At 49.1% G+C, this 57,671-nt stretch carries 53 protein-coding genes and 1 other annotated feature (1 of these 54 only partly in view); of the genes, 11 read left to right on the top strand and 42 right to left on the bottom strand.

Annotation, left to right across the window (positions count from 1 at the left end; genetic code table 11):
• From lepA to gpr, 7 genes are all read right to left on the bottom strand, one after another.
• Positions 1–284: the beginning of a translation elongation factor 4 gene (gene lepA / locus ABRS97_RS20595; protein ID WP_367817083.1), read on the bottom strand. The gene continues 1,531 nt to the left of window position 1, outside the view; only the first 284 of its 1,815 coding nucleotides appear in the window; it begins with the start codon at positions 282–284; its stop codon lies off the left edge, out of view.
• A 76-nt stretch (positions 285–360) separates the two neighbouring features.
• Positions 361–756 carry a DUF3679 domain-containing protein gene (locus ABRS97_RS20590; RefSeq protein ID WP_367817081.1) on the bottom strand — a complete coding sequence of 132 codons (396 nt, stop codon included), beginning with the start codon at positions 754–756 and terminating at the stop codon, positions 361–363.
• A 14-nt stretch (positions 757–770) separates the two neighbouring features.
• Positions 771–2,009 (bottom strand): stage II sporulation protein P, encoded by a 1,239-nt coding sequence (gene spoIIP / locus ABRS97_RS20585; protein WP_367817079.1) that lies wholly within the window; start codon positions 2,007–2,009, stop codon positions 771–773.
• Positions 2,010–2,295: 286 nt separating this feature from the next.
• A complete protein-coding gene (locus tag ABRS97_RS20580) occupies positions 2,296–2,466 on the bottom strand; it encodes a hypothetical protein (RefSeq protein WP_367859131.1) in 171 nt (56 codons plus the stop codon).
• The gene (locus ABRS97_RS20575; RefSeq protein WP_367817078.1) at positions 2,438–3,415 is read right to left on the bottom strand and encodes a TIR domain-containing protein; all 978 of its coding nucleotides are present in this window, start codon (positions 3,413–3,415) and stop codon (positions 2,438–2,440) included. The genes ABRS97_RS20580 and ABRS97_RS20575 overlap by 29 nt, the downstream gene beginning before the upstream one ends.
• Positions 3,412–3,885: a TIR domain-containing protein gene (locus tag ABRS97_RS20570; RefSeq protein WP_367817076.1), complete on the bottom strand. Its 474-nt coding sequence runs from the start codon at positions 3,883–3,885 to the stop codon at positions 3,412–3,414. The genes ABRS97_RS20575 and ABRS97_RS20570 overlap by 4 nt, the downstream gene beginning before the upstream one ends.
• A 145-nt stretch (positions 3,886–4,030) precedes the next feature.
• Entirely contained in the window at positions 4,031–5,029 is a 999-nt protein-coding gene (gene gpr / locus ABRS97_RS20565) for a GPR endopeptidase (RefSeq protein ID WP_367817074.1), read from the bottom strand.
• A 197-nt stretch (positions 5,030–5,226) separates the two neighbouring features.
• On the opposite strand from gpr, the gene rpsT reads away from it, so the two are divergent.
• A complete protein-coding gene (gene rpsT, locus ABRS97_RS20560) occupies positions 5,227–5,496 on the top strand; it encodes a 30S ribosomal protein S20 (protein WP_079411747.1) in 270 nt (89 codons plus the stop codon).
• Positions 5,497–5,574: 78 nt separating this feature from the next.
• Here the strand turns inward: rpsT and holA are convergent, their stop codons facing one another.
• The 3 genes from holA to ABRS97_RS20545 form a co-directional block, all read right to left on the bottom strand.
• Positions 5,575–6,594 carry a DNA polymerase III subunit delta gene (gene holA / locus ABRS97_RS20555; RefSeq protein ID WP_367817072.1) on the bottom strand — a complete coding sequence of 340 codons (1,020 nt, stop codon included), beginning with the start codon at positions 6,592–6,594 and terminating at the stop codon, positions 5,575–5,577.
• A gap of 303 nt (positions 6,595–6,897) precedes the next feature.
• Positions 6,898–8,115: a zf-HC2 domain-containing protein gene (locus ABRS97_RS20550; RefSeq protein ID WP_367817070.1), complete on the bottom strand. Its 1,218-nt coding sequence runs from the start codon at positions 8,113–8,115 to the stop codon at positions 6,898–6,900.
• Entirely contained in the window at positions 8,112–8,660 is a 549-nt protein-coding gene (locus ABRS97_RS20545; protein ID WP_367817068.1) for an RNA polymerase sigma factor, read from the bottom strand. Before ABRS97_RS20545 ends, ABRS97_RS20550 begins: the two co-directional genes overlap by 4 nt.
• Before the next feature lie 566 nt (positions 8,661–9,226).
• On the opposite strand from ABRS97_RS20545, the gene ABRS97_RS20540 reads away from it, so the two are divergent.
• The 4 genes from ABRS97_RS20540 to ABRS97_RS20525 are packed head-to-tail and all read left to right on the top strand — an operon-like array spanning position 9,227 to position 13,269.
• Positions 9,227–10,789 carry a spore germination protein gene (locus ABRS97_RS20540; protein WP_367817066.1) on the top strand — a complete coding sequence of 521 codons (1,563 nt, stop codon included), beginning with the start codon at positions 9,227–9,229 and terminating at the stop codon, positions 10,787–10,789.
• A gap of 4 nt (positions 10,790–10,793) precedes the next feature.
• Positions 10,794–11,903: a GerAB/ArcD/ProY family transporter gene (locus ABRS97_RS20535; RefSeq protein WP_367817064.1), complete on the top strand. Its 1,110-nt coding sequence runs from the start codon at positions 10,794–10,796 to the stop codon at positions 11,901–11,903.
• The gene (locus ABRS97_RS20530; protein ID WP_367817062.1) at positions 11,893–13,080 is read left to right on the top strand and encodes a Ger(x)C family spore germination protein; all 1,188 of its coding nucleotides are present in this window, start codon (positions 11,893–11,895) and stop codon (positions 13,078–13,080) included. Before ABRS97_RS20535 ends, ABRS97_RS20530 begins: the two co-directional genes overlap by 11 nt.
• 6 nt (positions 13,081–13,086) lie before the next feature.
• Entirely contained in the window at positions 13,087–13,269 is a 183-nt protein-coding gene (locus tag ABRS97_RS20525) for a hypothetical protein (protein WP_367817060.1), read from the top strand.
• A gap of 31 nt (positions 13,270–13,300) precedes the next feature.
• Here ABRS97_RS20525 and ABRS97_RS20520 read toward each other — a convergent pair whose 3' ends face one another.
• The 4 genes from ABRS97_RS20520 to ABRS97_RS20505 all read right to left on the bottom strand — a co-directional run bounded on the left by ABRS97_RS20520 (position 13,301) and on the right by ABRS97_RS20505 (position 18,532).
• Complete coding sequence (locus ABRS97_RS20520; RefSeq protein ID WP_367817059.1) at positions 13,301–15,859, bottom strand: DNA internalization-related competence protein ComEC/Rec2; 2,559 nt, start codon at positions 15,857–15,859, stop codon at positions 13,301–13,303.
• Between the two features lie 141 nt (positions 15,860–16,000).
• Positions 16,001–16,513, bottom strand: a complete 513-nt coding sequence (locus tag ABRS97_RS20515; protein ID WP_367817057.1) for a deoxycytidylate deaminase — start codon at positions 16,511–16,513, stop codon at positions 16,001–16,003.
• Between the two features lie 20 nt (positions 16,514–16,533).
• The gene (locus ABRS97_RS20510; RefSeq protein WP_367817056.1) at positions 16,534–17,826 is read right to left on the bottom strand and encodes a homocysteine synthase; all 1,293 of its coding nucleotides are present in this window, start codon (positions 17,824–17,826) and stop codon (positions 16,534–16,536) included.
• Between the two features lie 118 nt (positions 17,827–17,944).
• On the bottom strand, positions 17,945–18,532 hold the full coding sequence (locus ABRS97_RS20505; RefSeq protein WP_367817054.1) for a ComEA family DNA-binding protein: 588 nt from the start codon (positions 18,530–18,532) through the stop codon (positions 17,945–17,947).
• Positions 18,533–18,691: 159 nt separating this feature from the next.
• Between ABRS97_RS20505 and comER the strand changes: the two genes are divergently transcribed.
• The gene (comER, locus tag ABRS97_RS20500; protein ID WP_367817053.1) at positions 18,692–19,531 is read left to right on the top strand and encodes a late competence protein ComER; all 840 of its coding nucleotides are present in this window, start codon (positions 18,692–18,694) and stop codon (positions 19,529–19,531) included.
• A gap of 13 nt (positions 19,532–19,544) precedes the next feature.
• Here the strand turns inward: comER and leuS are convergent, their stop codons facing one another.
• The 17 genes from leuS to ABRS97_RS20415 all read right to left on the bottom strand — a co-directional run bounded on the left by leuS (position 19,545) and on the right by ABRS97_RS20415 (position 36,139).
• Positions 19,545–22,004 (bottom strand): leucine--tRNA ligase, encoded by a 2,460-nt coding sequence (gene leuS, locus ABRS97_RS20495; protein WP_367817052.1) that lies wholly within the window; start codon positions 22,002–22,004, stop codon positions 19,545–19,547.
• An 84-nt stretch (positions 22,005–22,088) separates the two neighbouring features.
• Positions 22,089–22,330 (bottom strand) — a binding site (T-box leader).
• 54 nt (positions 22,331–22,384) lie between these two features.
• Positions 22,385–23,164 carry a class I SAM-dependent DNA methyltransferase gene (locus tag ABRS97_RS20490; RefSeq protein WP_367817050.1) on the bottom strand — a complete coding sequence of 260 codons (780 nt, stop codon included), beginning with the start codon at positions 23,162–23,164 and terminating at the stop codon, positions 22,385–22,387.
• A 1-nt stretch (position 23,165) separates the two neighbouring features.
• Complete coding sequence (locus ABRS97_RS20485) at positions 23,166–24,059, bottom strand: CvfB family protein (RefSeq protein WP_367817049.1); 894 nt, start codon at positions 24,057–24,059, stop codon at positions 23,166–23,168.
• Positions 24,056–24,403: a ribosome silencing factor gene (rsfS, locus tag ABRS97_RS20480; RefSeq protein WP_367817047.1), complete on the bottom strand. Its 348-nt coding sequence runs from the start codon at positions 24,401–24,403 to the stop codon at positions 24,056–24,058. Before rsfS ends, ABRS97_RS20485 begins: the two co-directional genes overlap by 4 nt.
• A 64-nt stretch (positions 24,404–24,467) precedes the next feature.
• On the bottom strand, positions 24,468–25,034 hold the full coding sequence (gene yqeK, locus ABRS97_RS20475; RefSeq protein WP_367817045.1) for a bis(5'-nucleosyl)-tetraphosphatase (symmetrical) YqeK: 567 nt from the start codon (positions 25,032–25,034) through the stop codon (positions 24,468–24,470).
• Positions 25,024–25,611: a nicotinate-nucleotide adenylyltransferase gene (locus ABRS97_RS20470; protein ID WP_367817043.1), complete on the bottom strand. Its 588-nt coding sequence runs from the start codon at positions 25,609–25,611 to the stop codon at positions 25,024–25,026. Before ABRS97_RS20470 ends, yqeK begins: the two co-directional genes overlap by 11 nt.
• A 12-nt stretch (positions 25,612–25,623) precedes the next feature.
• Positions 25,624–25,917 (bottom strand): ribosome assembly RNA-binding protein YhbY, encoded by a 294-nt coding sequence (gene yhbY, locus ABRS97_RS20465; protein WP_367817042.1) that lies wholly within the window; start codon positions 25,915–25,917, stop codon positions 25,624–25,626.
• Between the two features lie 16 nt (positions 25,918–25,933).
• On the bottom strand, positions 25,934–26,794 hold the full coding sequence (aroE, locus tag ABRS97_RS20460; protein WP_367817041.1) for a shikimate dehydrogenase: 861 nt from the start codon (positions 26,792–26,794) through the stop codon (positions 25,934–25,936).
• A 13-nt stretch (positions 26,795–26,807) separates the two neighbouring features.
• Positions 26,808–27,923, bottom strand: a complete 1,116-nt coding sequence (gene yqeH, locus ABRS97_RS20455; protein ID WP_367817039.1) for a ribosome biogenesis GTPase YqeH — start codon at positions 27,921–27,923, stop codon at positions 26,808–26,810.
• Positions 27,924–27,938: 15 nt separating this feature from the next.
• Positions 27,939–28,433 carry a YqeG family HAD IIIA-type phosphatase gene (locus ABRS97_RS20450; RefSeq protein WP_367817037.1) on the bottom strand — a complete coding sequence of 165 codons (495 nt, stop codon included), beginning with the start codon at positions 28,431–28,433 and terminating at the stop codon, positions 27,939–27,941.
• 213 nt (positions 28,434–28,646) lie between these two features.
• The gene (locus ABRS97_RS20445; RefSeq protein WP_367817035.1) at positions 28,647–30,875 is read right to left on the bottom strand and encodes a DUF4129 domain-containing transglutaminase family protein; all 2,229 of its coding nucleotides are present in this window, start codon (positions 30,873–30,875) and stop codon (positions 28,647–28,649) included.
• Complete coding sequence (locus tag ABRS97_RS20440) at positions 30,868–32,112, bottom strand: DUF58 domain-containing protein (RefSeq protein WP_367817034.1); 1,245 nt, start codon at positions 32,110–32,112, stop codon at positions 30,868–30,870. Before ABRS97_RS20440 ends, ABRS97_RS20445 begins: the two co-directional genes overlap by 8 nt.
• A 47-nt stretch (positions 32,113–32,159) precedes the next feature.
• Positions 32,160–33,119, bottom strand: coding sequence for an AAA family ATPase (locus ABRS97_RS20435; protein WP_367817032.1), 960 nt, complete (start codon positions 33,117–33,119; stop codon positions 32,160–32,162).
• Positions 33,120–33,379: 260 nt separating this feature from the next.
• On the bottom strand, positions 33,380–33,730 hold the full coding sequence (gene spoVAE, locus ABRS97_RS20430; RefSeq protein ID WP_367817030.1) for a stage V sporulation protein AE: 351 nt from the start codon (positions 33,728–33,730) through the stop codon (positions 33,380–33,382).
• Positions 33,727–34,746, bottom strand: coding sequence for a stage V sporulation protein AD (spoVAD, locus tag ABRS97_RS20425; protein WP_367817221.1), 1,020 nt, complete (start codon positions 34,744–34,746; stop codon positions 33,727–33,729). Before spoVAD ends, spoVAE begins: the two co-directional genes overlap by 4 nt.
• Before the next feature lie 4 nt (positions 34,747–34,750).
• Positions 34,751–35,224 (bottom strand): stage V sporulation protein AC, encoded by a 474-nt coding sequence (gene spoVAC, locus ABRS97_RS20420; protein ID WP_367817028.1) that lies wholly within the window; start codon positions 35,222–35,224, stop codon positions 34,751–34,753.
• A 15-nt stretch (positions 35,225–35,239) separates the two neighbouring features.
• On the bottom strand, positions 35,240–36,139 hold the full coding sequence (locus tag ABRS97_RS20415; protein ID WP_483312482.1) for a DUF421 domain-containing protein: 900 nt from the start codon (positions 36,137–36,139) through the stop codon (positions 35,240–35,242).
• A gap of 176 nt (positions 36,140–36,315) precedes the next feature.
• Between ABRS97_RS20415 and ABRS97_RS20410 the strand changes: the two genes are divergently transcribed.
• Positions 36,316–36,522 (top strand): DUF1657 domain-containing protein, encoded by a 207-nt coding sequence (locus ABRS97_RS20410; protein ID WP_367817220.1) that lies wholly within the window; start codon positions 36,316–36,318, stop codon positions 36,520–36,522.
• 168 nt (positions 36,523–36,690) lie between these two features.
• Here the strand turns inward: ABRS97_RS20410 and ABRS97_RS20405 are convergent, their stop codons facing one another.
• A complete protein-coding gene (locus ABRS97_RS20405) occupies positions 36,691–36,831 on the bottom strand; it encodes an N-acetylmuramoyl-L-alanine amidase (protein WP_367817024.1) in 141 nt (46 codons plus the stop codon).
• 206 nt (positions 36,832–37,037) lie between these two features.
• Positions 37,038–37,475: a MarR family winged helix-turn-helix transcriptional regulator gene (locus tag ABRS97_RS20400; RefSeq protein WP_367817022.1), complete on the bottom strand. Its 438-nt coding sequence runs from the start codon at positions 37,473–37,475 to the stop codon at positions 37,038–37,040.
• Between the two features lie 148 nt (positions 37,476–37,623).
• Between ABRS97_RS20400 and ABRS97_RS20395 the strand changes: the two genes are divergently transcribed.
• On the top strand, positions 37,624–38,181 hold the full coding sequence (locus ABRS97_RS20395; protein ID WP_367817020.1) for a nitroreductase family protein: 558 nt from the start codon (positions 37,624–37,626) through the stop codon (positions 38,179–38,181).
• A gap of 526 nt (positions 38,182–38,707) precedes the next feature.
• Here the strand turns inward: ABRS97_RS20395 and ABRS97_RS20390 are convergent.
• The 8 genes from ABRS97_RS20390 to ABRS97_RS20355 all read right to left on the bottom strand — a co-directional run bounded on the left by ABRS97_RS20390 (position 38,708) and on the right by ABRS97_RS20355 (position 52,271).
• Positions 38,708–39,436 (bottom strand): DUF6081 family protein, encoded by a 729-nt coding sequence (locus tag ABRS97_RS20390; RefSeq protein WP_367817019.1) that lies wholly within the window; start codon positions 39,434–39,436, stop codon positions 38,708–38,710.
• Positions 39,437–39,468: 32 nt separating this feature from the next.
• A complete protein-coding gene (locus tag ABRS97_RS20385; RefSeq protein WP_367817017.1) occupies positions 39,469–40,386 on the bottom strand; it encodes a prenyltransferase in 918 nt (305 codons plus the stop codon).
• Between the two features lie 1,431 nt (positions 40,387–41,817).
• Complete coding sequence (locus ABRS97_RS20380) at positions 41,818–43,845, bottom strand: beta-galactosidase (RefSeq protein WP_367817218.1); 2,028 nt, start codon at positions 43,843–43,845, stop codon at positions 41,818–41,820.
• Positions 43,846–44,011: 166 nt separating this feature from the next.
• Positions 44,012–44,992, bottom strand: a complete 981-nt coding sequence (locus ABRS97_RS20375; RefSeq protein ID WP_367817016.1) for an Ig-like domain-containing protein — start codon at positions 44,990–44,992, stop codon at positions 44,012–44,014.
• A complete protein-coding gene (locus ABRS97_RS20370; RefSeq protein ID WP_367817014.1) occupies positions 44,989–48,702 on the bottom strand; it encodes a glycosyl hydrolase 53 family protein in 3,714 nt (1,237 codons plus the stop codon). The genes ABRS97_RS20375 and ABRS97_RS20370 overlap by 4 nt, the downstream gene beginning before the upstream one ends.
• Before the next feature lie 98 nt (positions 48,703–48,800).
• Positions 48,801–50,360: an ABC transporter substrate-binding protein gene (locus ABRS97_RS20365; protein WP_367817013.1), complete on the bottom strand. Its 1,560-nt coding sequence runs from the start codon at positions 50,358–50,360 to the stop codon at positions 48,801–48,803.
• 66 nt (positions 50,361–50,426) lie between these two features.
• Positions 50,427–51,326 carry a carbohydrate ABC transporter permease gene (locus ABRS97_RS20360; RefSeq protein ID WP_367817011.1) on the bottom strand — a complete coding sequence of 300 codons (900 nt, stop codon included), beginning with the start codon at positions 51,324–51,326 and terminating at the stop codon, positions 50,427–50,429.
• Positions 51,327–51,353: 27 nt separating this feature from the next.
• Complete coding sequence (locus tag ABRS97_RS20355) at positions 51,354–52,271, bottom strand: ABC transporter permease (protein ID WP_367817216.1); 918 nt, start codon at positions 52,269–52,271, stop codon at positions 51,354–51,356.
• Between the two features lie 222 nt (positions 52,272–52,493).
• Between ABRS97_RS20355 and ABRS97_RS20350 the strand changes: the two genes are divergently transcribed.
• The 3 genes from ABRS97_RS20350 to ABRS97_RS20340 all read left to right on the top strand — a co-directional run bounded on the left by ABRS97_RS20350 (position 52,494) and on the right by ABRS97_RS20340 (position 56,798).
• Complete coding sequence (locus tag ABRS97_RS20350) at positions 52,494–54,068, top strand: response regulator (protein WP_367817009.1); 1,575 nt, start codon at positions 52,494–52,496, stop codon at positions 54,066–54,068.
• Positions 54,056–55,843, top strand: coding sequence for a cache domain-containing sensor histidine kinase (locus tag ABRS97_RS20345; protein ID WP_367817007.1), 1,788 nt, complete (start codon positions 54,056–54,058; stop codon positions 55,841–55,843). Before ABRS97_RS20350 ends, ABRS97_RS20345 begins: the two co-directional genes overlap by 13 nt.
• Positions 55,844–56,120: 277 nt before the next feature.
• The gene (locus ABRS97_RS20340; protein WP_367817005.1) at positions 56,121–56,798 is read left to right on the top strand and encodes a DNA-binding response regulator; all 678 of its coding nucleotides are present in this window, start codon (positions 56,121–56,123) and stop codon (positions 56,796–56,798) included.
• Between the two features lie 403 nt (positions 56,799–57,201).
• On the opposite strand, the gene ABRS97_RS20335 is transcribed toward ABRS97_RS20340, so the two are convergent.
• The gene (locus tag ABRS97_RS20335) at positions 57,202–57,495 is read right to left on the bottom strand and encodes a hypothetical protein (RefSeq protein ID WP_367859130.1); all 294 of its coding nucleotides are present in this window, start codon (positions 57,493–57,495) and stop codon (positions 57,202–57,204) included.
• Positions 57,496–57,671 lie beyond the last annotated feature (176 nt).

Below are 57,671 nucleotides of genomic sequence, written 5' to 3'. Positions count from 1 at the left end.
ACCTCGTATGTAAAGTCGACGTGTCCAGGCGTATCAATCAGATTTAGAATATATTGCTCTCCGTCATCCGCTCGATAAGTTAATCTGACTGCTTGAAGCTTAATCGTAATCCCGCGCTCCCGCTCCAAATCCATCTGATCGAGTACCTGCTCCTGCATTTCACGGGAAGACAGTGCTCCTGTATATTCCAAAATGCGGTCGGCAAGCGTAGACTTGCCATGATCGATATGTGCGATAATCGAAAAGTTGCGAATTCTTTTTTGTCTGGCCCGAATGTCCGTCATGCTTAAGGCTAACCCCCACTAATGCAAATAATTTTCATTATAGCAGTTGTGGGAAGTCGCAGCAATGCACACTCGTTTATCCTTTGCCGAGAACGGCGTCAAATAAGGATACAAACAGCTTAATACCATGGTGCGCCACGATCTGCAGCAGGCTGCCTAACTTATTGCCGACATGGTTTAGCGAGTTATCGTGATCAGCAACCGGGTCTATCTTGGTTCCCGCTTGGTCTTTCGTGTTCCCCGTCATCTTAACGGTTTTCGCTTGGCTTTCTAGTTTGGCAGCAGCTCCTTCTGCGGCAAGTGCCGTTGCTTTCGCTTTCTGCTTTGCCGCCTCCTCTTGCGCCACCTTGGGGGATGGAGATAGCGGTCCTTGAATACGTTCTACTCCGCTTGTCGCGAGGCTGACGCCGAAGAGAATACAGAACAGAAGCAGCAGTCCGAACAGTCCGGCTTTGAGATAAAAATGTTTCACGCCCGTTCCTCCCTTCAGGATTGCTTCGGCGCCGGCACCGGCGCGTCCACTTTTTTTGCATTTAGAATCACTTCGGAAATCGCTTCAGCCAGCCAATCCGTCGTTCGGTAACATTCTTCAAGCGTATTATAAGGACCGCCGACCTCAATTAGGATGCTGTTCGGCGAAAAGTTTTGATTGTATAAGCCGTTCCCTTCACTGGCTTCCTTTGCATGTATCCCCTTGGATATACCGGGATGCTTAGCTTCCAGCACTTGATGAATGTTATTCGCGAACTCTTCATTTTTCTTCCAGTTCGGATTCTTGCCACCGATAATAAAATACACCTGGGCATAATCTTTCCCCTCGATCGTTGTCGTCGTTTTACTCCGGGCAGCGGAATCGCGATGAATATCGAAATAGTATTGAAGATCTGGATGGGAAGCTGCGGCTTCTTGCAGCGTCTTCAAGGAATATTTGTAAGAGTACGGATATTCGAAATTTTTGACTGTACTCGGATATACCGTTTCAGAATGGACAGCGCCGATGCCGTCCTTCTCCAAATTTTGAGCTAACCGCTTGCCGACGGAAATGATATTGACTTTGTCACTATAAGCTCTGTCTGGGTCTGTGGTTCCCTTGAGCTCGGGCAAGAAGGATTCATTGCTGTGGGTTTGATATACAAAGGCAATATTGCTGCCAGCCGTTCTCGGCGGTTGTGCAACAGCAGAGGTCGTCTGCGTAGGAGGTGTTACAGCGATCTGCTCGGGCATTGGCGTAGGGAGCGCCGTCTGAGCCTGTCCCTCCAAATCTTTGGCATCCGGCGTGTACTTATAGTAATCGATGGGCTCGCTCGGATTCGTAGCGCTACCCTTCACTAAAACTGTCGTTTTGTTGACATCCATGCCCGGCACCTCGCTAGCAAGCAGGCTCTTAGGATCGCCCGGATTGATATCGGTCACGAAGCGGAATGCAAAATTAAAAACATTGTGCTGTGAGAAGGTGAATTTCTTCTGATCTGTATGCAGATGTGGCACCTCCATGCCCAACATATCGATAAAAAATTGATTTGTGACGGACGCGGCAAGACCTTTCATCGAAGAAACGGGAGAGCTTGTCATCACTCGGGCCTGCAGAAAGCCTCCAACCCCGAGAAGAACGAACATAGCAAGCGTGGCTGAGCTGAGCACAAAAAAGGTTTTTCCTACGGCTCCTGCACTCTGGAACGCTTTGCGAGCATGGCTTAGATTTAGTGTGGCTGAAGTCCATTTCATAGTGTGATTCCTCCTAAGAGTTTTGCGACAGCAAAACTTTCTTCGTAAGCATCGGCTGAGTTTTGCGACAGCTTGTCTTTCTCCGTAAGCGACGGCGAATCTAGCTTACTTTAATCTATGAAATGGGACTCTTCGGTAGAACCGGTTATCGTAGATTTTTGATAGAGATGAAATCAAAGAACCCCTTGGAGGGGTTCGCCATTTGCCTTTAATTCTATTAGGAAGCACAAAAAAACGCCGCATATCCGCGAGGATATCGACGTTTGAATACGTTTATTAGAATGAGCTACACGACCGATTCGAAATCAAAGTTACCCTTTGCTACGATCATTACCCCGCTAGTCTTGTTAAGTACAGTCGGCCCGTTAAACAATTTCACGAGAGCGGCGGTATTGGAGGACTGCTCACTTTTATGCGTGCGATATTTGTTACGAACTTTCTTCATGTGCTTCAACATATTGAATCCTTCCTTTCACGATGGATTTGAGTGAAGACACTAATTTCGCGTTTCGTTCAGATAGCTCCATCATGACTTGATAATGATGCCTTGATGGAATGTCCGTCTTCGTTTTGAAATGTATCGATGAAATAATCGTAGGATGCAGTTTGACACAGTAAATGTACTCAAATTCGCCATCCTCTTTATCTTTCGCACGGCCTAAATATATGTTCGTTTCCTGGCTGCGATAACACTCTGCCATGTAACTGATGGGGTCGTTGATATCAAACTGATGCTGATTGCCCACTTGACCGGCTCGGCCGAATTGTTTCAAGGTGACGCCGTCATCCAAAAGCTCAAACAAGGTTGCTGCAGTCACTTCTTGAAGTTCAAATATACCACAATTGGAATCAAATGTCTTATGAAATTTATCCAAAACTCGGTCATAGTCCACACTGGAGACGCTGAGCGAATCCAATGAGTCGAACAAGAAGCCCCGCAGCGCCTCGTTCTTTTTAATATCGGACATTTTATAGCGCTTTTTTTGATGTCCGACACTCGATTTTAGCGCATAGAGATGAGGACCCGCCATCTGCTCTAACGGTTTACTCGCATCTTGCTCATCTATCGTCAGAGGGTGATAGCCTTCGAGATAGTCAGGCAGCGAGCAGTCTTTGGACATCATAATAAACGTTCGGCTATGCCCTAATTCGCCAATACATAAGCCGATTAGTAGGAGAAGGTTGTGGTAGATAGCTGGCTGCATATAATCGGTGCTCGTCACAATAATTAGCCCAAAGTCCGCATCTTCCATATGTTTTTTCAGCATATGCAATTTGTGATTGGAGGCTGACAGTACCCCTTGATGGATAACCGTTACTTCAGCGGCGGCTGACAACTGCGTTTGATAGAATTCCGCCCAGATGGCGCTCATTTGCGAGCATCCGATAAATAGTTTAGGTTTCATTTGGCTCTCAGTCCCAGCTCGGCAAGCATTCGTTTCAACCTGTATGCAGCCGGTCCCAGCCCCGCCATTAGACCCGCGCTGTGCTGCGGATTATAGGTAAGTGGAGTTAACCCTAGCAAATCCGTTGCCAAATGAAAATCCTCGCCTTCGGGAACTAGAAAGTACGTTCTTTCCAGTCCAATAAGGCCTATGAATATACCAAGCTCCAGAATCACATTATCTCGAACTGCGTTTACGACAGTCTCTCTGAATAGAAGCAAATCATTGGGCTGAAAAACAAAAACAGCAAAATCTGAACGCGTAGCCTGTTTAATCAAAGGTGCCAATGTCGTTTGCGAAGGAGGAAACAAAAGCTGGCTCCACACCGTCACATCGAACGAAAAGTGAAGATTAGACTGCAGCGCTTCTGCGACTTCCAGGCTTTCTGCTGAAGACCCGATGAAGAGACTCGCTTTTTCTGAATGGTTCACAAAACCACTTCCTAACTGACAATATGCAATGTCAACTCTTTCGACATCCCCATCCTTTCTCCTTCATAAATCTAACTAAAATTTAACAATTTAAGTAAAATAGAGCTGACTCTGCTACAGCAAGCAGAAACAGCTCCTTATCCATTCAGTGCGTATAGGCAGCTACATTATCGACGCTGACAGCGTCATGAAGCGCTGCATTTAAGCCGCTGGCAATGATATTGGCAATATCCTCAATAAATTGGTCGATTTCCTTCGGGGTGACAAGCAGATCATGCCCGACCGGGTTGAGCACTTCCTTAACCAACAGAAGGCGTTCCTCTTCCTGCATGCCATCAAGCAATCCGAGAATTTGACCTGTATGGCTTGTCTGTTCGCTAAAATGTTTCTGCATTAAATCAAACGCATTGTTGACAATCGTGGAGGCATAAACAACTGTCGGAACACCAATTGCAACTACGGGAACACCCAATTCTTCCTTCGTTAGCCCTTTACGCTTATTCCCGATGCCCGACCCCGGGTGAATGCCTGTATCGGCGATTTGAATCGTCGTGTTGACCCGCTCGAGCGATCTGGAGGCCAGCGCATCGATAGCAATAATAAAGTCCGGCTTTGACTTTTCCACGATCCCTTGTACAATCTCACTGCTTTCAATCCCTGTAGTTCCCAGAACGCCTGGCGCGACGGCGCTGACAGCACGATAGCCGGGTCCCACATCGTCAGGCATCAGCTCAAAGTAATGACGGGTCACCATCACATTATCGACTACAAGTGGACCGAGAGCATCGGGTGTCACATTCGAGTTGCCAAGACCGATGATTAAGGCCTTCGCATCTTTAGCAATACCGATCTCGCGTAGAAACGGCCCGAACTCTTGGGCGAACTTTGTCGCGACACGATCCTGCAATTGGCTGTCCTTTTGCCGAAGAGCAGGCACTTCAATCGTTATGTAATGACCGGGAAGCTTGCCAAGCGCTTTGGAGCCTTCTTCATTCAGCACGTTGATCTTCGTCACCCGAATCCCATTTTCTCGTTTCGAATCTGTTTCAATCCCAGGTATCGCTTGTCCCTTACTGGCAGCCTCTGCCATATCTCTAGCATCTAAAGCAAGGTCGGTATGTGTGGAATATGAGCTTAAATCCATCGTCGTTCCCCTTTCTCAGGTAGCCATGCATAGCTTATTGTGCAACGAACGATGAACCGTTATGCAAAATCGCGACTACCCAACAACCTTCGTAGAGGTCTTGCATTTTACATATTCCCATGATAAAATACATAAAGTTGTCAGCAAACATGCAAATGTAACGTTGAACGTGTTTTATGAAGTAGGAGGTGAATTTCATGCCAAACATTAAATCCGCTATTAAACGAGTAAAAGTTAGCGAAAAGCGCCGTCTTCGCAACGCTTCCCAAAAGTCCGCACTGCGTACTGCTGTGAAAGCTTTCGAAACAGCTGCTAGCAATAATGTAGAATCTGCCAAAGATGCTCTGATTAACGCTTCTAAGAAATTAGACAAAGCAGCTTCTAAAGGTTTAATCCATAAAAATGCCGCTAACCGCAAGAAGTCCCGTCTGGCTAAAAAGCTAAACGCTCTTACGGCTCAAGCGTAAACCAAGAACATACAAGCAAAAGTCCAGTTCTCCTCCAAGAGAAATGGACTTTTTTCGTTTTGTCTGGGAAAGCCCCGCTCAGACTGCAAGTCTGAGCAGAAACATTTCGAGCCCTAACACTTTATCGATTTTCCCGCTTTTCATCTGGAAATCCAGATCAGCCAGCTGCGCCATAATCGTGCCAAGCTTGTCAGCCTCATACTTCCGCGCTTGACCTTCGGCCACTTTGACTGCAAACGGATGAAGCCCGATTTGCGAAGCCATCTGCTGCTGCGAATACCCCATCTTGCTGAGCTCCTTCACCTGCAGCATGATGCGGAACTGCCTGGCGATCAGCGCCGCAATTTTGATAGGCTCCTCTCGCTGCTTCAGCAGCTCTTCCAAGATAACAAAGGCCCGTTCCAATCGGAGATTCACGATATCCTCGATCAGAATAAATACATTCTGCTCCGTGCTCCGCGACACCAATTGATCAATCGTATCCGGCGATGCCGTCCCCCCATCTCCCACATATAACGAAATTTTCTCGATTTCCGCCGATAAGGATTGCAGATTACCGCCCGTATACAGAATAAGCTGATCCGAAGCGCCGCCGGTAAATGAAAAATTCAACTTCTCAGCTTGTTTGGTTACCCATTGTTGCAGTTCTTCTCCGGTTAACGTCAGAAACGGGACAGCCGCCTCACGCTCTTTGAGCGCTTTGACGACTTTCTTGCGCTCATCCAGCTTATCCGCGTCAACCGTGAAGATGATAACAGCATGATCTGCCGGAGACTTTAAATAGTCAATCAGGCGGTCCAGATGATGCTCTACCTTCGAGCTTTCCTTCGCACCTGTGAAAAATAAAGCGTTCGTGGCAATGACCAGCTTCTTCGGCACCATAAAAGGCAGCGTCTCCGCGTCTTCAAGCACAGCGGAAAGGCTGATTTCCCCCAGATCAAAACGGCTTACCGCAAACTCTCTATGTTCGGGTTCAATCAGGGAGTCCGATAAAATTTGGATAAACTCTCTCATTTTATATTTCTCAGGTCCGTAGCATAAGTAAACCGGCGCCGGCCGACCTGCTTGTATATCTTTCAAAGCTTTCTTAACATCCATGTCTCTCGCACACTCCCAAAAGTTTTCCATAGGGAAACTTGCATCGTAAGCATAATCCTCACCCCCATCTTACCAACAACAAAGGGATTGCGTCAAAGTCCGAAGACGTTGACACAATCCCTTTGCCGAGCAACAGGAAGAATTTGTCCCGTAAGATTAGCCCCTACGGAAACAGCATCTATTTAAACACCGGCACAAAGGCTCTAGAAACCTTTGGCCGAGTGACGAACCGCCGAACAATCGCAGTGCTCATAAGACATCATACGCACAACCGACTGATTGGTGCATCCGTTTTGCAAATAATCATGGGGAAATTTCTTTTTTTGTATTCATATCAATCACAAAGGTCTTCGATATTCCTCCATTTTGAACCTCATAAGACAATTTATCATCTTTGGACCATTCGAGTATCGTCATCTCATCTGATTGCTGCCCTACATGCTTGGATTCAAAAACGATTTCTTGCGTAGAACTATCACGAATAACGATATGCTTATCTTCTATAACGGCCTCATAGGTGCCTGTCACCGATTTCACAGGAGGATTCACGGACGGAACAACGAGCGAAAACAGGCCCGCCTTGGGCTCCACACCCACATTTGGATCGGCTTTCCTTAACGCAGACGATGCGGGATCAGCGGATTTCAATGCTGCTGCACCCTTAGGCTCTTCCTGAGGTTTATCGGACAAATTCGACTCCGGTGTCGACGTCTTCGCTGGATTGGGTTCAGGCTCTTTCTCGTAAGATCCGGTTGCGGCGGTCTCATTCATCCGCGCAGGCTCCGAGGTTGCCGGCACCATCTTGCCTAATGCCGCGGAATCTTGCGCCAGCCCCTTGGAAGTCGCAGATCTTTCCATAGCTTGCGGCTTCTCCAGCTTCGCATCCGTCGTAGCCTGAGCAGGGCTGACAGGCAATGCATCCGATGCTTTAGCCTTATCCTGTTTTTCCTCTGGCGTCGCTGGCGTTGCAGTGACTATCGTATCGTTCATCGCCGATTTCTTATCGGCTGCTCCGGCGCTTGTGCCGGCTGCCGGGGCACTTTGGGCCATATTTGAAGAGTCTGTTTTAGCTTTCAGCGGAAGCAAACCATCGGCCTGGTCCAGCAGCGGATGCTTCATGTTGAATGCGAAAAATCCAATAATAAGACCCGCGGCTACGACGCCGCCAGCGAACTTCCAAGAAAACTGAGATCCGATACGTCGGGTCCAAGGCAGTCGAGGAGGTTGTCCTGCTGGCGTTGACTGCGATTGCGCGCCAAAAACAGCCGTCGGTTCGGTAATGGATGCCTCAGCAAGCCGATCGATCTCTCCCAACTGCGGCAAAATAGCGTCAACCAAGCTGTATGGAGGAACGACCTTCGGCAACTGGGTCAGCTCATCAGACAACCGCTGCAACCGTTCAAACATCAACGCGCAGTCTAAACAATGCAGCAAGTGAGCCTGAAGCTCATCTTCTTCCTCTGCATGCAAATCTCCATCCAGTTGTCTCTGCATAAGCTCCATCACCTCTTGACAATTCATCCCCGAACACCTCCTTTCTGATATTCTTGGAGCAGCGACTGTAATTGCTGTCTAGCTCGAAATAAGTAAGACTTCACCGTATTCAGCGGTAAGTTCAAAGATTCGGCAATTTCATGATACGAAAAGTCCTGCAAATAGCGAAGAACAACAACAGATCGGTGGTGGTCGGGAAGCTTATCGATCGCTTCACGAATATCTTTTGCAAGATATCCGGTCATAATTTCATTTTCTACATTGTGTTCTGCCGTAAATGTCATTTCATGCTCATCAATAGAAACCGTTGGTTTCGCCTTGCGAAATTTATCGATGCAGATGTTGGTTACAATCCGCTGCACCCACGTCTTGAACAACGCTTTTTCCTCGTAAGAATTAATTTTGCTATAAATCCGAAGTAGCGCCTCCTGTGAAGCGTCGAGGGCATCTTGTTCATTGCTCAAAATATAATAAGCGGTTCGATAGACGTGAGCTTCAATTTCTCGCAATAGGGTAATGAGAGCATCACGGTCACCGGCTTGAGCGGCTCTTACCAGTTCGGGTGCTACCACTGGGATCCCTCCCCCTTGCAATCTTACAGACGCAGTTGCCTCTCATAAGGTTGCAATATTTAGAATAAAAAAACATTGGTTGTTTGGCAACAACAAAAATTACCAACTGTCCATATATACGATTCCTGCAATATGAATGAGTCCATAACTAATACGTTCATTCGGACTTTACGTTGCGCTAGTATGTAAATTAGACGCAGAGTGACGCTTTTGGTTTACTGACTGTGCGACAAAACCATACAGCCCCTTTCTGGGCAGCAGTCAAACAACTCTTCAATATATGCTTTATTCTAAGCCATTTGAGCAAAAGACATAGTACTATGTTTAGGTAGTACCCACAAGAGCAGTCTCTCATCTATTAAGTTTTCGGCAGACGCTGTCCCTTAAGCATATACAAAACAGCGGCCGGTTTGCTTTTCTCTTCTTCTAGTCCTATCGTGAATCGCACCTCATTCTAATTCACGCATATCATCTCTTTCGCATGACAATTGTCATATCCGTTTAATTCCAATTGAAGAAGAGAATATTGATAAGAGGCATTGTCGAAAGTGAGGAAAACCTACACCATGTTTAAACAATTATTCGGCAGAAAGTCGTTGGCACGAAGAACTGTGGCATCGGCGCAAGCCCCTTCATCCACTGCCAATCAGAATCAAATCTTACATCTGCAACTGAATGAAAACCTGAATACAATTAAAGTTCTTTTGCATACGCCCAGCGATTTGATGATTAGACAATTCGCCATCGGGGAAGCCAACTACCCATGCGCACTTGTAAGTATAGATGGGCTTGTAGATACGGCACTTATTAATGAGCAGTTGCTTAAACCCATGCTCCAATCTTTTCATTATCCGGTCAATTCTCCAGCAGACCTGCTCGTCACGTTGGAACAGCATGTGCTTACGACATATAAACTGGAGCATGCACAACTATTGGATGAGGCTCTGCATGCCATTTTATCTGGGGACACCCTGCTTATGGTGGATGGGAGCGCGCAAGCGTTAGTCGTCAGCAGCAACGGCTGGAGCTCGCGATCCATTGAGGAACCGCAAACCGAATCCATCATACGCGGGCCAAGGGTGGGATTTACCGAGGATCTGCGCACCAATACAGCGATGCTGAGGAAAAGAATGAAAGAGCCGAACCTTGTCTTCGATTCATACAAACTCGGAAAACGGAGCAAAAGCGAAGTCATCGTTGCTTATATCGCCGGCATTGTACATCCCGACCTTGTCAGCGAAGTTACCACGCGAATCCAATCTGTCGATATTGACGACATTGAAGGCTCCGGGTTTTTGGAACAGTGGATTTCGGACAGTTTCTTGAGTCCTTTTCCGCTTATTTTAAATACGGAACGTCCTGATAAGGTATCCGGCGCACTTCTCCAAGGGCGCATAGCTGTTTTAGTCGACGGAGATCCCTTTGCGCTAATACTGCCAATTACTTTCTCTTCCAGTCTGCAGTCGCCTGAAGATTACAATCAGCATTGGATGGTCTCCACACTCACACGGATTCTGCGCTTAATCGCTGCGTTCGTTGCAACCTTTTTGCCTGCACTTTATATTGCCTTGCTGGAATTCCATCATGGGATGATCCCTTCCAAGCTTGCATTTTCCATTGCCGGAGCGCGGGAAGGGGTCCCGTTCCCGGCTGTTATTGAAGCTTTCGCCATGGAATTTACGCTTGAATTATTACGGGAAGCCGGGCTTCGCTTACCTAAACCGATAGGCCAAACCATCGGAATCGTAGGCGGCTTGGTTATTGGCGAAGCTGCAGTCGCGGCCGGGATCGTCAGTCCAGTCATGGTCATCGTGGTCGCTGTTACAGCGATATCTTCCTTTGCCCTGCCTTCCTATTCGTTTGCCATTACCCTGCGCATGCTCCGGTTCGGCATTATGATTGCCGCGGCCTTCTTCGGCCTGTACGGGATCATTTTGGCCTATATTATGATTAACATTCATCTTGTTAACCTGATGAGCTTCGGCATACCCTATTCAACGCCGTTCGCGCCTCTCTTTTTTGGAGATTGGAAAGATTTGGTATTGCGTTCCCCGATCATGTTTATGAAAAACCGACCTAAGTTGATGCAAACCCAAGATCCAGACAGACTAAAAAAAGGAAACCGGTGAAACCATGAAGTATTTTGAATACGGGGATGGCAAAATAAGTTCCCTAGATATGGCAATTACGATTTCGTCCATGATTTTAGGTGTTGGCGTGTTAGTTTTACCTCGCGATTTAGCCAAGTCGACGCTATCCTCAGACGGGTGGATTTCCTTGACAGCTGCTGGCCTTCTTGCAATCGCCATTGCATGGCTATTAGCCAAAATTTCACATCACTTTAGCCGTCAAGGCTTTTTTAATTATGTAGCAAATGCCGTTACTAAGCCTGTTGCTTATGTCATTACGGCAGGGCTTGCTCTCTATTTTTTTTCATTTTGCGGTTACGAAATTGGATCCATCGCGAATATCTCCAAGCAGTACTTATTTGAACGGACGCCGGTTGAAGCGATCTCTCTGACGTTTTTAATGGTCATCGTATACGCAGTATCAGGCAGACGTGTCGGGCTGATCCGCCTCAATACTTTATTTTTACCTTTTATTCTCGTCATCACGATCATCGTACTTGTTTTTAGTTTAGGGATATTGGACCACGAGAATTTGAAGCCGATGTTCATAACCGATTGGAAAAAGCTGAGCCTTAGCATCAAAGACGGCACCTTTTCCTTCCTCGGCTTCGAAGTGATTCTCTTCTATATCACACTCATGAAAAAGCCCAAGGACGCTCCCAAAGCAGTTGCGATTGGCGTAGCGATTCCACTCCTGCTTTACATAGCTATCTATTTGGTTTGCATCGGGGTTTTCTCGCAATTTGCCTTGCAAGAAATAACGTACCCTGCAGTTGAATTAGCGAAAGAAATGCAAATACCCGGGGAATTCTTCGAACGCTTTGAGTCGATATTTTTTACAATCTGGGTCATGGCCGTGTTTACGACAACCTGCATGGCCTTAGATTGCACGATCTATGCTCTTAGATCGATGTTCCCAAAGATTAGCCATATGACATCGATGATGATCCTGAGTCCCATTATTTACATCATATGCATGATGCCACGTAACACATCAGACTTCTCTACATTTAGCAGCGTGATCAGCTATACAGGCTTAGTCGTCGCCATTGTCATTCCCGTACTTGTTCATATCATCGCCAAGCTTCGCGGGGTAAAAAGCGATGCTTCTTAAACGTATCGCCTTCCTATTATTCCTTGGCGGCATGGGAGCTCTCCTGACAAGCTGCTGGGACCGGGTGGAAATCGATCAGCGCGGCTTTGTGGTAGGCGTTGCGATTGATCAAGCCGAACCCAATGATAAGAACCATAAATATACAGGCACCTATCAAATCGTAATTCCTGGAGGAATTAAGCAAAGTAACCGCGGTGCAAGCGGCGGCTCCTCTGGAAAGGCCTACTTCAACATTACGACTACTGAAAATTCAATGCCGGCCCTTTCTGCCAAAATGTCATCAAAAACGAGCCGTTCCCCTTATTTTGAGCATTTAAAAATGATCGTCATCTCGCAAGAGCTTGCCAAAAAAAATTCAAATTTTGCCGATTTATTAGATTATTTTTTGAGAAACAACGAAATGCGCAGAGGGGTGCAAGTGTTAATATCGGGCGAAAAAGCATCCAAAATTTTCGAGATCAAGAGCAATAATGAATCCATGCCGATCGATTATTTGAGTTCAATCGCAAAAAATAATAGAAGAACAAATTTCATGCTGCCGCAAACGCGTATCGGAGATGTGCATGAAAAGCTCGTCCAGAACCAAAGCTTTGCGATTCAAACGGTAAATATAGAGAAAGGCGATGATGGTGTTTCTCTGGCAGGGAGCGCTATATTCGCAGGCAATTCAAAGAAGTTCGTCGGGTTGTTGAACGGAAAGGAGACGGAAGGGTTGAATTTTATGACCAATCAGATAAATGGCGGCATTATTGAAGCCAAGATTGACGATTCCGTTGTAGTCTTTCTAATCGAACGCTCAAAGCGCTCCATTTCCTTAGCTTCCCAAGACCCCGGTCACTTCAAATTTCTCATCCGAATAGATGCCCAAGGCACCCTTGACAAATCGGTTGCAGGTGAAGATCCGTCCGAAGCTAAAACCATCCAGAGTTTGGAAGCCAGCATTAAACAGGTGATTGAGGGCAACGCCCTCCTGGCCGTGCAAAAGCTTCAACAAACGTACAAAAAAGATGCTATAGGGCTAGGCGCTTTTTTGTATCAAAATCATTATAAAATATGGAAATCAGTAGAGAAGAATTGGGAAAATGGACTCAACCTGTTTACACAAGCTGAGATTAACGTTCAAGCCAAAGTGACGATCCATCGAATTGGCAACATCAAAGAAATAGTGAAGGAGTAACTAACGATGTGGAATACTTTCATTGGGATGCTGCCCTCTACGCTAGTAATCATTTGCACGATCCTTGCATTTCTGATTCCATTCAGCGTGTATTGGATCAATACACAACTACACATTCATGGCGACCCGCCATGGAAGGTGAAGAACCAGGAAGATGAAAAACAAGATCCGCAACAGAATGATCCTTAACAGAGCGTTTCACAGCGGATCTTCCAAAGGACTACAACCTTGTGTTAAACGAAATGACCCCTTCATCAATTTGCAGTTGGATTTCGCCCATCTCGTCCGTCCGAAATACGCTCGCACCGCTTTGCTTCAAGCGCTGGACGACATCCGCAGACGGGTGGCCGTATACATTATTCACCCCAACGGAAATGACCGCAAGAGAAGGCTTCCAAAAGTCGAGCCACGCCTGCGTTGTCGACGTTTTGCTGCCATGATGAGCCACTTTTAACACGTCGATCTTGCCGGAACTCAGCTGCGATTCTCCCCCCTCATTCCAATCGGCAGATGCGCCGCCTTGCTGGAAATTGCGCAATAAAAGCTCTTCCGTCTTTTTTTCCATATCGCCCGTAAATAGCCACCGCGTTCCTTGCATTTCCAGTAAACATACAACGGACTGATCATTCTGTTCTTGAACAACAGCTACCTGATTCTTCATGTCAAGCGAAGGGTATAACACTTGCAACCTTGTCTCGGGATCAATGTCGATCCATCTGTGCGGCTTAGCTGTCAGCAGTGGAACCTGTCTCGCCAAAGCTGTTGCGAAAAGCTTTTCAATGCCGGCATTCGGCTTGTACGTTCCATTAAAAAGAAATTGTTTGACCGGAATTTGCTCGATCACCGCCTGCAAGCCTCCACTGTGGTCCGCATCTTCATGCGTCAAAACAAGGAGATCCAACGCGTGAACCCCGCGTTTTTTGAGCAGTGGCACGACCAACTTCCGACCAACCTCATAGGGATCTTTGCGCGCTTTCCATGAGTCCCCCGGTTTCTGAAAAGAAAGCGTCCCTCCTCCATCAATGAGGATTTGTTTGCCATACGGCGTGCGAATCAGAATACTGTCGCCTTGCCCCACATCAATAAATTGGACGAGCCCCGCACGGTCGAATCGGTTTGGCGAATAGCCATGCCACAGTAAAAGAGCGAAACTTGCGGCGCTGCCGATCAGACACACCTGCAGGCATCTCATTTGCAGCTGGGATGAAGCCGCTATCACAATCGGATTATCCTTTCTTTGACCTTGAAGGATTTCATGGAGAACGAGATACATGAGTACCAACAGCATGTAAAACGCAATTATCCATCCCAAACTTGGGGATGGCCACACCAGTTTGAACATCCGCAGCGTTTGCAGCTTATCGATAATCCAAAATACAGCTTCATTCAGCCAGGATAAAAGCCACCCTACTCCCTTACCGGCCGGCAGATACAGAAGTCCTGCCACTAAAGCAAGAAGCCCCGCCGGGAACACAATCATGCTGATTACCGGAACTAGTGCCGCATTAGCAAGCCACGACAATAGAGAGAATTGGTTAAAATAATAAATGGATACGGGGAAAGAAATGCATTGGGAAACTAGCGTAATAGAAACCGTATTGCGTATGACTTGCGAGGATATTCGCCGCTCCAGCAACTCATTGACCCGCTGAACGCCGATGATGAGTCCTAGGGTGACCAGAAAAGAAAGCTGAAAGCTGACATCCCACACGTAGTACGGATCCCAGAGCAGCATAAGCCAAGCGACAAGCGCCAGAATATGAAGAATATCCTTCATTAGCCCCTTTCTGGCTGCATATAGGGCGACAATCGCCATAAGACCAGCACGGACAATGGATGGCGAAGCCCCCGTCACGAGTATGTAGAAAGGCAGCAGCAGCATAGCGATGAGAAGGTAAGTTTCTTTGGCCAGCTTAAATCGCCGCATCACCCAGATGCAAACACCAAGAAAGACGGCAACATTGAGACCCGAGATTGCTAGTATATGAGTCAAGCCCAGCTCCGAAAATTGCTGGAAGCGTTCGGGGTCCAGATCGTCTTGCATGCCGATCAGCATGCTTTTCATGAACCCCGCTTGCGATGCGGGGAAAATCTGGTCCATGCGCCTGCTGAGAGCGTCGCGAAGCGCGTCGTTCCAGCGCAGCAGCTGAACGACGCTTACGCGCGCAGCCGCAGGCTCGACCTGCGCCTGATCCACCCCTTTGGCTGTCAGCAGCCAATGGGTGTGGTGAAGGCGCAAATATCGGCGGTAATCGAAACCGCCGAAGTTGCGGGCTGGGGACGGGCTCCGCAGCGTCCCGTGCAGCGTCAGGGCGTCGCCCCGGCGCCAGCCCGCCGCCTGCGCCTGCTGCTTCTGCTCCAGCAGGCGCAGCGAAACCTGAACGCTTTCCCCGCCTAGCGGGAAAGCGTCGGACGCCCGGAAGCGGATGGACTCCGCTTCCACAGCGAAGCTGGCCCTGTCGCCGTCGACGGAGACAGGGCCGGCAATGCGCCCGAGCAGCGTCACCTCGCTGCCGTCAAGCTGCACTTGCTGCTGCGCAAGCGGCAGCAGCGCGGACACATTCCGCTGGTCGGACCAGTGGTAGTAGCCATAGGCTACACCGACCAGCAGCAAAGCCCCCGCCTGCACCCTGCCAGGCAGGCGGAAAGCAAACATCGCGATGAGCGCGCCAAGCATAAGCGCGCTCACCGTCAAGGATAACCAAGGCAGCTCGATGTAAAGCGCGAGCACATAGCCAGTTATCCACAGACAACACCCTAGAACAACAGGTCGTTTCATTCGAATCTTGAACCTCCTCCTATGAAAACTGTTCATTTCTCTCTTGCAGACCAAGCAGACACAACAAAAAACCTCCTCCCAGGCGACGTAAAACGCCGTCTGTAGAAGAGGTTCTTCCTCATGCTTTTATGCTTTTTACGATTAATTGATCACTTCCGTCAGGGTACCCTGCGGCGGCTCATAAGCCTCCATTTTGCGAAAAGAAATGCCCCTCGCCAGCATGAGACTGCTTACTTTCTCATGATCCTTCGGATATCCGCGATGGAACACAATTTCTGACACACCGCTGTTGGCAAGCATGTTCGCGCAAGTCCAGCAGGGTTGATCCGTCACATATACGGTTGACCCTTCACGGTCTTCACGATCTGTAAATAGCAAAAGATTTTGCTCAGCGTGAATCGTGCGTATGCAGCGTTGTTTACGCAAAACTTCCTCTTTATCCTCGACGACCTTCAGTTCAATCTCTTCAACGAGCATGCAGCCCGCCTCACTGCAATCAGGCACGCCCATCGGAGCCCCGTTGTAGGCCGTTCCGAGCAGCTTTTTACCTTGCACCAGCACGGTTCCCACATGTCTGCGGCTGCACCGAGACCGAGTCGAGGCCATATAAGCGATATCCATGAAATAGGTGTCCCAGTCCTTGCGGTTACTCATAGCTTCTCTTCGTATCTCCTTTATTTCTGACTCGCTTGAATCGCTTGTTCCAAATCATAAATAATATCGTCAATGCCTTCTGTACCGATCGAAAGACGAATCATTCCCGGTGAAACGCCGGCTGAAACCTGCTCTTCTTCACCTAACTGCTGATGCGTTGTGCTGGCCGGATGAATGATCAGCGACTTGGAGTCGCCCACATTGGCCAAATGGGAAAATAAACGAACGGCATCAATGACTTTGCGTCCTGCTTCAAGCCCGCCCTTAATGCCGAATGTAAGAATAGCTCCTTGACCTCTCGGCAAATATTTTTGTGCGAGCTGGTATGACGGGTGACTCGCTAGTCCTGGATAGTTGACCCATTCCACCGCTTCGTTTTTTTCCAGAAACTCAGCTACTTTCAGCGCATTCGAGCTGTGTCGTTCCATGCGAAGATGCAGCGTTTCCAGCCCTTGCAGCAGCATGAAAGAGTTAAATGGCGAGATCGCCGCTCCCATATCCCGCAATAGCTGCACTCTGGCTTTGATAATATAAGCAATAGGTCCTACTGCCGTCGTATAAACGACGCCATGATAGCTTGGATCCGGTTCAGTCAGGCCCGGGAACTTCCCGCTGGCTTGCCAATCGAATTTCCCGCCATCGACGATGACGCCGCCAATTGAAGTTCCGTGTCCGCCAATAAACTTCGTTGCGGAATGTACAACGATATCAGCGCCATGCTCAATAGGGCGAAGCAGATAAGGGCTTGGGAATGTATTGTCTACAATGAGCGGTATTCCGTGTTCGTGGGCAATGGCCGCTACTGCTTCGATATCTAGGATGTCGCCCTTCGGATTGCCGATCGTTTCCGCATAAAGCGCTTTCGTGCGTTCTGTGATCGCAGCCCTGAAATTTTCGGGATTGCTTGGATCGACAAAGGCAACATGAATGCCCAGCTTCGGAAGTGTTGTAGAAAATAAATTATAGGTGCCGCCGTATAAGCTCGCAGCAGATACAATTTCATCGCCGGCTCCGGCAATGTTAAGAATTGAATACGTAATAGCCGCTTGACCGGAAGCTGTCGCAAGTGCAGCTGGCGCGCCTTCAAGCGCAGCAACGCGCTTTTCAAAAACATCTGTCGTCGGATTCATCAAACGCGTATAAATATTGCCGAATTCTTTCAGGGCAAACAAATTTGCGGCATGCTCGGTGTCACGGAAACCATAGGACGTTGTTTGATACAAAGGAACGGCTCTCGATAGTGTGGTTGGATCGATTTCCTGACCTGCGTGTACGGCAAGTGTTTCGATGGACAATTTACGGTCTGTAGACATCTGTATTCATTCCTCCCAAGAGTTTTGCATACGAAAACTTCGTTCGTTGGCATTTGTTCAATGCTTATATGTAAGATTTCCCTATTATTCTCTCACAATTTCTAGCAAAATAAAAGATTCACTGCGGTTGAGCAATATAAACAAGAGGCTTCAGCTTCTCCAGCATTTTTTCACCGATTCCTTTCACTTCTGCCAGTTGTTCGATTCGCTCAAATCGCCCTTTTTGACTTCGAAAATCAATAATGGCCTTTGCTTTGCTTGCCCCGATGCCAGGCAGCCTGTCAAGCTGCTCCAAAGTGGCTGTGTTCAGATTCAATCGCTTGTCCGAAGGGCTTTCAAAGTTAGAGGAGCTGATCTTGGATTCTGATTCCGTACTTAGTGGGGTTTCTATTGCAGAATTCTTTATTGGCATGTCTGTAGAGGTTGGTGTTGCTGTTGCCTTTACTGTCGGAGATACGGTCTCCGTGTTATGAGCGGCTCCTTTCTTCGTAAGATCAAGCTCGTATTCCGGCTCTTTTTTCGAGGATACATGATTTTTCTCTGCCGATTGCGCGATAAGCTTCTGCATTTGTTCATTCACAGGCAGGAAATCATTCGAATTCCTTGAACGCCCTCCAAATGCAAACTGCCAAATCACATATCCGAATAAACCTACGGTAAGGGCCGAAAGTACGATGAAGCTTCTTCGTTTACCAAAAAAATCCACAAATTCTCTCCTTTCATGACATGATTGCTTGCATACTTGCATATAGATGAAAAAACATCTGAATGGAATTCAAAGCATGGACCCAGTTCTTACCAACTGTATGAGGGACAACAAGGATACCAGCCAGGGTGACTGAACTTTTTCGGGAGGGATTACTTGATGAAAGCAGGATTCATCGGTACTGGGAGTATGGGAAGTATACTGATTGAGGCGTTCATTCATTCCGGCGCTTGTAATCCGGAGCAAATCATTGCGGGTAATCGTACGATTAGTAAAGTCGAGCATCTGGCGCAGACCTATCCGGGACTTCAGGTTGCCCGATCTAATAGAGAAGTCGTTGCTCAAAGCGATCTTGTTTTCCTATGTGTAAAGCCTTCCGAGTTCAAGAAAGTTATTGATGAAATCAAAGAGGACGTGCTTCCTTCTCATATGATTGTTTCGATTACAAGCCCTGTACTCCTCAAACACTTGGAAGGTCATCTGCCAGCGAAAATCAGCAAGATCATACCCAGTATTACAAACTATGTGCTCAGCGGCGCTACACTCTGCATTCATGGCAACCGTATGCAACCGGAGGACAAGGAATGGTTAGAAAATCTGTTCACTCATATTTCTACGCCTATTCGGGTCTCCGAAAATTACACGCGCATTTCTTCTGATTTATCTAGCTGCGGACCCGCTTTCCTTGCTTACTTCATTCAATCATTTATTGATGCCGCGGTAGAGGAAACAGGCATTTCCAAAGAAGAAGCCACGCTTCTCGCCAGCGAAATGACGCTCGGCACCGGGAAACTGCTCACAACCGGAGGATTCAATCCCGTCTCGTTGCAAAAACGCGTATCTGTCCCAGGCGGTATTACTGCTGAAGGGTTGCGTATTATGGAAAATGAAATGACGGGGCTATTCCAAAACATCATCCGCGCCACACATACCAAATACAAAGAAGACCTTGAGAAGGCTGAGCTGCTTCTTGCTATCAAACAGCAGCCTTCCCAATAGCTTTCTTTTGTAATTAGCCTACTACGATATTAACCAGTTTGCCTTTAACGACAATCAATTTGCGAACGGCCTTTCCGGCGGTCGCTTCTTTGACTTTATCCAGACCAAGCGCCAATTGTTCCATCGCCGCTTCATCTGTATCTTTGGAGATGAGAACGCGATCTACGATCTTGCCATTCACCTGAACGACAATCTCAATCTCGTTATCCACGGTCCAAGCCTCCTCATAAGTTGGCCACGGCACGTAAGTAATGGATTCCGTTCCCCCAAGCTTCTCCCACAGCTCTTCGGCAAGATGCGGTGCAAGCGGAGATAGCATTTGCGCGAAATTTTTCATCGCTTCCAGCGGCAAACGCTCTGTTTTGTAAGCTTCATTGACGAAAATCATCAATTGACTAATAGCTGTATTAAACCGTAGAGCGTCGAGATCCTCGGTTATTTTTTTGATTGAACGATGCCATGTACGTTTAAAAGCATCGCTGCCCAACGTTTCATCGGCGCTGATTTTGGCGTGAAGCTGACCGTTATCATCAACGAAAAGTCTCCAAATCCGGCTCAAATAACGGTAAATTCCGTCTACTCCGGTTGTATTCCAAGGCTTAGTCGCTTCGAGCGGACCCATGAACATTTCGTACACACGCAATGTATCGGCACCTTGCTCACTTACGATATCATCGGGATTGACGACGTTACCGCGGGATTTACTCATTTTCTCCATGTTCTCGCCAAGAATCATACCTTGATTCACAAGTTTGTGAAACGGTTCTTTCGTATGAACGACACCAAGATCGTACAGTACTTTATGCCAGAAACGGGCATATAAAAGGTGAAGCACAGCGTGTTCCGCCCCGCCGATATACAGATCTACCGGAAGCCATTGCTGTTGCAGATCATGCGAGCAAAGCTCTTTATCATTGCGAGGATCGATGAAACGCAGATAGTACCAGCAGCTGCCCGCCCATTGCGGCATCGTATTCGTCTCGCGGCGAGCTTTCATACCCGTCTCGGGATCAATCGTATTTACCCACTCGGACACGTTTGCGAGCGGTGATTCTCCTGTGCCTGACGGTTTGATTTCGTCGACTTGAGGCAGCAGCAAAGGCAATTGATCTTCAGGTACCGGCTTCATGGTGCCATCTTCCAAGTGAAGAATCGGGATCGGTTCACCCCAGTATCTTTGACGGCTGAACAGCCAATCTCTGAGACGGTACGTGACCTTTCCGCGGCCCTTGCCGTTTTGCTCCAGCCACTCGATCATGCGGCTAATGCCCTGTTCGTTGTTCAAGCCATTAATCAATTCAGAGTTAACATGCGCGCCGTCGCCCGCATAAGCCTCTTTTTCGACATTGCCGCCCTGTACGACTTCAATAATCGGCAAATCGAACTGCTTCGCAAATTCCCAGTCACGCTGGTCATGGCCCGGAACAGCCATGATAGCTCCTGTACCGTAACCGCCAAGGACGTAATCAGCGATCCAGATTGGCACTTTCGCGCCATTGACCGGGTTGATTGCGTAAGCGCCCGTGAAGACGCCGGTTTTGTCTTTGGCCAAATCAGTTCGCTCTAAGTCACTCTTGCGAGCCGCTTTCTCCTGGTATTCCTTAATTGCCGCTTGTTGTGCGTCCGTTGTAATAACCGCTACGAGTTCGTGCTCAGGAGCCAGAACGCAGTACGTCGCTCCGAATAATGTATCCGGCCGTGTTGTAAACACAGTCAGATTCTTCTCGGAATGGCCGTCAATGGCGAATTGGACTTCTGCGCCGGTTGATTTACCGATCCAGTTGCGCTGCATATCCTTGATGCTTTCCGACCAATCAAGCTCCTCAAGGTCTTCCAGAAGACGCTCCGCATACTCGGTAATTTTCAGAATCCATTGGCGCATCGGCTTGCGGATAACCGGATGGCTGCCGCGTTCGCTCAGACCGTCAATGACTTCCTCATTCGCCAGCACCGTTCCCAGCGCGGGACACCAGTTCACAGGCACTTCATCGACATACGCGAGGCCTTTTTTATACAGCTGAATGAAAATCCATTGTGTCCATTTGTAATACTCTGGATCCGTCGTGCTGATTTCACGGTCCCAATCATAAGAGAAACCGAGCGACTTAATTTGACGGCGGAACGTGTCGATATTTTTGTTCGTGAAATCGCGCGGATCGTTCCCTGTGTCAAGCGCGTACTGCTCAGCCGGCAAGCCAAAGGCGTCCCACCCCATAGGGTGAAGCACGTTATAGCCTCTCATCCGTTTGAACCTTGAAACGATATCTGTTGCCGTATAGCCTTCCGGATGCCCTACATGCAAACCTGCTCCGGACGGGTAAGGGAACATATCGAGCGCATAAAATTTAGGCTTATCCGAATTTTCCAATACTTTAAATGTTTTCTTAGCATCCCAATACGCTTGCCATTTTGGCTCAATCGCTTGCGGGTTATAGCCAAGCTGCTCTCTTGATTCTTTAACTTCCTGTGACATGTGTAAAATCCTCCCTGAGGTAAGACAACTCCCTACCTGATCTCATGAAATCTGCAAAAAAACCCCTCATCCCTAGCGGATATCGCTAGGGACGAGAGGTTAACATTCTCGTGGTACCACCCTAGTTAACACACGGCATTCTTCGCCTGTGTTCACTCTGCCCCTTAACGCGGGTGAAACGATCCGGCTAGCACCGCTCCATACAGCGGCGTTTCACCTTCTGGCTCGGAGGCGAGTTCGCGTGGCAAGATTCACCGGCTCACACCAAAGGCCCGGCTCTCTGAAAAATGCTGCACACAGCTACTAATCCTCTTCAAAGCTTTATTAACATCCAATTAGCTATGATTATATGTAAAATAATGCCGTACTGTCAAGCCGCCTTAACCATGAAAGTCACACGATTTCCTCGCTGCGAAGAAAGCGCGTTCCGTCTTTGCCGTCGGCGACTCCCAGGTAAAGTCCGATAGCATGTAAACTTCCGTAAACCCAACCTCGATCAGCTTCTGTTCCAACCATCCTAGAGGATAAGCACGCTGCACATGTATTTCGTCAATTCTCCTGAATGTCTCCGAGCCTTCTCTCTCCTGAACGAAGATCGTTAAATTGTGTTCAATTTGTACGCGGTTCTCGTCCAGCTCACTCGTCCAGATGTACGAAACGTCATCCTCGTCCAAAAAGAATGGCTGAGACTCCGCATAGGAGAATAACTGCTCCGGAGTGTGGACGTCAAACAAAAACAAGCCTCCCGGCTTCAATCCGTCAAACGTGCACGTAAACATTTGAACGATATCGTCCTCTTCCAGCAAATAATTCACACAGTCGCAGAACGAGAGCGCTGCATCCACCTGTTCGTCGAGGTCCCACTCGCGCAAATCCTGCTGTATCCAGCGCAGCGCCCCGTTTTTCAGGATGCTGCCATGCTGCTCTGCTTTTTGCTCCGCAACGGCAAGCATGTCCTCCGACAAATCGATGCCCGTTACCCGATATCCTTCAAGCGCAAGCGGAATAGCCAGCGTTCCGGTTCCGCAGCCTAAATCGGCTATGGTCTTAGGCTCAATGCCATATCGTTTAAAGCTGTCCCTGGCAAAGCGCAGCCACTCGCCATAAGGCATGCTTTCCATCAAGCGATCGTATGTGTAGGCAAATCTCTCGTAGCTCATCCTAGCCCTGTGTCTCCTCTTGTTTCAAATAGGTCCAGTTCTCCTCTTGATAAACGAGGCCTTCTTTCATAAGCTTGCCTAGGGCTCGTTTGAAGGCGGATTTGCTCATGCCGAAACGGTCTTTAATCATGTCCGCGGTTGTCTGATCCGAAAAAGGCATCGCGCCGTTAGGGCGTTCACGGAGGACGCTCAGAATGCGCTCAGCATCCTCATCGCGGCCTTTTTCCTTGGGAAGCCTCATGGACAGATTGACGCGTCCGTCTTCCTCGCGGACAAAAGACACCCGCACTTGCACGAATTCGCCTACACGCAGCAATCGTGTCCGTTCCGGAGCAGCAATCAGCCCGATGACCCCATATCCGAGAACACCGGCATCGCAAATAACAAAGGTGCCTATTTGCAGTGGGCGATACACACGGGCGCTTACCCATTGATTGCTCCAGGAGGATGGGGCTCTAACGCACAGCGGAGCCAAGTCTTCCTCCAGCGCCAGCTTCGCGATCAAGCGTCCTTGTCGATCATGCGCCATCGTAGCAAACACTTTATCCCCGACTTGAGGACGCAGCGTTTCCAATTCTGGTACATGCCGATAAGGAAGCAGTAAGTGGCGGCCTAATCCCATTTCAAGAAAGTATCCAAACCGAGGGTGAATGTCCACAACTTCAAGCAAGCCAACCTCGCCAAGTATCAAATGAGGACGTTTCATCGTCGCCATCATGCGATCTTGCGTATCGTGGAACATAAACACTTCCACTTGGTCCCCTGGCTTAATCTTTCCGACGATTTCAGCATATGGAATCAGGACATCCTCATGACCATCGGTCAAGAAATAACCGTTAGGCGGGACTTCTCTCGCCACTTCAAGAGAGACGAGCGTTCCCGCTTCCATCCTCATACGCGTTCCACAACTTTGGCATCCGACCAAAGCCTCTCGATATTGTAATATTCGCGATCATCACGGTGGAATACATGAAGAACTACATCCCCCAGATCCAGCAGCACCCATCTTGCGGTATCAACGCCTTCATAGCCTCTGATCCGCACGCCGTACTCCTGCGCTTTTTTTCTGGCTTCGGTGGCAATAGCTTGCACCTGTGTCTCTGAATTACCGTGACAAATAACGAAATAATCGGCCACTAACGAAATGCCCTGCAAGTTTAGCGCCACCACGTTCATCGCTTTTTTGTCTTCTGCCGCTTCCACCACGAAAGCCATAATTGCTTCTGGGGTCATGCTCATTCCATCATCCTCCTAGTAGTTAGGAACCTTTGAGCCCAGCTCAAAGTCTCTTATTTTCGTGCTATTACGCTTGCACTTGTTCAAGCAAATCATTTCTTGTCAAAATCGTCAGCGGATAAATCCGTTTCCCTTTGGAGACTAAAAAGCTGATCGTAGCGTCGAAGCCGGCAATAAGCGCCTTCTCAAGACTATGTTCAGCGATTTCACGAATATTATGCACACCTGGGAAATCACGGCCAGGCTCCATGTAGTCTGCCAAGCAAACAACTTTGTCCAGCAAGGTCATGCGCTCGCGGCCAGACGTGTGATAGCGGATTGCATCTAGTATTTCCTCATCGTTAATCCCGAATTGTGTTTGGGCTATAAAAGCTCCGGCATGCGAATGCCAAAGTTCTTTGTCATACATGAGCAGGTCCTGCGGAAGATCGTTCTCGCGAATAATTTTCGCCTGTTCCTGCACGGGCCAATATTTGCAATAGTCGTGGAGAATCGCGGCCAAATCCGCTTTCACCGGATCAGCTCCGAAACGCTCCGCCAGGATAACGGAGGTTTCCATCACGCCAAGCGTATGCAGCCAGCGCTTCTCGGGCATCTGTTCCTTGACGGCAGCCATTAGTTGTTCACGCTTCATACAAGCGGTTCACCTCCATGTAGTCGTGCACAGCTTCTGTTACAAGATAGCGTACCGAACCGCCTCGCAGTCTTTCCTCCCGAATAGCTGTTGAGGAAATTTCGACGAGAGGCATGGGTACAATCGTAACCGCTGATCGGATATGCGGCGGTATTTTATCCAAATCAAGTTCATAGCCCGGCCGGGCTAAACCGACAAACCTAATTTGCCGCACAATGTCGTCGATTCGGTGCCACTTCGGCAAATACAAGACCATATCTGCGCCGATAATGTAGACGAAATCCGTATCCGGGTACTGTAAACGAAGCAGTTCTACGGTTTCGATACTGTAGGATACGCCGCCTTTGCTGATTTCGATATCAATCCCCCGAAAAAAAGGATTCCCCTCCGCTGCCAGGCATACCATCTCCCAGCGCTGCCGGGTTGTCGCTTTAGGCGGGTTCGGCTTGTGCGGCGGTACCCCCGCCGGCATCAGCCACACTTCGTCCAGTCCTACCTCCACCCGCGCCCGCTCCGCTGCGATCAAATGACCGGTATGGATCGGGTCGAAGGTGCCTCCCATGATTCCGACCAGCATGCTTCCACCTCTTTAACGCGGCAGTTCGATTTTTTTATTATCGCGTGACTCTTTGTACAGGACGACGATTTTACCAATGACTTGCACGAGCTCAGCGCCCGACTTCTCCGATAGCTCAGCGCCCACTTCATTTCGGTCTTCCCCGCTATTATTGAGTACCGTAATTTTAAGTAACTCTCGAACTTCAATTGCTTCTTGAATATGGCGAATCAAATGATCGTTGACGCCGCCTTTTCCAACTTGGAAAATCGGATCTAAATGATGCGCGAGTGAGCGCAAATAACGTTTCTGCTTACCTGTTAACATGGATGTCCCTCTATTCTTATTCAGCTAACGACTGTTCTACCACTTGTCTCATCGCCGCAACGGGCGCAGCGGTGCCAGTCCAATATTCAAATGCAAAGGCGCCTTGATAAATAAACATGCCAAGCCCACCGTGAATGCGCGCGCCTTTCAGCTCAGCTTCCCGAAGAAATCGCGTAATACGCGGATTATAGATTAAATCGCTAACCAAATGGCGCTCGCTCAGAGAATCGATCGGCATCGGCAGCTCGTCTACATTGGGATGCATGCCTGCTGAGGTTGTATTCACAACCAATACAGCCTCGTGTACGGCACGATCGATCTCATCCAGGCCAATACCTTCAGTTCGCGTAAATGAGCTGATCGCATCGGCAAGTTCTAAGGCCCGCTCTTTAGTGCGGTTGGCGATATAAATGCATGCCGCTCCCTCTTTGGCGAGCGCATAAGCAACGCCTCTTGCAGCGCCACCGGCGCCAAGCAGGAGTACGGTTTTCCCCTGAAGCTCAATGCCTGTTTCTTCCTTCAACGATCGCACATAGCCGATTCCGTCCGTATTGTAGCCTTTCAGTCGGCCATTATCATTCACAATCGTATTTACAGCCCCGATGACCTGCGCGCCTTCATCGATTTCATCAAGGTACTGCATGACTTCCACTTTGTGCGGTATTGTCACATTCACGCCACGGTAGCCCAGAGCGCGAATGCCGCGAATCGCATCCCCAAGCTCTAACGGGCTAACGTGAAAGGCTGCGTAAGCTGCGTTCAAGCCCGTCTCCTGGAAAGCCCGATTCAGCATGATCGGCGAACGCGAATGCCGAATCGGATCTCCGAATACCCCATATAAAATCGTATGGCTGTCTAACGTCCGGTTGTTCTCCATGCGAAGATTCCCCCTATATTAGCGACTCACGCGCGATAACCTTAATTCCCTTCGGTGCGTGAACAGCAAGATCAGCTCCTGCTTCACTATTTACTTTGATCCAGCCAAGCCCTGAAATCAGCACATCCAGCTTCTTCCCTTTCGGAATATGAATGGGGTGCTTAACCAGCTTAGGAAGCTCATCCAAGTCGGCTAGCCGAGGTGGAGCAAGCATTTCCCCCTTATGCCCTTCATATAATTCATCCGCCTTCTCCAGCTTTGTGCGGTGAATTTGAATGGCATTTGACGTATAGCATGTAAAGGATTGATGTTCACCTCTAATAAAATCAAAACGGGCCATCGCCCCAAAGAACAGCGACTGGCTCTCGTTCAATTGAAAGACCATTGGCTTGAGCGGCTTATCCGGCATAATTTGCGACAAATCACGCTTCGTCACCACTTCAGTCAAGCGATGCGCATAGACAATCCCTGGCGTATCTACAATAAAACAACCGTCGTCCAGCGGTATTTTCACCAGATCGAGCGTCGTCCCCGGATATTGGGAGGTGGTCAGCTCGGCATCCAGATCACTGTAATCGCTGATCAAACGGTTTATGAGTGTTGATTTCCCAACATTCGTTGCGCCTACCACGTAGACATCATGTTTGCCGCGATACTCAGCAATAGCTGAAATCACGCGCTCAAAACCCATGTTCTTCTTCGCACTGCACAGCACGATGTCTACCACACGAAGATTTTGCTCCTTTGCCCGGCGCTGAACCCAATTAATGATTTTATTCGGATTCGTCACCTTGGGCAGCAAATCAATTTTGTTAACAACCAGCAGAATGGGATTATTCCCGACAAATCGGGCCAAGCTGGAGATCATGCTGCCTTCTAAATCAAAGATATCAACAATATTGACAACCAATGCCTTTGTATGGCCTACATGGCCTAACAGTTTAAGGAAATCGTCCTGTTTCAGCGTAATGCTCGATGACTCGTTATAATGCTTAATACGGTAACAGCGTTGGCAGATTACCGGCTCCTTCTGGACAGCTCCTGCAGGCACATAGCCAAGCTTGCCCGAATCTTCCGTCTGCAGCACGATGCCGCAACCGGCACAGTGCGTAGCTTCGTTTTTACTCATGAATCCTCCTAAGCGTTATTTCTTCATCATGGATAAGGCCAATTTTTCAATGCGGCGATTGATTTTCGTAAAAAAGCCTTCGTCCCGGATTGAAATCGGCTGAACCAGAATCGTATAGAGTCCCATTCGATTGCCGCCTAGGACATCCGTCAGCATTTGATCGCCAATGACGGCCGTTTGCCGTGCGTTCGTTCCAAGCAATTGCATCGCCTTGTGAAAGGAGACATTCGTTGGCTTCTTGGCACGATAAATAAACGGTATGCTGAGTGGCTCTGCGAAGGTGGAGACTCGTCCACGATGATTATTCGATACAATCACAACCTTGAACCCTAATTGCTGTACGCGTTTCAGCCACTCTATCAGCTCTGGCGTCGCATGCGGGTCGCGCGCGCCAACGAGCGTATTATCCAGATCTGTAATGATGCCACGAACGCCGAAACTCCATAAATGGTCGACATCGATATCATAAATCGTGTGCACGGACTGTCTGGGCACGAGCTTTTTCAGCAAACCAATTCCCTCCACCTGATTCCTCGACATATAGATGAAACTATACCATAGTGACCCTTTTGTTGCAAAAAGAAAAGAACATATTTTCCCACGGGATGCGGCTAATTCCCCATCACTCCTATCACTTATCCGGAAGGGGAAGCCTGCTTAGCGTGGATTATTTTCTCCTCTTATAGGGAAAACCACCCCCTTCGTGGCGAGTGGCTTCTGTCCCTATTTCATTTGTTCTTTTAGTTTGATTACAGATTGGGTTACCTGCAAGTAGTCTTGCTCCGTGGAGTTTGCCTGGCTGTACTTCGCGCGTTCGAAGAGCAGCAGAACCGTGTCCAGCTCCTGTTTCATCCATTTGCTTTGTTTCGACCATCGCGCCGTAGCTTCGCGCATCGTTTCATGCTCAAATCGTATGAAGCCTTTTCGTCTGCTGATACGAAGCAGCTTTTCAAATTCAATAATAATCTTCTGGTTAAAATTAATCGCATGCGCATGCTTCCGGCGTGTTCGCCAAACTTTCCAAGTGTTGCTTCTACGAAGGAACACTACTGCGACAACCAGAATGACAAGCGCGACTAGAACAAACGCCAGCCATAACCAGAAAATAGCCTTCCCTCCACCCGTTTCAGTGGTGCCCGCCGGGATATTCGTTTCCGCGGACAGGTCAATCGGATCCGCCTTCACTTCAGGAAATACTTTGGGAAGCGTAAATCCCGATGTCGGTTCGAAGGGAATCCAGCCATAGCCATCAAAATAAACTTCCACCCAAGAATGGGCATCTGAATTTCTAACCGTATAGGTGCCGGCTGCATCTGGATCGATGTCTGGGCCGAATTGACTCAAAGCGCCGTAATCCCTGAGATAATCAGGAATCGGAGTCGTGCCAGACGAGTAGCCTTTAACCCAGCGGGCCGGAAGCCCAATGCTTCGCGCGAGCACAGTCATCGACGTAGAGTAGTAATCGCAGTAGCCTTGCTTAACTTCAAACAAGAAGCGATCTACGAAATCTTTGCTCTTTCCCTTGCTTTCATCCGGCGTATTCGTGTAGGGGAAGTGCTCCTTCAAATATCTCTCAATAAGCCTCGCCTGATCATAGGGATTCGTTCCCGTCTTCGTGATTTCGACTGCTAGCTGCTTGACTCGCTCAGGAAGCTCAGCTGGGAGTTGCAAATATTCATTCCATTCTGGACGCTGCGCATAGTCTGACGTCACTTGTCGAAGCCCCGGTTCATCGAGGATCGGTTCCTGCGTTGTAATTTTATAGTCTTTGGGATAATTGCCTTTGTCTGCGAAACGAAGCTCAGATTGACGTGAAGACCACTTCAACTGCTGAAAGGGGTTTTCTCCCTTATTCATCTCTTCAACCTTTTGAATCGCAAAGCCTCCAAACAGGACAGGGAAAACTTCATCTCTGTTCATGGTCACGCTCTGCGTGACCTCTTTCGTGGTCAATAGCGATACATTCCATCGTTCATCAACCGCAAGCGGATTACTGCCCACGCCAGTAAACGTAAGCTTCTTCTCGGCAGCGCTTAGCTCCCAGCCCTTTCCATTATACAAGGAACGAGTCTCGCCTCTGAAGTAGGTTCGTTTACTCGTATCTACTGTCATAACTGGCGTATAGTCGTACCGGAATCCGCCGCCCAATTTACTGTCATCCCGGCTGTAACCAGAGGACGCGTCCATGGTTGAGGCGGAAGTGCTAATGCCCTTGCCCAACATAGGAACAGACTCGCCGTGGCTTATTTTCCAAGCGGTATAAGGATCTGTTAGAATCGGACTCATCGTCGGTGAAATCGCGCCAACACATAAGGTCGCTGCAATAATAAGCACAATTGGCACTCCAATGGAAGCTGGATATTCAATAATGGTTTCCCAGATGACTGGCGCCCGCTGCTTTAAATTTGTAAAATGGCGCAAAATGAGAAGCGTAAACCCGCAGAAAAGCACAATCGCCACTTGCTGCCAAAGAAAAACAACACTAAATGAATCCCGGACGGCAAAAAATAAAACACTTATCAAAATCATCACAAAAATGCGGAATTTGGTTTGTACAGCCCACATTGCGAATTCATAAATGAGCCATGCCGATAAGCTAAACCAGATGAATGGACCCATTTGTCCGGCGTTGATTACGAACCACGTCAGGATATCTTTCCAGGACTTCAGCTTAATGGCGAGGAAATGATAGTCCAGCGCGAAAGCATGCATCGCCACGATAACAACCAATTGAACCAGAAGCCGCCACACCTGTGGCAAACGCGGTACCATATAAGCCAGAATACTGATGCATAATGTCCCGCTGACTAGTGCAGACGTTACCGGCAGCCAAAGACCATCTTCTTTTTGAATCCAGAACACGAATTGAAAGAGGAACAGGCCGGTTATTATGGCCGTCAATCGCCTAGGCCAGTCACTCAGAATAGCTCTAACCCAAATGGAGTTATGCATATCGCTTCACCCCTCCCAACAAGTTGGAGAGTTCGTTCAGCTGCCTGACTTCATAGCCTGTGTAGCCTTGCGCGCGCATGATCTTGATCCAGTCCTCTTGTCCGTTTGCGGGGTTTGCCGTTTGCGCTTTGACTGCTCCGGAAGCCGCGCCATGAATCCAAATATGGCAAGGATTCATATGTAGATGCTCAAGGTGGTTCAGCGCCTGCATCATCACGGATCCCTTTTGCGGAGAAATGAGAACAAAGAAGCTGCCTGCCGGCATTTGGCGGGATTTCTCTTTCACGGTATGAATTAAGGGATGAGTCCCGTCCGCTTCGACGCCTACCAGGTGGCTCATGATTTGTTTGTGATGATTCTGGCTCATCTTAGCTTCCAAATAGGTGGCATCCTTGCCGATAGACAACAGCCCTAACGCAAGCTCGCGACTTGAGGCGTATCGAAACAACGAAGCGGCCACCGACACGGCGAGTTCAAACTCCGCCGCATCCCGATAAGCCCGGGCGGTTCGATCCAACATGATGATCGTCTTCGGTAAGGATTCCCTCTCAAACTCTTTAGATTTCCACGTGCCCGTTTTCGCTGTCGCATTCCAATGAATGCGCGACAAGCGATCTCCATAGATGTACTCCCGAACGCCGTTGATTTGCGTTGTTTCCCGGTGTACGCGCGTTGTTGCGGAGTGGTGCTGGATGCCTTTTAACATCTGATGAAATTGAACCCATTCCCGAATCGGCACGGTTTGCGGATAGACGGTCACCTGGTCCTGCAGCTCTAAACGGCCTTTATGCTGGAAAAAGCCAAAAACATCCTCCGTCAAGCACTCGATCGTGCCAAATCGATATAATCCGCGCCGTAATGGCGGCGTGCTGTAAACAAGCTCACCTCTTCGTTTCCAGTCCGGAACCAAAGACCCCTCGAAGACCGACTCTTCCCCGTTCTGGCGGATAAGTCTATCTCTGATCATGACGTAAGGAATCGGCCAAAATCCTGGTATTTGCACCTGAACGCCAATCTGAAGGGACTGTCCTGCTTCAATTGCAGCATCCTGCTGAGCATTCGGAAGCCGGCGTACCCCCTGCGTGTTTTTGACTCCGCTCCAATTGCCCAATATCAGATAGACAGATAGAACCGTTATGATGATAAACAGCATGGAAGCCAGTTTCCCCCCTTGAAACAGGAGGAAAAACAAGCTTCCGATCAAACAGGAAACAAGCAGCCATAAAGCTCCCGACATACGGGGACGCTCCCCAAATCGCTTCAAGAAAAGACGCTTCATGCGGCTCACTTCTCCAATCGCACCGGCACACGCACCTGCTCGAAAATGGATCCCAGAACAGAGGCGACGGTTGTTCCATCCATCCGGGCTTCAGAATGCAGGATCATTCTGTGTCCGAGAACGTAAGGCGCCAAATATTTTATATCGTCAGGGATGACATAATCCCTTCCGTTCAGGAAGGCATACGCTTTGGAGGCAAGTACGAGCGATAAAGTCGCCCGCGGGCTGGCTCCAAGGAAAACGCCTTTGTGTTCCCGAGTCTTTCTTGATATCGTCACGAGATATTCAGCCACAGCATCGTCCATATGCACATTGCGAACGGCTTCCCGTATCACGAGCACATGCCCCGTCTCCATGACAGTCTGGAGATGCTCAATCGGATGTGACTTGCTTTGCGACACGATCATCATCTTCTCGGCCGCTTCATTCGGATACCCCAGACTGAGCTTGATCATGAATCGATCTAACTGCGCCTCCGGCAGGACATAAGTTCCTTCAAAATCAATCGGATTCTGCGTCGCCAGCATCATGAATGGATTGGGCAGTTCGTACAAATCCCCGTCCACGGTAATATGCTGCTCCTCCATAGCTTCTAACAGCGCAGATTGCGTCTTGGTTGTAGCCCGGTTTATTTCATCAACAAGGAGAATGTTGGTCATAATCGGACCGGAACGGAATAAGAACTTTTCTTCTTTAGGATGATATATGGAAACACCTGTAATATCGGAAGGCAATAAGTCCGGATTACACTGGATGCGGCGGAATTGTCCGTCAATCGAGCGAGCTAAGGCTTTAATTAAAACCGTTTTGCCCGTTCCTGGCACATCCTCGAGCAATACATGACCGCCGGCCAGCATCGCGGTGATCAACAATTCGATCTCTACGCTTTTGCCGAGAATGCATGTTTCTAAATTGGCTTTGAGTCTAGCTAGAACTTCTACGTGATGCCCAGTGGCAGTTTCCATGTCTGATCCTCCTTATCGTGAGAAAGCGCTTGCTTTTTATAACCTGAATTCACGGGTGTTAGCCAATATTCTTTAGAAAATATAGGTAATCCAGTGTAAATCTAGTGTACAGGAAAGTTTTTCGTCCGTATACTTGTAATTTCTCTAAATTTCTTTGTTAAATATAACCATTTTGCTTCTTACGAAGGTATAGACGCAGGACAAGCCCCTTCGGTTTCATCCGAAGAGGCTTGTCTTTCCTATTTTTTAAAGCTGCTCGTTCAGCCTTTGGGCTTAACCAGAATGGCCGCAATAAAAGAAAAAATAATCGCCGCAGAGACGCCAGCGCTCGTTACTTTAAAAATACCGGTAATGATCCCAATATAGCCATCTTTGTGCAACTCCTCTAGAGCGCCGTGTACGAGCGCATTGCCGAAGCTTGTGATCGGCACCGTTGCTCCTGCACCTGCAAATTCGATGAACGGATCATAGAGGTTGCATCCGTCCGCGATGGCGCCCAACACGACAAGGGTGCTCATCGTATGCGCCGGGGTGAGCTTGCCAACATCCATCAGCAGCTGACCAAATACACAAATTGCGCCTCCAATCACAAATGCCCAAAAAAAACTCATGCGTACAGCCCTCCAGACTCTATTGAAACGGCGTGTGCAATACAGGGAATGCTCTCTCCTTGTTGAAAAGAGAGCGGCGACAGCAGCGCTCCGGTTGCTACGACAAGGATTCGTTTCAGCTCGCCTTTCTTGATCCGCTTAAGCAGATGCGCGTAAGTCACTGTCGCCGAGCAGGCGCAGCCGCTCCCTCCGGCTTGCACAGCCTGTTTGTCTACATCATAGATGATTAATCCGCAATCGTCGTAAGTCGTCTGCTCGATAGGAAAATGGTGCTTCTTGAACAGTTCATTCGCAATATTATGCCCTACAGTGGCCAGATCGCCGGTCACGATCAGGTCGTAATAACCGGGCTCTCTGCCCAGATCACGACAGTGAGCCTGAATCGTATCAACGGCAGCCGGGGCCATCGCGGCTCCCATATTGAACGGATCCTTAATGCCCATATCGACGATCCGGCCAATCGTAGCCGAGGTGACGACAGGGCCGTCCCCCTTTTTGCCCAGCACGGCGACGCCGGCGCCGGTCACGGTATACTGCGCCGTCGGCGGCTTCTGCGAGCCGTACTCCGTCGGATACCGGAACTGCTTCTCCGCTGTGCAGTTGTGGCTGCAGGTCCCCGCCATCACGTAGTTGGCGGCGCCTGAGTCCAGCAGCTGCGCAGCTACCGCCAGCCCTTCCATTGACGTCGAGCAGGCGCCAAATATGCCGAGATACGGCATGTTCAGCGTCCGCGCAGCGAACGTATTGGAGATGATCTGATTCATCAGATCACCCCCGACGTAGAACTGGATCTGCCCGCCAGTCAAACCGGCGTTGTCAAGCGCACGCTGCGCCGCCTCTTCGAGCAGCGCCTTCTCAGCTTTCTCCCACGTTTTCTGGCCTACCGTCAGATCGCCGTGAACGATATCAAAATCATCACCGATGGGACCCAGTCCCTCATCAGGTCCAACGACCGTTCCCGTGGCAAGAATGACCGGCCGATTTTCGAAAATCCAGCTTTGATGCCCCTTCAGCATGATCTCATCTCCCTCCCATAAAGATAAGATGCACAATGCCCACGAAGAAAGCTGCGACTGTCCCGAACACAATGACGGAACCTGCGAGCTTGAACATATTCCCGCCAATGCCAAGCACCCATCCTTCGGCGCGATGTTCGATAGCGGCTGAGCATAGCGAGTTGGCGAAGCCGGTAACGGGAACGCCAGTCCCCGCTCCTGCCCACTGCGCAATTTTATCGTAGATGCCAAAGCTGGTTAACACGACAGAAATAAAAATCAACACAGCAACCGTCGGATTGCCTGCCGTTTTTTCTGTAAAGCCAAACCATTTAATAAACATCTGCATCAGACATTCGCCGATCAAGCAAATAAAGCCGCCAACTATAAATGCACGAATACAGTTTTGCAAAACAGGTCGCTTCGGCTCTTTTTCCTTGGCCAGCTTTTGATATTCCTGCTGCGTCATCGTCATATTTTTCTTTTTGTTGTTGGCCATACGTTCCCTCCTGCTCTACATTCTTAGAATCGTGCTCATTTGCTGAATGACCTTTTGCATCTGCTCCGAGCAATCGCTATACATTTGTTTGGCCCCGGGATGTCGGGTGGTAAGCGAGAATAGCTCTAAATCCGCTTCACATTTCTTTAAGGTGGCGAGAAGCATTGGCTTTTGCGTCGGTTCCGGCACTTTGAGCTTGTCGTCATACAGATCTACTGTTAAATCCCCATGTGTATCCACTTGGGCGAGGAACACATTTTCTTTCGTTACCCCGATCTTCTCCAGTTCTGCCCGGAGCCACCCCCGTCCTTTGCCAGCAGCAGCGAGCGGCTCGTCCTGAATAACGCCGTCCATAATGACGGCTTGCGCTGGCTTGTCCGCTACAAGCTTCATGCCGATATGTTTGGGCGTCAACGGCTGGTATTCGCTCTTAAGCAGGACACTCAAATCCCCGCTAGCCTCCAGCATCGCAAACTCTACATCCGCTACCCGGAATACGCTTTTGGTGCGGAGCTGCTCAAGCAGTTCGTCAGCGGTGTACCGTTCTTTTTTCAAATTGTCTTCCAGTATTTTGCCGTCTTTTATCATAACGGTCCCTTTACCTTCGAACCAGATCCGCAGCGTTTTGCTTTTGAGCGTCAATATTTCCAGAATATAGGGGACAAAGCACCAAACAAGGATAGCAATGATCCCATGTCCAAAGTGACTCTCCACATCCGTCGAAATGTTACCAGCTAAATCACCGAGCGTGATGCCTATGACATATTCAAAAAAAGTAAGTTGGGATATTTGTTTTTTCCCCAGAATCCTTGTTAATACAAATAAAAAAATGAGCGTGGTCAATGCTCTGATTACAATATGCAGCCAATCCGGCACAACTTTTCCTCCCTTGCCTTTTGCTCCAGTCAAAATCATTATGCGCTGATTAAAGAGCAACTATCATCATTTCAGGAAGGATTTATTTTCCAATTATGGAGATCACCAATACGGGCATATTAATGAGCGCAATTGTTTTTTGCTGAACATAGAACGCAGTTATGTTGCTACGTTAATGTGTCTGGCAGAACCAACTAACGAAGGAGGTGATTATCCTGACTGTAGCTGCACAAGTGAAAACGACGCTGGCCTCCCTTAAAAGCGCTCAAGCGAGCTTAGAAACTTTTGCATTAAGCACACAGAACCAAGAAGCAAAACAGCTTTTTGAAACTGCCGCCAAATCGACGCAAGACATCGTCGATCAAGTTTCCTCCCGCGTTTCACAATTAGAATCCGAAGAGCCTCAATACAAAGGCTTCTAAGGCCATTATTCACAAACAGCCTGCTGCGGTGGTTCATTCGCAGCAGGCTGTTATTTTAAAAGATTAGCGCCAGAATCAAACTCAATAATATAAACAAAATCAAGACAAGCAGCACATACGTCTCTTTTGGCATCAAAGCCGCCCCTCATTCCTGGAGTTTATCCATCATCAAGAAAGCGGTTGTCCGGAAGCTTTCCGCAACTCGTTCGCCAGCCGGTGAAATTCCGCTCTTGCTTCGTCATCCTGTGTAGCATTATAAGCAGCGGATAGAAATTCGATTATTGTGTTTGCATCCTGAACACTTAGCATGGGGTTCATCTCCTCTGGATTATTTCATGGATATACTTGATTGTATTCACCCATAGGCAAGAGCGTGCAAATCGGAATTGCTTTACGATTTCATAAGTTCACATTGCCTGTACATTTGAAAATAGCATTTCTCTTCGACTGATAACAAAAATGAAGGCCTCGTGCAAATAAAAAAACCAGTCTCAGGATGAGGACTGGTTTTAGCTTTACAGGTGAGCTTTTATTTTGACGAAAAGCTCTGACAATGTCGTCTGCTCTTCCGATGTGAGCGATTGTGTAATGCGCTGGACGAAGCACTCGCAGTGTTGCGGAAAATTTTCCATCAACTGGTGCGCCTTCTCTGTGGGAGAAATGATAAAACTTCTGCGGTCGCAAGGATCGAGCTTGCGCTCGATGTAGCTTTTCTGCTCTAGGCTATCCAGCAGCCTGGTTAGCGTGCTCAGGGAAACAGCGGGTAATTCATGCGCGATTTCTTTCACGACAATAGCCCCCCGCAGCCGAAGAATGTATAACACGTTGAATTCGTGTCGGGATAGCTCCGCGCTGCACGCAAAACTGTACTGATACTGCTGTAAGGATTGCCCCATATGAAGGAGAAATTCTCTGATGATTTCTGCTTGTTGTTGTTCCGTTCGCAGCGGCATAAGGACAGCCCTTTCGTACCCTTGTTTGAATTCAAATTACTAGATGTTGTTTGATAAGTCAATGGGGTCGGGCAGAAAGTTCATATTCTGCGCCCTATATGATAGAATACGAGAATCAAAGCGTATAGAAGAAAGGGTTGTTGTCGATATGCAGGCAATCGAACTATTGAAGCAGCGCAGAGCAGTGAGAAACTATGAAGGGCGCGAGATTGAAGACAGCAAAATTGCATTGCTGCTTGAAGCCGCAACTTGGGCTCCGAATGACCGTCTGCGGGAGCCTTGGCACTTTTATGTCATTCGCGGCGAAGCCAAATCCAAGTACGAGCTATTAGCCAAGCAATTTCTCGAAGAACGTTTCCCAACGAAGCCACATTTGGTGAAAGAATCACTGCTTGTGTTAGAAAACACGCCCCTCGTTATCGTGGTTACTGCCGATCTCATTCCCGGCGACGAAGCCTCTTCCGAAGATAATGAGTATGCGGCTGCCTGTGCCATTCATTCCATGTGGCTTGCCGCGCAGGAGCTTGGTCTCGGGCTTGTTTGGCGAACGCGCGGCATTGGCCTCGTGCGGGATGAACGGCTGCATCAATTCCTCGGCTCCCCCGAAAATAAAAAAGTAGTCGGAACCGTCTTTATCGGATATCCATCTTCTGAAACGCCTACGACGACACGAACTTCCTATGAACAGAAGACGACTTATCTATAGATGATTCTACGATGAGAAAGAATCTTCATAACCACGATCATGTCCCGCCGCGTGAACAAGCGAGCTGTAAGCGCCTTTTGGGACCTTTCAGCGGTCCCAAACATGCGAGACTAGCCTGTAGCGCCCCTAAAGGGCGTTAGAGGCTTGTTCACCCGCTGGCAGCTCGGGACAAGCGAGCTGTAAGCGCCTTTTGGGACCTTTCGGCGGTCCCAAACATGCGAGCCCTAGCCCGTAGCGCCCCTAAAGGGCGTTACGGGCTTGTTCACCCGCTGGCAGCTCGGGACAAGCGAGCTGTAAGCGCCTTTTGGGACCTTTCGGCGGTCCCAAACATGCGAGCCCTAGCCCGTAGCGCCCCTAAAGGGCGTTACGGGCTTGTTCACCCGCTGGCAGCTCGGGACAAGCGAGCTGTAAGCGCCTTTTGGGACCTTTCGGCCGGTCCCAAACATGCGAGCCCTAGCCTGTAGCGCCCCAAATGGGCGTTACGGGCTTGTTCACCCGCTGGCAGCTCGGGACAAGCGAGCTGAGTTTACTCGTTGATCGTCACGGTAACCGGCGACCATTCGCCAATTATCGTTTGGCCGTGAAGCGAGACGCTGCCTTGAGGTGTTAGATCCTTTTCGGTCATGAGCCCCAGCGCAACCGTAAAACGGTTGAACTTAATCGGCACATCCTTTTCCCTGCGGACTTCTTGTCCATTGAGATAGAAGACGACTTCGTCGTTTCCGCGGTGATACGTAATTTTGTACGTATTGAACTCGCGCGGGATAAAGTTTGTTTCTTCTTTAAAAATACAAAAAAACCGCGTTTTATCCGTTTCCGGCACTTGTACGCCTGGGAACGGCAGGACCGCATAGACGCTTGCGTACTTATCGTTGCCGGCAAAAAAGTCCAGCGCCGCGCCAGTCGTGAAATCAAGCAAATTTAGCGATACAAATCCGTCATATAAATCGTTCGGCGCTGTGTTTTGGGTGCGTGCGCGGATTTGCAGTTCGAAGCTGATTTCGCCTGTTTGCGGCACATCGATTTCTTGAGCCGAATAGTACATATGCTTGGCATTGTCCAGAAACTGAATATGATCGTTTTTACGGCTTAGCGGAGCGCGAGCATACAGGATACCATTGCGTACAATAACAACCGCATTCGGTTCGCGGAACTCCCAGAATGTCCCGTCCGGCAGCGGGAAGCCACCAATTTTCCATACTTCGCCTTCGGATAATATCGTGTGAAAATCACCAATCGTTATTTGCTTTTCCATAAATGGGATCCTCGCTTTGTCTGAATTATTGGTTAAATGAAGGCTTTCAACAGTAAAGCCAATATCATAATGATACCACTGCGCGTCGTCGCTTTCACAGATGCGCCCATTAGCGGCAAATAAGCGTGAGAAACATTCTCGGCTTTCAAACTTCCATATACGCGCAACAAGGGCAGGACGGGTATAAGTGCAAGAAGTCCATAATAAGGAAAGATGTTTAGAACGGCGCATCCTATTAGAGCAAGACAAGCTATCGCTAGCAGAAATTTGGAAAAACGTAACGCCTTCTTTTCACCCCAGACCACAACCAAGGTGCGTTTGCCTGAAATTTGGTCAGCTTGCCAGTGCAAAAAATGGTGATTAAATAAAATTAATGTGGTCAGCAGCCCAATTGGAAGCGAGAGCAACAGCAGACGGACATCGAAATGCATCGTTTGTACGTAATAGCTTCCCATCGTAGGCAAAATGCCAAAAGACGCCAAAATCGCAACCTCGCTGAAACCTTTCCCGCGATAGCCGAACTTAATTGGCGGAGCCACATAAAAATAGGCAATTAGTGCGCCTATCGCGCCAAGAAGCAGCACCCACCAGCCGCTTGTAACGCTTAAAATAATACCACAAATGAGAGCTACTCCGAAAAGTGCCCAAGTCAGGTTGCTAAACGTGCGCTCAGCCAACGTCCCATTTGCCAGAAAGCCCGAATTCGTCGAAATGGTAGCCGTTGTTTCTTTGGCAGCCGTATCAATCCCGTTACGAAAATCCCATAAATCGTTAATCATGTTTGAAAACAAATGTGTAGCAATCGCCCCAATCAATGTAAGCAGAAAAAGCACCGGATGAAAGGTTTGATTCCACACTAGCGCGCCCAATCCGCCCAAAATAACCGGAATGATCATCACAGGAACAACCCTAAATCTGGATGCCTTCATAAATAGTGCAAATGCATTCATGCCTAACATTTCCTTCCATATAAAATAAAAATAATGATGAGCTATGTTCCCCATACTATAACATCCCTAGTCCTTGTTCAAGTAAGTTTCTATTACCAAAATAAATAGACAGACCCCTGTCTCTTGTAAGACTTGAGCCTGCCTATATAGAGGAAACAGCTAGCGAAGGTAAAGCGCCAGAGGCATGATTTGCTGCTCTTTGATGCATGCCGCTACGAGCTTCGCCACTGCGACGCCGCCCCGTTCCTGGAAATGAGTGTTGTCTTCTACTCCCTTGGGGAAATACTGAAATTCGCCCGGCAGCGTCGACATGAACAAGGATTTTGTTTTGCGCCTTGCTCCCGTAACGACCTAAAAGGGCGTTACGGGTCGATTTTTCCGCCTCCGGCGCGGCATCCGCTTCCGTAAAGGCCCTTTTGGGCCATTCGACCACTGTAGCGCGGCGCTTTGATCCCGTAACGACCATTTTGGGCGTTACGGGTCGATTTTTCCGCCGCCGGCGCGGCACCCGCTTCCGTAAAGGCCTTTTTGGGCCTTTCGGCCGCGGTAGCGCGGCGCTTTGCTCCCGTAACGCCCAAAAAGGGCGTTACGGATCGGTTTTTCCACCTCCGGCGCGGCATCCGCTTCCGTAAAGGCCTTTTGGGGCCTTTCGACCGCGGCAGCGCGGCGCTTTGATCCCGTAACGCCCAAAAAGGGCGTTACGGTTCGGTTTTTCCGCCTTCGGCGCGGCATCCGCTTCCATAAAGGCCTTTTGGGGCCTTTCGACCGCGGCAGCGCGGCGCCTTGCTCCCGTAACGCCCAAAAAGGGCGTTACGGTTCGGTTTTTCCGCCTTCGGCGCGGTATCCGCTTCCGTAAAGGCCTTTTGGGGCCTTTCGACCACGGTAGCGCGGCGCTTTGCTCCCGTAACGCCCAAAAGGGGCGTTACGGTTCGGTTTTTCCGCCTTCGGCGCGGCATCCGCTTCCGTAAAGGCCTTTTGGGGCCTTTCGACCGCGGTAGCGCGGCGCTTTGATCCCGTAACGCCCTTTTAGGGCGTTACGGTTCGATTTTTCCGCCCCCGCCGCGGCATCCGCTTCCATAAAGGCCTTTTGGGGCCTTTCGACCGTGGGCGGCGCGGCGCTTTGATCCCGTAACGACCAAAAAGGGCGTTACGGGTCGATTTTTCTGCCGCCGGCGCGGCATCCGCTTCCGTAAAGGCCCTTTTGGGCCTTTCGACCGCAGCATCGCGGCGCTTTGATCCCGTAACGACCAAAAAGGGCGTTACGGGTCGGTTTTTCCACCGCCGCCGCGGTATCCGCTTCCGTAAAGGCCTTTTCGGGCCTTTCGACCGCGGCGGCGCGGCGCTTTGCTCCCTATTTTCTGGCGTACAGTACTTCCGTTTGCCCGCCCGCACATGAATAACATCTTTCGAGGATAAGTCCGATGTCTGGGGTCATTTCCTGCCGCGTTTTAATACGCGAACGCCGAAAGGCGCAAGTATCAAACTAGACGTTAGCCCGGATTCAGACTCGGACAATAAATCTGTATAAGATCTTTCGTCCAGCGCTATAGCCTGCTCCTTGCTGCTAAAATTCAAAACAAACACATAATCATTGACACCGTCGGTACGCAGTTGGCAAGTCACCTCAGGCGGCAGCTCGTTCCGCAGAGCGCCTTCGACACCCGCTTCTAGCATAACCTGCTTATAGAAGGCACGATTGAAAGACGCTTCTGTGCGAGCCGCAATGTAATATGCTTTTCCTTTACCAAACTGATGAACAGTCACCGCCGGGCGGCCTGCGTAGAAATCATCCCCATAAACCGCGATCGCTTCCGCTCCTTCGGTATGGATCAGGTCGCATAATTCCCTTACTTCATACTCGCCCGAAAGGTTGAGCGCATTCCCCTCATTCCAAACCATCCGATTCACTTCGTGGTCATGCAAGCCATCGATTTCCTCGGACCAGATGCCAAGTGTTTTGCGTAATGGGCCGGGGAAGCCGCCTTGGAAACAAAGGTCGTTCTCGTCCACGATGCCTGACCAGTATGTCGTCACAAAGGTACCTCCAGCAGCAACAAACTTCTCGATTCGTTCTCCGACACCCGGACGGACTAAGTACAGCATTGGCGCAACAATCAGCTTGTATTTGCCGAAATCGCAGTCCATGTCGATCACGTCCGTCGGTACGCCTTGATCCCAGAATGCCCGGTAATGGCTCAGAACCGTTTCCTCGTATTTGATGCCCATATTGCGAGGACCTTGCGAATCCTTGACGGCCCAACGATTCTCCCAGTCGAATAGGATCGCTGTTTCCGCAGGGACCGTTGTGCCCCTTATTTCCGCAAGCTTCTCCAAGGCGCCGCCAAGCTGGGCAACATCTTGAAATACACGAGTATGCTCATGGCCCACATGATCAATAACCGCTCCGTGCAGCTTCTCGCTAGCGCCTCTGCTTTTTCTCCATTGGAAATATTGCACAGAGTCAGAGCCATGCGCGACAGCCTGCATGGAAGCTAACAGGTGCATGCCCGGTTTCTTCAACTTGGAAACTCCCTGCCAGTTCGTCAAGCTGGGGGTGCTTTCCATCAGCAAAAAAGGCTGGCCTCCCTTAAGGGAACGGAAAATATCGTGATTGAGGGAGAACCATGCCGCCAGATTGCTTTGATCTGCGGCGTCATGCCACGTCGGATACGCATCCCACGATACGACATCCAGCACATCGGCGAACTTCCAGTAATTCAGTCCTTCATAGGCATCCATGAGATTCGTTGTCACCGGCAAATCTGGATTTTTAGCCTTTAGCGGCGCAATTTCCTGCGCGCAAAAGTTGACGGTTTGATCGGTTACAAACCGTTTCCAGTCCAGATTCATCGCATGCACAAGATTCTCGCCATGCGGAGCCGGGGATTCGATTTGCGACCAGCTCGTATAAGTGTGGCTCCAAAATGCGGTCCACCACGCCATGTTCAGGGCTTCTAATGTAACATACTTGCGTTTCAACCAGTCGCGGAACGCTTCCTGGCAATAATCGCAATGACATTCGCCGCCATATTCATTGGAAATATGCCAGCCAACAACAGCTGGATGATACGCATATCGATCAGCCAGCTTGCTGTTCATGATTTCCACTTTCTTCCTGTAGGCTGGCGATGTATAGCAATGATTATGACGCGCGCCGAATAAGTTGCGCACACGATTGCTGCCTACCCGCAGCACTTCCGGGTATTGCTCTGCCATCCATGCCGGTCTGGCACCGCTTGGCGTTGCCAGCCAGGCATAGATACCGTTTGCCGCGAACGTGTCAAGCACACGATCCAGCCAGCCGAACGTAAATACGCCCTCCTCAGGCTCAAGAGCCGACCAAGCAAAGATGCCGATTGCCATGACATTGCATTTGGCAAGCTTCATCATGCGTATATCTTCTTCCAGCACCTGCGGATCGTGCTGCCATTGATCAGGGTTGTAGTCTGCACCATGCATAAATACCGGTAATTTCGGGCTTATGGGAGGATACTTTTGCGACAAGATGATCACCTCTAGGTTAGATTAAAGGGCAAAATCCAGCCCAATTTAATGTTTCCCCCAAAGTTTAGCAGGTTCAATTCAACAATCGTACCCGACAAAATATCGATTATCTGTGCTTTCTTTAGATGGGATTTCCTACCAATTGATCCGTAATAAGCTGTAAATCGATGATGTCAATAAGACCGTCATTGTTTAAATCAGCGGTTTTTGCCGCTTCCCAGCCGTCAGCACTGGGCGTTGAGCCGAGATAATAGACGGCGAAAGCGACATCGGCAACATTCACTTGTTGATCCCCATTCAAATCAGCGGATTTCATTTCAACCGTTATGTTCGCAATAGCCCGCGCGTCCGTACCCATAAGCGTACCCATGACCTGAAAAGTGCCGGGACGAGCATAAACCGCTTCATTCAAAGGCGCCCACACGACGGGGACGTTCTTGTATGAACGATCATCCTCATACACCGATCTGACCACGGAAGGAAGATCCGGAGGCGTATGGATAAACGTATTCACCTGAACGGGATCTATCGTAACTGCCGCTGAACTGCTGTCCAAATCGCCAATCCTGGTGAACGCAACATCATCTAGCGAACCCCAGTTGTTTGGGTTTCCTTCCACCTCGACGCCAACCGTGCACGTCCCGTTGATAACGTTAATTTGAATATGCGAGATCTTCGGTTGGCTCCACAAATCATACCCCGTATTGGTAAAATCCGCGTAAAGCTGCTCGCCGCCATAATCTTTAGCAAATAAGCGGGAGACTTTCTCACCGCCACCGCCCTGCGACCAAGCTGTAAGCACATATCGTCCGTCTGCTAAACCTTCAATCCTTTGCGAAACGCTGAATTGAAAGGAGGAATCGGACCAGTATGCCACGGAATGGGGGCCTCCTTGCGTATGATTGTCTTTCGCTTGAATGCTAACGGCCGAGCTTGTGCCCGAAATGACCCAAGGCGATGGGTCGGCAGCCTCAAAGCCGGGATCTTGGAGCAAATTAACCGTATCGAGCTGGGTTGCCCCCACAGGGTTACCCCCTGACCATTGACCCAACAGCAAGAAAGCTGTCAATAGACTCGTTTGTATGAATCGGCGAATCTTCATCGGGAAACCTCCTCTTCTTCGTGCAACACTCTATAAATGATTACCGCCGCTTCGGCTCTTGTCGTGCTTTCGCGAGGCGAAATACCGTCAGGATTGCCGCCTACGATGCCTCTCGTTACCAAAGCAGCAACCGAAGGGGCGGCATATGCAGAGATGCTCGCATGATCCTTGAACGCGTTCAGTGTAGAGCTGTCATTGGGCAATCGCAGTTTCTTGGAGATTTGCAGCGCTCTTGCCGTAAGAACCATGAGATCCTCTCGGGCGATGGATGCCTTGGGATCGAATCGATTTTCTCCAACCCCGTCAGTAATGCCTAGACCTTTCAAAATCCCTAATGCTTCGTTGTAGTAATCCGTAGATTGCACATCGTCAAAATTGGAAACCGTTTTATCGGCGGTTAATCCAAGCGCCTTGACCAGCATGACCGCAAAGTCTGCGCGAGAAACCTGCAGCTCCGGGGAAAACGTATCTGGCGAAGTGCCATCGGTCACGCCTTTCGAGGCCAGAACTTCTACTGCCTTGCGCGCCCATTCATAGGCAGTCAAATCGCTGAACGAATGTTTAACGAATGCAGCGGCGTATGTGCTGAAATGCGTAGTCGTGAACACGATACGATTGGTACCGGAATCATACTTAGCGTTTGGAACTGCTACAGCATCTCCGCTTCCATCCAAATACCACACAACGATGTGATCCGGATCTCGTAGCTCCTCTGCGGAAGGCGTATACGGTATTGAAACCGTTACTGGAACGTGAGGATTGTTCCACGGAATGGTTTGACCTCCAGATTTGAAATGCAGATCAATGATTGGTTTATCACCGATCTTAGCTTTCAAGCTCGCTGGCACTGTGGCAGGATCTACAGTGCCTATGAATAAGCTAATGCCGTCTTTGTCTTTCAATCCGCCAGCGCTCCATGTCTGACTTGGCAGTGAAACGTTGCCAAGCGGCGTTACAATCTCTATCCGGCTATTCTCCTGAGCCGATTGCTGAGCTTCTTTGGGCATCAGCAGCTCGTAAGCAGATGCGCCTTCTGCTTTTGCAATCTGCAGCACGATTTTTTTCTCGCCTTCCGAATTCGCTTTCGCTTGCTCGATCAATTGTTTCCAAGTCTCTGCGGATAAGGAGGCAGCAGCTGTTTGATTCGCATCCAGCGTCGGCGTTCGAACGATGGATGCCGCACCGTCAGAGCCAACTTGGATAGCGGTATACGGTGTTGCCGGGCTAGCGTCCGATCCTGAGCTAGAGCTTGAGCTTGAGTTAGAGCCTGTGCCATTGCCATTGCCTGAACCGGTGCTGCCACCAGTTCCAGTTCCAGTTCCATTGTCCGTGCCGGAATCGGCGCCAGTGTTAGTCCCTGTTCCTGAGCCAGCTTCAGAGCCGCTGCCGCTTTCACCATTTCCACTGCTTTCACTCGTAAAAGCAATCGTGGCGGAACCAAGCGAAGCAGGCGCAATAACCGCCCCGCCAGGCGCGGTGCCCCAACTCGCTTTTCCAATGGCAATCGTGCCTTGAGCAGCGTCAGCAGCTGTCGTTGATTTAAACGTGACATTCAGCGATTTTGTATTCAACTGCTTTCCTCCACGATGGGCGACAACGAGCCTGACTATTCCAGGAACGCTATGATCCGCACGCAAAACTAACACATTATCGACCGCAGGTTGAGCTGCCACATATGCAAACTTTGATGCGTCATAGTTGACCGTCACGTCTTCCGCATAAATCGTGTCCACCAGCCCGCTATTGCCGATGCTTACCGTAAATGGAGCACCCTTGCGCACGCTAACCGGAGCAACCAGGGTCTCTGCCGAATTATCTGTGTAAAACTCGAAATCGTCGATATTCCCCCAATTACCGGCATTCCCATCGGCTTCGACACCAATCGTTGCCTCATGATTCGTAACTTTAATGTCCACCACGATCGGATGCTTCCATTCCAGCCATTTCGTATTGCGAATATCCGCCGTGACTTCTTCTCCGCCATAATTTTTGGCAAACAGCTTCAAGCTGTTCTCGCCACCGCCGCCGTGGGACCACACTTTTAACGTGTAGGTGCCATTAGCCAAGCCTGTAATCCTTTGCTCTGCCAAGAAAGGCATCGCTTGCGGCAGCGAATAATGCAGCGCATAGCTGCTTGCGTGAGCATTCGCGCTGTCAGAAACCACTTTTACCGCGCTGCTGTCGCCTGTTATCGTCCAATTGCTGCCATCTCCGCTTTCAAAGCCCGGATTTTTCACAAAGTTCGTTGCGCCTTGTACCGTAATCGTACCTGTCGCCTTCAGGGAAACACCGGCTACAGTTCCTTGAAGCGCCAGCGTTCCGGGATGGGTAAGCGCATCCGCAGTTGGCTCCTCCCACACAACCGGCATCTCTCTCACCGAGTCGTCCGTGTAGTCGACCTTCACTTTAGCGGGAAGCAGCAATGTCCCTCCAACCGTTACGTTGACCTCTACGGGATGGATCGCTGCAGCTTCAGCCACGAAAGGCGCTCCGTTCGCCGACGCCGAGACACGGCTAAATACATCCAGGGATGGCAGCGCATTTCCGTTAAAATCAAACATCGCCTGATTCTCCCAGCCGTTTCCTTCGCCTGGCCTCGAACTCCATTCGGCCCCTTTCACCGGTATCCAATCGGGTTCCCAATAAAACACGCCAAGCCCTTTATTTCCATCTAGGTGGGCTACTGCATTCATCACGTCGCGTACTTCTTGCGCTTGCCCCTGCACGGTAGCCTTATAGCCGCCAAGCTTCTCCTGGCCGGGTCCGAAATTGTTTGAAAAGTTATCCCCATCATCGAGTGTATAGGCGTAAGCATTCTCAGCTACAAGCACTTCTTTGTTGTAGCGCTTCGAGATATCTTCCATATTGCTTTTAAGCTGATCCAGCGGACCATGCCAATACGGATAGTAGGAAAAACCAATCACATCATAATCCACATTCCGCGCTTGCAGTTGATCGAAGTTTCGGCGATACAGTTCGCTATTGCCGCCATCGGCGAGATGAATCATAATCTTCGTTCTTTTCGTCGCATCAAGGGCATTCGGATCGTTGTCTCTTACCGCTTGAACGCCTTGTTTCACTAAATTAGCCCAGCCATCATAGCCGCCGATTCCTGTCGTTTGACCATCCGGCCAAACCATGCCGGTGTTCGTCTCATTGCCGATTTGCACCATTTCAGGCATAGCGCCGGCTGCTTTCATGCCTTGGATTACATCAGCTGTGTAGTCGTACAAAGCCTGCTGAAGCTGATCTGTATTAAGCCCCGCCCACTCGGCCGGCTTATTCTGTTTCTCCGGATCAGCCCAGAAATCGCTGTAATGAAAGTCCAGCAGCACTTTAAGCCCAAGGTCATGCGCCCTCTTGGCGATCTCATTCGTTTTCGCCTTATCGTTATTCCCTCCGCCAAGCGGTTTCCCGTCTTGATCGAATGGATGGTTCCAAATCCGCAGCCGAACCCAGTTAACGCCATGATCCTTCAAAATTTGAAGCGCTTCCTTTTCCACGCCGCCATCATAAAAGCGGCCCCCGCTTACTTCGATCTGCTTCAGCATCGATACGTCGGCGCCTTTAATAAAATCGGGGGAAATGTTTTCGATCGGGTTAATGCGAATTCCTGTTGTGGCTGAAGCTGCAGGCTCTGAAGCATAAGCGGCCGGAACCATCACAGAAGTTAGCGCCAATCCCAGCATGATCGCTAAAGGTTTCTTCATGTTTTCAATTCCTTTCCTGTCATAAAATGATAGCGCTTTATATCTTTGGCGAAAAAAATCCGCCTCACCCGAGAGCATGAAGCGGATCTACTTTCCTATTATTTTTTCGTGATTAACGGATTCGCCTGATTTTGCATCTCCGCAATGACTTTATCAATGCCCGCTTGTTTCAGCTTGTCATTAAACACTTTCAAGCCATGCGCAGCATCACTCGGATCAACGAGACCGTAAAAGAGCGGCTTGCCGAATGTGTCCATGACGTTGGAGACAGCAGCAACCTCGTTTTTCACTTTGGAATCGTCGAAAGTAAATGTTTCTAAAGGATGGTTCACAGTAACGGTTTTTTTCCAGTTATCTGTAAATTTTTGCGTTTCAGCGGCAACTGTGGAATCCAAACGCTCATGCAAGGAGTTCCAGCCCCATGGATCCGTACCGGACGGAGGGAAATCGGCAGAAGCAGCCAGCGGTTTAAATTGATCAGCGCCAACCGGCTCATAGTGTTTGCCTTTGATCCCGTAGTTCGTCAGATCATGAATTTCCGGATCATAGCGAAGCAAGTCGATCGCCATTAAAGCACGTTCTGCATTCTTGGTTCCAGCATGGATCGACATCCCGTTATTGATGAAAGGATTCGACAGACGTTTTTTGTCTGCGCTCAAATCGTAAAGTTCCACTTTCCAATCCGGATGCGTCGTTTGCATTTCAGATTTCGTGCGAAGCAGTGTGCCCAGGTTCCACTCAACAGAAGCTAATTTGCCGTCTTTGAACGCTTGCGTTTTGTCCACTTTATTCGCGATAGCGTCTCTGGACCATGCGCCTACTTTTTGCGTATCATTCATTTTCTTCGCGAAATCAGCAAATTCCGGTGTATCGACATAATTAAATAGTTTGCCAGATCCATCCGTTACTTTGTAAGCAATCGGGAGCTGCGGCACGACCCAGTTCCATTCATTCGGTTGAATCAATTCCACCGAGTTAAATTCGCTGGCGCCAATGCTAGGCTTGAAGTCCTTCTCTTTCTCAGCAACCGTTTTCAAAAATGTCACGTAGTCATCATAGGTTTTCAGCTCTGGCAAATTGTACTTCTGACGCAAATCGCCGCGAATGCCGACCATATGATAGCTGTACTCGAAGTTGTTTTGCGGAACCATGTATATTTTTCCATTGATCTTCGCTTGTTCCCAAGCCACTTTTGGCTCTTCCGCCCACGTTTTAGGCGCAAATTTCTTAATCATATCTTCCGTCAGCTCCATGTAGCCGTTCTTTGTGGCTTGCTGAGCGTAGTAGGACCAAGTCGCCGAAAAAACGAGATCGAAATCTTCGTTCGCTGCGAACATCAGCGGGTATTTCTGTTGATACTCGCCCCAATCCAGGAAGCTGACATCGAGGGTCGCATTAATTTTTTGTTTCATTAATTTGTTTACTTCACTGTAAACTTCATCGAAAGCTTTGGGTTTAGAGCCGAGCAAAACCATTTTCAGTTTTACTTCTTTACTTGTATCGATACCTGTGGAGCTAGTAGCCGAAGCGCTCACTTGAGGCGCCGTAGATGCGCCTGGAGTCGGAGCTGCGTCTTTGCTGCCGCATGCCGATAGAACAGTACCCATGACGAAAAGCGATGCGAGACCTAACTTAGCAAATTTCTTGGTGTGTGCCATCTTTCTTCTCCCCTTAAAAAAAATGATAGATGATGTATGATAACCGGGAATATCGAATTCCCGGGATTATCCTTTCACTGCGCCTACGGTCAAGCCTTGGACGAAGTAACGCTGAACAAACGGATACAAGAAAATAATCGGGCCTGTCACGAGAATCGCAAGCGCCATTTTCAAGCTTTCGCCCGGCAAATCGGCTACATGCATACCGGATATCGCCATGACTTTGCGGATGCCTTCGAGATTGCCAAGCATTTTATAAAGTAAATATTGCAGCGTATACAATTTATCATTCTGTACGAACAGCAACGAATTAAACCAGTCATTCCAGTAATTTAGCGCTGTAAACAAGCCAATCGTAGCGAGCCCCGGCTTCGCCAGCGGCAGAATCAAACGAACGAAGATGGTAAAATCGCCGGCGCCGTCAATTTTCGCGGATTCGGTAATCGCATCCGGGATGCTCCGCAAGAATGTTCTCAAGATGATAATATAGAACACATTGAGAAGCGGAGGCAACAGCAGGGACCAAAACGTATTCTTCATGTGCAGATAGTTCACCATTAAGATGTACCAGGGAACAAGCCCGCCATTAAACAGCGTCGTGAAGTAGAAAAAGAAAGCGAATCCGCCGCGCCATTCAAAATCTTGACGCTGCAGCACGTAGGCCGCCATCGCCGAGATAAAGAGTCCCACGATCGTACCTGTAACGGTTAACGCAATGGTCAACACATAGGCGCTGACGAACTGCTGCGGATATTTCAAAGCAAATGCATAGGCATCAAGTGAGAACTCCTTAGGCCATAAACGAAAGCCTTCGCTCGTAATCGATGATTCACTGGTCAAGGAACCGCTGATAATGAGAAGGAATGGAATCAGACAAGCCAGACAGATCAGGCCGATAAACACATAGCCAATCACATCAAGCACTCGCTGGTCCATATTGGATTTTTTTACACGCATCGAATTCATAGTTTCACCCCACAGAAGACTTTAGGTTTAAAATAGTGCATTGTCTTTATCCGATTTACTCACTAGGAAATTCGTAACCATAATCGTGACAAAACAAAGGACGGATTGATAGAAGCCGATTGCCGACGACATGCCGATTTCATTATTTACCAAAAGAGAGCGGTACACATACGTATCGATGACGTCCGTCGCTCCATACAGTAGTCCATTGCTGCCTACCAACTGATAGAATAGACCAAAGTCGCCGCGGAAAATACCGCCAATCGCTAGCAACACTAAGATCGTTATGGTTGGACGCAAGGATGGAAGTGTAATGCGCATAATGCGCTGGAAAATATTAGCCCCGTCAATTTCCGCTGCCTCATAGGTCTCGCGGTCAATGCTCAAGATCGAAGCCATGTAGAATACCGCGCCATATCCAACGGCTTTCCAGGCAGAGAAGAATACCAAAATATATTTCCAATACTCCGGTGTGGTATAAATATCGAGTGCCGGAATATGGAGTGATTTCAGCAGCGTGTTTACGGTGCCATGCTCATAATTGAACAAATTGTACGCGACTGCACCCACGACAACCCATGAAAGGAAGTAAGGCAGAAACATAATCGTTTGCGCCGTTTTGCGAAACAGCTTGGAGCCAATCTCGGCCATGAAAATGGCAACGACAATTTGCAGCACATTATTAATGACAATAAACGCCGCATTGTACAGCATCGTATTTCGCGTCACTTTGAAGGCATCGCCGGTCATAAAGAAAAATTTGAAGTTATCGAGTCCGACCCAAGGCGAACCTAGAATGCCTAAATCATATCGATACTGCTTGAATGCCAGCACAATGCCAGCCATGGGTACATAACTGAAAAGCAAGAAATAAATGACCGCTGGTGCGATCATGAACAGCAGTGTTTTTTTGGCTTTAATGCGGTATAGAAGCCCTCTAGTCATCTCCATCCATTCCCCCGTCCGGTTCTAGTTGTCTCTCCTGTATCTAAATTATCAGGTTGTATTTCATGTGATAACCCGATAAAATATCGATTCCCTGTAAGTTTTGCAGATGTCCCCAAAGATAGTAGCAATGCGGATGCAGATACGCTAATCTATAGCTACATCTAGAAAACTTCTAGACTTAATCTTCCGTTTCCACGGAATCGTTAAGGAGGAAAAAGCTTGAAACTTCTTTTCGCAGAAGATGAAAAATTTACGAGGGAAGGCATTCGCAAGTCTATCCCTTGGAGGGACCTCGGAATTACCGAACTTGTCGATGCTGTTGACGGTCTGGAGGCAGTCGCGTTAGCCGAAAATTTCCAGCCGGACATTGTACTTACCGATATACGAATGCCTCGCATGGACGGCATAGAACTAGCTTCCCACCTTCGGCGGAAGTACCCTCAGTGCAAAATTGTTTTTATGAGCGGATATGCAGATAAAGAGTATTTGAAAGCGGCCATTTCGTTAAAAGCGGTTAGCTATGTGGAGAAGCCGATCGATATTGATGAACTTCAGGAAGCCTTGCAAAGCGCGATTGCCATCTGCAGGGAAGAGCAAAGACATTTGGCTAACGATGCCGTAGTCAAGGAAAACAAGGGCTATATGAAGCAGGAGGCGGCACTGCAGCTAATTCGCGGGGGATTTGACGAAGAATTGCTTAACAAACGACTGCTTGCAGCCGGATTCGAAGCAGCTCTTCATGCTCCGGCAGTTACCATCATGGCCAAATTGGTTGCACCGCAACCGACGAAAGATCTGGTCGGCAATATGATTGAAACGACAATGTCTTCGTTCGAGCTGCCTTATTTGTACGCGTTGAAGGATGACAACCATTTGATCCTCCAACTTTTTTCACATGGCCAAATATCCGTTGAAAGCAATGTTTTGCATCACATTTGCTACGCCCTTTCGACCGCATGCAAAAAGGAATTTCACCTGTTTTCAATCGCTGCCGGCAAAATCGTTCCTTCCGCAAGGAGACTCCAGGAATCGTATGCGAGCGCCGTTCTGCGCTTACAGGAAGCTTTTTTTCATAAATCAGGCTCTGTGGCGCTCTATGACAGCTATGGCAGTGAAACGCATTCCCAGCATTATCAAGTAGAATCCGAGCTGCTAAGCCGGTTCCAGGAAGCCCTTGCCGAAGAGGATTTCGAGGCTGCCTCACACTTGCTGAGTGCGGTTACCGCGGATATACGTCAACATCCGGGAACGCTGATCGTGAGCGTTAAAGAGCTTTATTATCGTTTTATGCTCGATATGGATAAGTTCGCTCGCAGTCGGAATGTGACTCTATTCAGCGCAGAGGAAGAAAATGAAATTCCCTGGAAGCTCATTTTGGAATGCCACTTTCTGGACGATATTCTTCGCGTCGTCCTCCAGAAGTTGAATGAATTGAAGGGGAACATCAAAGAGCGCGGGAATGGACAAATGTCCTCAACCAGTTCCCGCATCATCCGCTATATTCACCAGCATTTTGCGAGTGATGATCTATCCGTACAGGAAGTAAGCGATCATATGCAAATGACAGCGTCTCATCTCATTTCGATTTTCAAAGAAGCAACGGGCAAGACCATTAAACAATATGTCACGGAATACCGGATGGAGAAAGCCAAGGATCTGCTGAGAACGAATCGCCTCAAGGTGCTCGACGTCGCTACTCAGGTCGGATTCAAAGACGGAGAGCATTTCGCCAAAATATTTCGTAAATATACGGGGATGACGCCCACCGAATATCGGGAGCGATGCCAGACATGATCTTCTCCTTCATTCAATTCCTGCGTAAATGGCTATACAATACCAAACTCCGGCATAAAATCATGTACACCTATTTACTACTTATTATGGTGCCGCTCGGCTTCTATCAGTTCATCGCTTCGGAAAAGATGTCAGACATTATCATTAACCATGTGACCTATTCAGCCAAGCAAGGCTTCGACCAAACCTATTCTTTCCTGAGTTACCGGGTGCAGCGGATTGCGGAAACAACGAATGTGCTCGTGTCCAATTCCACCATTTCCGGCATTTTAATGGACACGAATGTCATTCAGGACATTAACCGTGAGCTGCAGGATTATAGCAATCTCAAACAATTGCTTCGCTCGATGCAGGACAGCCTCGATATCTCCCGGGTCGTTCTTTATGTGCCTAAGGCGTTTATTTTCTCTAACGAATCGGAAAATTTCCTGCCTCTGGATCAGACCGTCGACAGCCCTTGCTTTGCCCGGTTGAACGAACAGCATGCCAAATATATGTGGTGTTCACCTAACGAACTTGGCGTTCATGCGACCCGTGACAGTGACTCGTTATACGTTGTAAGAAGTATTCTCGATCCCAACAACTACGCCGTGCCGATCGGTCAGCTGCGTGTGGATGTCCAGGCCGAGACCATTCGAACGATGCTGAAAAAAGCCAATGTGGTGAAGAAAAGCGCCACCTTCCTGGTCGACCAAAATCATCAAATCGTGCTCTCGTCCGAGCCGATTCCTTTCACGGATATGAAGCTGCCGGACACCGTAAGCGATTCGGCTACAGTCAATTGGCAGAACGAAAATAACTATTATTTGTACAGGCAGCTGTCTTCCAATTGGGGCATGGTTACCGTCATTCCACTGGATGAAGTCGTCCAGCAGAGCCATCAGCTGCGCAATGATTTGCTTGTGATCCTGCTCATCGTCACCGTCGTCGCTTACTTCCTTGCCTATCTGTTCTCCTTCTCCGTCACCCGGCGAATTACGCAGCTGACAAGCCGTTTGCGTGATGTGCAGAAAGGAAATCTCATCGCACTCGCCCAAACGCAGGGCAAGGATGAGATCGGCGAGCTGATTCAAACGTACAACTACATGGTTGAGAAGATCAGCTCCATGAACAAGGAGCAATATCGGCTTGGGCAAGAGGTGAAAAATGCCGAGCTGAAAGCGCTCCAGTCGCAGATTAACCCGCACTTTCTATACAACACGCTGGATCTAATCAATTGGATGGCTGACAGCGGTCTCAATACTGATATCAAAAAGGTGGTCAAAGCGTTAGCCCGCTTTTACAAGGTCAGCTTAAGCAGCGGCAAAGATATCATTACGCTGCGCGAGGAACTGCAGCATGTTTCTTTTTATGTGCAAATTCAAAATATCCGGTTTGAGAATAAAATCGACTTTCAAATCAACGTAGAGGACGAGCTTCTCGACAACTCGATTCCGAAAATCACGCTGCAGCCGATTGTTGAAAATGCCATCCTGCACGGCATTCTGGGCCGCACCCATCGTGAAGGCACGATTACCATCACTGGCAGCAGGCAGGAAAATACCCTTCACCTCGTCATCAAAGACAATGGCGTTGGGATGCGCCCGAATCAGGTTGACGACATCATGGCAGGCATCTCCCGGAATAAAATCGGCGGCAGCGGCTACGGCGTCAAAAACGTCATCGAGCGCATCCGGCACTACTTCGGCGAACCCTATAATCTGACGTATCGTAGCCAATTGGGGGAAGGAACAGAGGTTGAAATAACGATACCGGTTACGGAGCGCGGTGCGTAGTTACGGCGTTATGGGGGTTATGGGAGTTATGGGAGTTATGGGAGTTATGGGAGTTATGGGAGTTATGGCGTCTGAAGTCTGAAGTCTAGAGTCCCCAAGTGCCAAAAGCTATTGTAGTTCCGGTATTTTGTTAGTTCCAATAGTGCTTGTAGCTCCAACAGCGCTTTTATGGTACAATTTCCATCAAATGGTTGTGAAGCACACGCCGCTTTCCTTCGATCAGCACTTGCTGTTCTTGGAGAGCGGCTTATTTGTTTCCAAAGGAGTGTACAGTCGTATGGAATCATTTGATACTATGCATGAAAATTACATGAGGCACCATATCCGTGTCCGCAAAGGTGAACGGTTACGGAGGCTCAAAGAAGGGCATGGACATGCCGAGAGACTATTTCTCCAGCAAGTGTGGTTGAAAGCATTTGGAGACTTTCAGGACCTGCATCCCGAATATGAAGTGAAGGATTTTCGCGATGGCACCCGTTTTATTGACTTCGCTTTTACCCGTCATTCCCTTCGAATTGCGATCGAGATCGACGGGTACAGCACGCATGGAGCTTCTATAAGCCGCACGCAATTCTCCGACCAGTTGATGCGCCAAAATCACTTGGTCATCGACGGGTGGAAGGTTCTGCGATTCGCTTATGACGATGTGAAAGATCGGCCCCGGATGTGCGAGCAGTTGCTCCTGCAATTTATGGGGAAGTATTTGGGAGAGCCGCACCTATCCGTCGGTGAGATGAGTTTTATCGAAAAAGAAATCTGCCGATTCGCACTGGTCAGCAATAGATTTATTAAACCTAACGACATATGCGATTTGCTGCGCATCGGTCATAAGAAATCTCGTCGCATATTGCATGAGATGACGGAAAAGAGCTTGCTTCTGCCGGCAGGGGAAGGTCAGCAGCGAATTAAAAGCTACCGGCTGCACCCATCCACTATTTCAACATTAACTTGTTGAAGTAGGATTGGCCTTTCACGCTCTGCCGCGCGGCGCGCTGCTCCCGTAACGCCCCTTTGGGCCGTTACCGCTCGCTCTTTACACCTACGCCGCTCGCTTCGCCTTCCGTAAGGCCCATTTCGGGCCTTTCACACTTCGCCGCACGGCGTGCTGCTCCCGTAACGCCCTTTTGGGCCGTTACCGCTCGCTCTTCACACCCTCGCCGCTCGCTTCGCCTTCCGTAAGGCCCATTTCGGGCCTTTCACCCTCCGCCGCGTGGCGTACTGCTCCCGTAACGCCCCTTTGGGCCGTTACCGCTCGCTCTTCACACCCTCGCCGCTCGCTTCGCCTTCCGTAAGGCCCATTTCGGGCCTTTCACCCTCCGCCGCGTGGCGTACTGCTCCCGTAACGCCCCTTTGGGCCGTTACCGCTCGCTCTTCACACCCTCGCCGCTCGCTTCGCCTTCCGTAAGGCCCCTTTCGGGCCTTTCACGCTGCGCCGCGCGGCGTGCTGCTCCCGTAACGCCCCTTTGGGCCGTTACCGCTCGCTCTTCACACCCTCGCCGCTTCGCTTCGCCTTCCGTAAGGCCCATTTCGGGCCTTTCACGCTCCTCCGCGCGGCGTGCTGCTCCCATAACGCCCCTTTGGGCCGTTACCGCTCGCTCTTCACCCCTCGCCGCTCGCTTCGCCTTCCGTAAGGCCCTTTTCGGGCCTTTCACGCTCTCCCGCGCGGCGCGCTGCTCCTGTAACGCCCTTTTGGGCCGTTACCGCTCGCTCTTCACACCCTCGCCGCTCGCTTCGCTTTCCGTAAGGCCCATTTCGGGCCTTTCACGTTCCGCCGCGCGGCGTGCTGCTCCCGTAACGCCCCTTTGGGCCGTTACCGCTCGCTCTTCAC

Origin of the sequence: Paenibacillus tabacirhizosphaerae, assembly GCF_040812395.1 — a bacterium.
Taxonomy (GTDB): domain Bacteria; phylum Bacillota; class Bacilli; order Paenibacillales; family NBRC-103111; genus Paenibacillus_E.
The sequence above is the reverse complement of the archived record's forward strand: the minus strand, read 5'-3'. Positions and strand labels throughout refer to the sequence as shown.

What these genes read in the sequence shown, in the direction of transcription:
- spoIIP (WP_367817079.1), bottom strand. Translation starts at nt 2,009, where the DNA reads ATGAAATGGACTTCAGCCACACTAAATCTAAGCCATGCTCGCAAAGCG.
- ABRS97_RS20580 (WP_367859131.1), bottom strand. Translation starts at nt 2,466, where the DNA reads ATGTTGAAGCACATGAAGAAAGTTCGTAACAAATATCGCACGCATAAA.
- ABRS97_RS20575 (WP_367817078.1), bottom strand. Translation starts at nt 3,415, where the DNA reads ATGAAACCTAAACTATTTATCGGATGCTCGCAAATGAGCGCCATCTGG.
- gpr (WP_367817074.1), bottom strand. Translation starts at nt 5,029, where the DNA reads ATGGATTTAAGCTCATATTCCACACATACCGACCTTGCTTTAGATGCT.
- rpsT (WP_079411747.1), top strand. Translation starts at nt 5,227, where the DNA reads ATGCCAAACATTAAATCCGCTATTAAACGAGTAAAAGTTAGCGAAAAG.
- holA (WP_367817072.1), bottom strand. Translation starts at nt 6,594, where the DNA reads ATGGATGTTAAGAAAGCTTTGAAAGATATACAAGCAGGTCGGCCGGCG.
- ABRS97_RS20550 (WP_367817070.1), bottom strand. Translation starts at nt 8,115, where the DNA reads ATGAATTGTCAAGAGGTGATGGAGCTTATGCAGAGACAACTGGATGGA.
- ABRS97_RS20540 (WP_367817066.1), top strand. Translation starts at nt 9,227, where the DNA reads ATGTTTAAACAATTATTCGGCAGAAAGTCGTTGGCACGAAGAACTGTG.
- ABRS97_RS20535 (WP_367817064.1), top strand. Translation starts at nt 10,794, where the DNA reads ATGAAGTATTTTGAATACGGGGATGGCAAAATAAGTTCCCTAGATATG.
- ABRS97_RS20530 (WP_367817062.1), top strand. Translation starts at nt 11,893, where the DNA reads ATGCTTCTTAAACGTATCGCCTTCCTATTATTCCTTGGCGGCATGGGA.
- ABRS97_RS20525 (WP_367817060.1), top strand. Translation starts at nt 13,087, where the DNA reads ATGTGGAATACTTTCATTGGGATGCTGCCCTCTACGCTAGTAATCATT.
- ABRS97_RS20520 (WP_367817059.1), bottom strand. Translation starts at nt 15,859, where the DNA reads ATGAAACGACCTGTTGTTCTAGGGTGTTGTCTGTGGATAACTGGCTAT.
- ABRS97_RS20515 (WP_367817057.1), bottom strand. Translation starts at nt 16,513, where the DNA reads ATGAGTAACCGCAAGGACTGGGACACCTATTTCATGGATATCGCTTAT.
- ABRS97_RS20510 (WP_367817056.1), bottom strand. Translation starts at nt 17,826, where the DNA reads ATGTCTACAGACCGTAAATTGTCCATCGAAACACTTGCCGTACACGCA.
- comER (WP_367817053.1), top strand. Translation starts at nt 18,692, where the DNA reads ATGAAAGCAGGATTCATCGGTACTGGGAGTATGGGAAGTATACTGATT.
- leuS (WP_367817052.1), bottom strand. Translation starts at nt 22,004, where the DNA reads ATGTCACAGGAAGTTAAAGAATCAAGAGAGCAGCTTGGCTATAACCCG.
- ABRS97_RS20490 (WP_367817050.1), bottom strand. Translation starts at nt 23,164, where the DNA reads ATGAGCTACGAGAGATTTGCCTACACATACGATCGCTTGATGGAAAGC.
- ABRS97_RS20485 (WP_367817049.1), bottom strand. Translation starts at nt 24,059, where the DNA reads ATGAGGATGGAAGCGGGAACGCTCGTCTCTCTTGAAGTGGCGAGAGAA.
- rsfS (WP_367817047.1), bottom strand. Translation starts at nt 24,403, where the DNA reads ATGAGCATGACCCCAGAAGCAATTATGGCTTTCGTGGTGGAAGCGGCA.
- yqeK (WP_367817045.1), bottom strand. Translation starts at nt 25,034, where the DNA reads ATGAAGCGTGAACAACTAATGGCTGCCGTCAAGGAACAGATGCCCGAG.
- ABRS97_RS20470 (WP_367817043.1), bottom strand. Translation starts at nt 25,611, where the DNA reads ATGCTGGTCGGAATCATGGGAGGCACCTTCGACCCGATCCATACCGGT.
- yhbY (WP_367817042.1), bottom strand. Translation starts at nt 25,917, where the DNA reads ATGTTAACAGGTAAGCAGAAACGTTATTTGCGCTCACTCGCGCATCAT.
- aroE (WP_367817041.1), bottom strand. Translation starts at nt 26,794, where the DNA reads ATGGAGAACAACCGGACGTTAGACAGCCATACGATTTTATATGGGGTA.
- yqeH (WP_367817039.1), bottom strand. Translation starts at nt 27,923, where the DNA reads ATGAGTAAAAACGAAGCTACGCACTGTGCCGGTTGCGGCATCGTGCTG.
- ABRS97_RS20445 (WP_367817035.1), bottom strand. Translation starts at nt 30,875, where the DNA reads ATGCATAACTCCATTTGGGTTAGAGCTATTCTGAGTGACTGGCCTAGG.
- ABRS97_RS20440 (WP_367817034.1), bottom strand. Translation starts at nt 32,112, where the DNA reads ATGTCGGGAGCTTTATGGCTGCTTGTTTCCTGTTTGATCGGAAGCTTG.
- ABRS97_RS20435 (WP_367817032.1), bottom strand. Translation starts at nt 33,119, where the DNA reads ATGGAAACTGCCACTGGGCATCACGTAGAAGTTCTAGCTAGACTCAAA.
- spoVAE (WP_367817030.1), bottom strand. Translation starts at nt 33,730, where the DNA reads ATGAGTTTTTTTTGGGCATTTGTGATTGGAGGCGCAATTTGTGTATTT.
- spoVAD (WP_367817221.1), bottom strand. Translation starts at nt 34,746, where the DNA reads ATGCTGAAGGGGCATCAAAGCTGGATTTTCGAAAATCGGCCGGTCATT.
- spoVAC (WP_367817028.1), bottom strand. Translation starts at nt 35,224, where the DNA reads ATGGCCAACAACAAAAAGAAAAATATGACGATGACGCAGCAGGAATAT.
- ABRS97_RS20415 (WP_483312482.1), bottom strand. Translation starts at nt 36,139, where the DNA reads ATGATTTTGACTGGAGCAAAAGGCAAGGGAGGAAAAGTTGTGCCGGAT.
- ABRS97_RS20405 (WP_367817024.1), bottom strand. Translation starts at nt 36,831, where the DNA reads ATGCTAAGTGTTCAGGATGCAAACACAATAATCGAATTTCTATCCGCT.
- ABRS97_RS20400 (WP_367817022.1), bottom strand. Translation starts at nt 37,475, where the DNA reads ATGCCGCTGCGAACGGAACAACAACAAGCAGAAATCATCAGAGAATTT.
- ABRS97_RS20395 (WP_367817020.1), top strand. Translation starts at nt 37,624, where the DNA reads ATGCAGGCAATCGAACTATTGAAGCAGCGCAGAGCAGTGAGAAACTAT.
- ABRS97_RS20390 (WP_367817019.1), bottom strand. Translation starts at nt 39,436, where the DNA reads ATGGAAAAGCAAATAACGATTGGTGATTTTCACACGATATTATCCGAA.
- ABRS97_RS20385 (WP_367817017.1), bottom strand. Translation starts at nt 40,386, where the DNA reads ATGAATGCATTTGCACTATTTATGAAGGCATCCAGATTTAGGGTTGTT.
- ABRS97_RS20380 (WP_367817218.1), bottom strand. Translation starts at nt 43,845, where the DNA reads ATGCATGGTGCAGACTACAACCCTGATCAATGGCAGCACGATCCGCAG.
- ABRS97_RS20375 (WP_367817016.1), bottom strand. Translation starts at nt 44,992, where the DNA reads ATGAAGATTCGCCGATTCATACAAACGAGTCTATTGACAGCTTTCTTG.
- ABRS97_RS20370 (WP_367817014.1), bottom strand. Translation starts at nt 48,702, where the DNA reads ATGAAGAAACCTTTAGCGATCATGCTGGGATTGGCGCTAACTTCTGTG.
- ABRS97_RS20365 (WP_367817013.1), bottom strand. Translation starts at nt 50,360, where the DNA reads ATGGCACACACCAAGAAATTTGCTAAGTTAGGTCTCGCATCGCTTTTC.
- ABRS97_RS20360 (WP_367817011.1), bottom strand. Translation starts at nt 51,326, where the DNA reads ATGAATTCGATGCGTGTAAAAAAATCCAATATGGACCAGCGAGTGCTT.
- ABRS97_RS20355 (WP_367817216.1), bottom strand. Translation starts at nt 52,271, where the DNA reads ATGACTAGAGGGCTTCTATACCGCATTAAAGCCAAAAAAACACTGCTG.
- ABRS97_RS20345 (WP_367817007.1), top strand. Translation starts at nt 54,056, where the DNA reads ATGCCAGACATGATCTTCTCCTTCATTCAATTCCTGCGTAAATGGCTA.
- ABRS97_RS20340 (WP_367817005.1), top strand. Translation starts at nt 56,121, where the DNA reads ATGGAATCATTTGATACTATGCATGAAAATTACATGAGGCACCATATC.